We start from the raw sequence: 46,211 nt of genomic DNA, 5'->3' as shown, positions 1-46,211 counted from the left end.
GCCGCCTTCGACCGGATGCCGCCGTCCGAACTGGCCGAAGCCCTGGTGGGCGGCATGACCAAGCGGGACCACCGCCCGCGGTCTGTGCGGGCAGCGGCCGCTCCCGCACCACGCGCTTCATCACCGGCGTCGGCGTCAGCCGCTGCACCCCCGGCAGGGCCGCCGGCCGCTCGTCGTCCAGCCGCCGGGCGTAAAGAAGATCTCCGCCCGGTCGGGCCGATCATGGGCCGACTTCGGCACCACGTACGGTGGCTCGCGCCTCATGCCCCCCTATGGATTCGGGGCTGCTCGTCTCTCCCTCGTCCCTCGCCCCTCGTCGTGGACCTGCTGCCGGTGCCCGCGTCCTGCCGGCGGCCCGCCCCGCCGCGGCCCGCGCGGTGACCCGCGCCTGCGGCGCGGCGATGCCCGGCATCGGCAGGGCCGGGGGGTGCGGCCCGCGAGGGGCGATACTCGCCCCATGGCACAGCACGATCTCCATGAACTGCTCCGGTCGCAGCGGGTGTGGGACCCGGAGGTGACACGGCTGCGGACGTTCGACCCGGACACGGCTCCGCCCACCCCGCTGGCGCTGTTCACCGCCTGGTTCGCGGAGGCGGTGGACGCGGGGCAGCCGGAGCCGCACACCATGTCGCTGGCGACCGTGGACGAGGAGGGCATGCCGGACGTGCGGGTCGTGGTGCTGCACGGCGCCGACGCGGACGGCTGGTCGTTCGCCACGCACGCCACGAGCCGCAAGGGCCGCGCGCTGCGCGCCCGGCCGTACGCCGCGCTCGCCTTCTACTGGCCGGTGCTGGGACGGCAGGTGCGGGTACGGGGACCGGTCCTCGCGGCGCCGGCCGGGGAGAGCCGGGCCGATCTGCGCGCACGGTCCACGGGCGCCCTGGCCGCCGCGCTGACCGGACGGCAGAGCGAGGAGCTGTCCTCGGTGGCGGAACTGCGGGAGGCGTCGCAGGCGGCGTGGCAGCGGGCCCGGGAGAACCCGGACGAGCCGGCCCCGACCTGGACCCTGTACCGGCTGCGCCCGCGGACCGTGGAGTTCTTCCAGGGCGACCCGGACCGCCGGCACGTACGCCTGGAGTACCGCAGCACGGGCTTCGGCTGGAGCAGAAGCCTGCTGTGGCCCTGACGACGCCTTCCCTCACCCCGGGAGCGCAGGAATGCGCGTGCGTGGGAGAGGAAGTGGTCGAGGTCGTCGGTCAGGATCCAGTTCTCGGGTCGCATACGGCCATCATTCGGCTCGGGCCGCGGACCGTGCCCGGCCCGCGTCCGGCCCGCGAGGGGAGTTCCTTCACGGGACGGGCGCTTCTCCCGTACACCCGTGATCATTTCGCAACCGATTCCGGTCTTGACCGAGACCCATCAACCGTGTGCGGGATTACGCTCCCGCTCATGGCCGTCTCCCGTCCCGCTCCCGCCCCCCGCCCGCCGACCCCCGCCGACCGCCCGGTCTATGTCATCGGCGCAGGTCCGGGCGGCCTCGCCGCCGCCTACGCGCTGCGGGCGCGGGGCGTGCGGGCGGTCGTGCTGGAGAAGTCCGACGCCGTGGGCGCCTCCTGGCGCCGGCACTACGACCGGCTGCACCTGCACACCACCCGGCGGCTGTCCTCGCTGCCCGGCCTCGCCATGCCCCGCAGGTTCGGGCGCTGGGTGTCACGGGACGACGTGGTGCGCTACCTGGAGAAGTACGCCGAGCACCACGCGCTGGAGATCGTCACCGGCGTGGAGGTCCACCGCGTCGAGCGGACCGGGGACGGGTCCGGCTGGCTGCTGCACGCCTCCGGCGGGCGCGAGCTGACCGGCAGCGCGGTGGTCGTCGCCACCGGCTTCAACCACACCCCGCGCATCCCCGACTGGCCCGGCCTGGAGACGTACGGGGGCGAGTTCCGGCACGCGGGCGAGTACCGCGACGCCCGGCCGTACGCCGGCCGTGACGTGCTCGTCGTCGGCATCGGCAACACCGGCGCGGAGATCGCCGTCGACCTCGCGGAGGGCGGAGCCGCACGGGTCCGGCTGGCGGTGCGCACCGTGCCGCACATCCTGCGCCGGTCGACCCTCGGCTGGGCCGCCCAGTACACGGGCGTGCTGGTACGGCGCCTGCCGGTGCGGCTCGTGGACCGGCTCGCCGGACCGGTGGGCCGGCTCAGCACCCCCGACCTGTCCGCCCACGGGCTGCCGCGGCCGGACACCGGGCTGTACAGCAGGGTGAAGCAGGGCGCGATCCCGGTCCAGGACGTCGGCCTGATCGACGCGGTCCGCACGGGCAGGGTGGAGATCGTGGCCGCCGTCGAGGCGTTCGAGGAGGGCAAGGTGGTCCTCGCCGACGGCAGCCGCGTCTCGCCCGACGCCGTGATCGCGGCGACCGGGTACGTGCGGGCGCTGGAGGGGCTCGTCGGGCACCTCGGGGTGCTGGACGAGCGGGGGAGGCCGGTGGCGCACGGCGGCCGCGCGCCCGCGCACGCGCCGGGCCTGTACTTCACCGGGTTCACCAACCCGATCAGCGGGATGCTGCGCGAGCTGGCGATCGACGCCGAGAAGATAGCCCGGGCGATCGCCAAGGGCCTGCGCGCCCGGCGGTGACCGGGTGCCCGGCGGTGACCGGGCACCCGGCGGGCGCGGGGACGGCCGTCACGGGAGTGCGGGGGCGAGGGCGGCCGGGGCGGTGCGCCGGATGATCAGTGACATCAGGGCCGCCGCCGCGCACAGGGCGCCGGAGGCGTACCAGACCACGTCGTAGGAGCCGGAGACGTCGCGGGCGAGGCCGCCGAGGTAGGCGACGAGCGCGGCGCCGATCTGGTGGGAGGCGAGCACCCAGCCGAAGACGATGGCGCTGTCCTCGCCGAACTGTTCGCGGCACAGGGCCAGGGTGGGCGGGACGGTGGCCACCCAGTCGAGGCCGTAGAAGACGATGAAGAAGAGCATCGGCGGGTGGACGGCGGGGCCCAGCAGCATCGGCAGGAACAGCAGGGACAGGCCGCGCAGGGCGTAGTAGACGGCGAGCAGGCGGCGCGGTTCGAAGCGGTCGGTGAACCAGCCGGAGGCGATCGTGCCGACGACGTCGAACACGCCGATGACCGCGAGCAGGGAGGCCGCCGTCGTCACGGGCATGCCGTGGTCGTGCTCGGCGGGCACGAAGTGCGTCTGGACGAGTCCGTTGGTGGAGGCGCCGCAGATCGCGAAGGTGCCGGCGAGCAGCCAGAAGGTGCCCGTGCGGACGGCGGTGGACAGCACGCCGAGCGTGCGGCGGGCGGCGCCGGCGACCGGGGCCGGCTTCGGCGCGAACTCCCGTGCCCCGTACGGCGCGACGCCCACGTCGGCCGGGTGGTCGCGCAGCAGCAGCCAGACCAGGGGGACCACGGCGAGCGCGGCGAGGGCGACGGTGGCCGAGGCGGGGCGCCAGCCGTGGCGGTCGACGATCCAGGACAGCAGCGGCAGGAAGATCAGCTGTCCGGAGGCGGACGCCGCGGTGAGGATGCCGCTGACCAGGCCCCGCCGCTCGGTGAACCAGCGGTTGGTGACGGTCGCGGCGAAGGCCAGCGCCATCGAGCCGGTGCCGAGGCCCACCAGCAGGCCCCAGCACAGCCACAGCTGCCAGGCCGCCGTCATCCACACGGTCAGACCCGAGCCGACCGCGATCACGGTGAGCGCGGCGGCGACCACCCGGCGGATGCCGAAGCGGTCCATCAGCGCGGCGGCGAAGGGGGCGGTGAGGCCGTAGAGCGCCAGGTTGACGGAGACGGCGGCGCCGATCGTGCCGCGCGACCAGCCGAACTGCTGGTGCAGGGGGTCGATGAGCAGGCCGGGCAGGGAGCGGAAGGCCGCCGCGCCGATGATCGTGACGAAGGTGACGGCGGCGACGTACCAGGCGCGGTGCACGCGGCGGCGCCGGTCGGGCGGGGCCTGGACGGCGGGCGCGGCGGGGCTTGTCTGAGTCACGTCACCCAGCCTCCGGTCCGTGTGCCGACGCATCGAGTGGCCCGGAGGACAGCATTCGCTAGGATCGGGCCATGAGCGCCGAGCCCTTCCGGCCGCACCGGGTCGTCGTCCTCGCCCTGGACGGCCTGCTGCCGTTCGAGCTGGGCATCCCGCACCGGATCTTCGGCCGTCCGGCGGACGCGAGGGGCCGGCGCCTGTACGAGGTCGTGACGTGCTCGGTGCGGCCGCCGGGACCGGTGCGCACGGACGCCGACTTCGCCGTGGACGTCGCCCACGGCCCCGAGGCGCTGGCCACCGCCGACACGGTGATCGTCCCGGCGTCGTACGAACTCGGTCCGGTCTACGAGGAGGGCCGGCTCACCGACGAGCTGGCCGCCGCCCTCGCCCGCATCCGCCCCGGCGCCCGGCTCGCCTCCATCTGCACCGGCGTCTACGTCCTCGCCGCCGCCGGCCGCCTGGACGGCCGTCCGGCGACCACCCACTGGGCCGACGCCGAGCGCTTCCAGCGGATGTTCCCGAAGGTCGAGGTGGACGCGGACGTGCTGTTCATCGACGACGGGGACGTGCTGACCTCGGCCGGGGTGGCCGCCGGGATCGACCTGTGCCTGCACATGGTCCGCCGTGACTTCGGCACCGCGGTGGCCAACGACGTCGCCCGGCGCACGGTCGTGCCGCCCCACCGCGACGGCGGCCAGGCCCAGTACATCGAGCGCCCGGTGCCCGATCCCCGGCTGGCCACGACGGCCGCCGCCCGCGCCTGGGCGCTGAGCCGGCTCCACGAACCGATCCAGCTGCGGGACATGGCCGAGCAGGAGGCGATGTCCGTGCGCACCTTCACCCGCCGCTTCCGCGAGGAGGTCGGCGTCAGCCCCGGCCAGTGGCTCACCCGGCAGCGCGTGGAGCGGGCCCGCCATCTGCTGGAGTCCACCGGTCTGCCGATGGACCGGGTCGCCCGGGAGGCGGGCTTCGGCTCGGCCCAGTCGATGCGGCAGCACCTGCAGGCGGCGCTCGGCGTCACCCCGACCGCCTACCGCCGCACCTTCCGCTCCGGCGCCGGCGCCCCGCGCTGACCGGGCCCGACGGCCGTCGGTCCGGTTTCCCGCACCGGTGGGCACGGCGCCCGCACGCCTCCCGGTCACGACGTGCGGCGCGCTTTCACTGATGGACAGTCAGATTCGTTGTACGTGCGCGCGTTGTGGTGTTCCGGGGCGCGGGAGCGTGTCGGTGGTCCGGGGCTCGCGGAGTTGTCCACAGGCTGTGGACGGGAAGGGTGACGCGGCGGCGGGGCGCCGGGAGGAGCGGCCGGACCGGCGGTGGCCGCCGGTGGAAGCGGCGCGGGAGTGGACGGTTGGCGGCGCGGCCCCCCTCGTCCCGTGCACGCGCCGCCGTCCGATGCGACCCGCACTCGGCGAGGACAGCCGTCGACGGGCCCTCGCCGTCCCCTCGCGGCGAATCGACGACCACCAGCCTTGCCAGGCGCCGGGGGCGGCGTCAACGCCGTTTCCGCGAAACCTTGCTGACGCCCTGTCCAGGTGCCCGCGCACGGATGCACCCCCGGCGCACCGAGGCCTCGCGGGGCTACACCGCCTCGAAGGCGAGACCCCCGTACGCCGAGAGCCCGCCCCCGTACGCCATCGCCGCGCTCTCGCGGGGCTTGGAACAGCGGTCCAGCTCGCACCAGATGCTCTTGCCGGCGCCCTCGGCGTTCCAGCCCCACCGGTCGGCGAGGCAGTTCACGAGGGCCAGGCCCCGCCCGCCGGTGGCCTCGTCGCCGGCGCAACGCGGCACGGGCGCGCAGGAACTGGTGTCGGCGACCTCCACGCGGACCGTGGCGGCCGACGCGGCGCCCCCGGCCACCGGGCCCGGCAGACGAAGCCGCAGCACGGCCGGACGGCCGGTGTGCACCACGGCGTTGGTCACCAGCTCGGAGACGAGCAGGACGAGCGTCTCGGCCAGCGGCTCGTCGGCCGTTATCCCGGACCCGGCGAGCCGGGAGCGGGCCCACCGCCTGGCTCGCCCCACCTCCGCGGGGTCGGGCCGGATCTCCAGCTGCACTTGAAGCACCTGCACCGCTCACACCATCCGAACCGGCGGACACATGGCCCCGCGCCGCCCGCGCGTCACGGCGGCAGCCGCGGCGGCGATCCCGACGAGGGCCACGATCGTAGCCATTTTCTGCATGGCCAGGACAACGGCCAGAGCAGGGATCACGGTCTGTGACTCCCTTACGTCACAGCATGGTTGACGTACAGTCACCCCAACAAGCGCTTCGGGCATATTCCCGCGCGAAGGAGTACGCGTGCGGCATACTGTGCGACGCTCGTGCCGGGGAGTCGAACAGGCGCGGGCGGCAGGCCCGATCGCCCCGCGAGCAGCCATGCGCACCCGATGACCCGGCACCGCCCCGAAGGCTCGGCCGGCCCGGCTCGTCCGCGCAGCCACTCGCATCTCACCCACGGTACCGGAGCGCCCGCCCGACTCCGGTCCGTGACGAGTCACGTGAAGGACACAACCCGGTATCGACGCTCCGTGACTCCGGTACGCCACGATCGGTGACATCGTGGGCCAGAGCTTCCCGGCATCGCGGCCGGCCGCCCCCGGCCCCGCTCCCTGCCCCGCTCCCGGCCCTGTTCCCGGCAGGCAGCCTCCGGCCGCCCGGTCCCGGCGCGGCGGCGGGTCACATGCGGCTCAGGCTCGCCGCCGCGTACAGCACGTCCCGGATCGCCCGGCGGTCGCCGCCCTGGCCCGCCGCCGCGTCCTCGGGGGAGACGTGGCCGGCGGCCAGATGGCAGAACTCCACACCGTCCAGGGCCACATGGGCCACCTCGAGGTCGGCGGAGCCCACGGCCCCCGGTGAGTCCAGGGGGATCAGCCACTCGCCGCCGGCCTCGCCCTCGATCTCCAGGCGCAGGCTGCGGCCGGGCGCGCCGGCCGCGACCAGGTGCGGTGCGCGGGAGCCCGGCGCGGACAGGCCCGCGCGGCGGCGTTCGGCGAGCACCAGCGGCAGCAGGCGGGCCGCGAGGTCGATCATCCGGTGGAGGTGCTCCGGGGCCGGCGCGTCGTACGGGTAGGCCACCGCCTCCGCGATGTCCCCCGCGTGCACCCAGCACTCGAAGGCGCGCTCCAGCATCGCGTCGTGCAGCGGCAGCGCGAAGTCGCCGTAGGACACGGCGAGTCCGCCCGCGTGGCTGCCGGTGAAGGACACCGTCCGCACCAGGCTGTGGCTCTGCTCGCGCCAGGGCCCCCGCACCGCGCGGAGGGGGACGGGGCCGCCGTCCGCAGGGTGGGGGGCGGCCATCGGGGAGCGGGACGCACGCCAGAAGGCCTCGGTGCGTCCGGCCGGGCCCTCGGCGTCCTTCTCCGCCTCCCCGGCGACCTCGGCCAGCGGATCCGCCAGGCCGAGCGCCGCCGCGACCAGCCCGTCCACCGACAGCAGGTGCGCGATCACCCCGGCGACGGTCGTCCGGCGGCTCGTCGGACGGTCCTTCTCGAACCACCGCAGCCGCACCGGCGCGTCCCACTCCGCGTCGCCGAAGTCCTGCAACAGGGCGTCCAGCCGGGCGGTCTCCGCGTCGTACGGCGCCGCCCAGCCGGGCACCGGGATGCGCGGCGGCCGGCGCTTCAGGCAGCTCTGCAGGACGCGGGCGCGCAGTCCCGGGTCCAGGTCGAGGCTCTCGGGCCGGTGCAGCAGGCCGACCGCCTCGCGCAGCCGGCGGGCCTCGTCGGCACAGCTGCCGCAGCCGCCCAGGTGCTCCTCCACGGCCGCCGTCTCCTCGGCCGAGCAGGCGGCCAGCGCCCAGGCGCCGAGGAGCGACTTCAGGACGTCGTGCGACAGGTCGAGCGGCACGGTCGGAAGGTCCTTCAGGTCGGCGGGGCCGGCTGGCACGGGCCCGCCGCCCTCGGCGGAGGAACGGGGCGGGGGCACGCGGGGCGCCGGGTCCGGGCCGCGTCCGCGGGCGGCGTGCGGGGCGCCCCCGGCGCCGCCGCCGGCACCGGGGGCGGCGCCGTCGTCCCCCGGTCCGCACCCGCTCCCCTCCGCGCCGGAGTCCGCACCCGCGTACGGCCGTCCGCCGTGGTCACCCGCCCCTGCGCGGCCGTCGCGCCCGTGCGGCGGCCCGGGCCGGTCCGCCGTGCTCACACCGCACCCCCGGGTTCCGGCGGGGTCCCGGTGTCGTGGGCGGTGGACAGCAGTTGCAGGCCGAGGCGGAGCCGGCGGCGGGCCTCCTCCTCGGTGACGCCGAGGTCGGCCGCGGTCCGGCGGTAGTCGCGGCGCTGGAAGTAGGCCAGGTCGAGGGCGGCGCGCAGCGGGGCGGGCATGGAGTGGGCGATGTAGTCGGCGCGGGCGGCGACCGAGGCGCGGCGGACCGTGCGCTCCAGCTCCTCGCCCGGCGGCTGCTCCGACTCCTCCCGGTCGCGCAGCCGCTGCACCGCGACCCGGTGGGTGACGGCGGCGACCCAGGAGCGCATCGGGCCCTGCTTGGGGTCGTAGCTGCCGGGGTGTTCCCAGAGGTGGGCGAAGACGTCGCGGGTGACGCCGTCGGCGGCCTCCTCGTCGCCGAGGACGCGGTGGGCCAGGCTGTGCACGAGGGAGGCGAACCGGTCGTACAGCTCGCCGAGCGCCGCCGCCTCGCCCCGGGCGAGCCGCTGCTGCATCGTGCGGTCCCATCGGGGCGGTGCGTCGTTCGCGGCCATGCGGTCCCCTCCCCTCGCCCGTGTCCGGCACGTCCAGCCTGGCGGGCCTGCCTCCTCGCATGCAGTCGGCATGTCCGGCGGCGCACGCCCCTCCGTGTCCCCGTGCGCCCCCCGCTGCACTGCAGGTGATAGTGCCCCTTTCACCCATCCCCCACGCGAGGGGCGTACCTGTCTGATCGAACACGATCGGTAGTGACCGAAACAAGCCCCCTGTCGATCACCCGCCGTTTGTCGGTCAACGTTTCAGGGAAACGGCCGCTGGGCAGCCGCGCGGAAAGAAACGTAGTAACTGCTTCCGTTTCCCATGCGGTTCCGGGAGATCCGGCGAGCGGAGGGGCAGGGCCGTGGCATTCAACGTGACCGGCGCCGAACAGGGCGACTGGGCCGTCCTGCGGGTGTCCGGGGAACTGGATCTGATGACGTCTCCGGTCCTGCGCCAGCGGGTGCACGACGTCGTCGCCGAGGGACACCACAGCCTCGTCGTCGACCTCTCCGACGTCTTCTTCTGCGACTCCAGCGGGGTCGGCGTGCTCATCGCCTCCCGCCGCCTGATCCGCTCCTGCCAGGGCCGGCTGCGGCTGATCCTGCCGGACCGGGGCGCCGAGGACGGCTCGCACGTCAACCGCGTGCTCGGCGCGCTCGGCGTGCGCCGCCTCTTCGACGTCCGCCCCGACCTGGACGCCGCGACCACCGACGAGGCCGGACCGCTCTCCGCGTGACCGGCCCCGCCAACCCGGGTACCGGGCACACCCCCTGTCGCGGAATCGCCCCCGTCCCGGCACACCTGCCGGATTCCCGCCGCCCGGCGGCCCTCCCCGTCGTACGCTCCCTTGCGGCCGGCCCGCCGGCGGGCGGCACCCTCACGCACACCCTCACGTAAGGCGGCCCGAACAGACATGGTCAGCACCGAGTACGAGCGCCGGATCGCCGCCCGGTTCGCCACCTTCGACCAGGACGGCAACGGCTACATCGACCGCGCGGACTTCCACGCGGCGGCCAAGGCGCTGCTCGCCGAGTTCGCCGTGCCCGCCCGCTCCGACAGGGGGCAGGCGCTGTACGCCGGCGCGGAGGCGTTCTGGCAGGGCATGGCCGGCATCGCCGACCGCGACGGCGACCAGCGCATCACCCGCGAGGAGTTCGTCACCGGCGCGGTCAAGCGGCTGCGCGACAACCCCGACCGCTTCGCCGAGATCGCCCGCCCGTTCCTGCACGCGGCGCTGGCGGTGGCCGGCACGGACGGCGACGGCCGGATCGGCGTCGCCGACACCGCGCGCGTCCTGCGGGTCCTCGGCGTACCGGAGGAGGTCGCGCGCCGGGCCGCCGCCGCCCTCGACACCGACGGCGACGGCCGGATCGGCGAGGCGGAGGCCGTGCCGGCGTTCGCGCGCCACTTCACGGTCCCCGAGTAGACGGCCCACGCCGGCAGGCGCTCCCGTCGGACGGGAGCCCCTACGCGAACACCACCGTGCGCCGGCCGTTGAGCAGGATCCGGTGCTCCGCGTGCCACTTGACGGCCCGCGCCAGCGCCTGGCACTCCACGTCACGCCCGACGGCCACCAGCTGATCGGGCGTCACGCCGTGCCCGACCCGCTCGACCTCCTGCTCGATGATCGGCCCTTCGTCCAGGTCCGCGGTCACGTAGTGCGCCGTCGCCCCGATCAGCTTCACCCCCCGCGCGTGCGCCTGGTGGTACGGCTTCGCGCCCTTGAAGCTCGGCAGGAAGGAGTGGTGGATGTTGATGATCCGCCCGCTGAGCTGCTTGCACAGGTCGTCCGAGAGCACCTGCATGTACCGGGCGAGCACCACCAGCTCGACCTGCTCCTCGCGGACGATCTCCAGCAGCTTCGCCTCGGCCTCCGCCTTCGTCTCCCTCGTCACCGGAATGTGGTGGAAGGGGATGTTGTACGAACCCACCAGCTCCTCGAAGTCGGTGTGATTCGACACCACGCCCACGATCTCCACCGGCAGCGCGCCGATACGCGCCCGGAACAGCAGGTCGTTCAGGCAGTGGCCGAACCTGCTGACCATCAGCAGGATGCGCATCTTCTGGTCGGCCCGGTTGATCTGCCAGTCCATGTGGAAGGAGTCGCCGACCGCGGCGAAGCTCGCCCGCAGCTTCTCCACCGTCACCGGCGCGCCGGCCGAGAAGTGGACCCGCATGAAGAACAGCCCCGTGTCGTGGTCGCCGAACTGCTGGCTGTCCTCGATGTTGCAGCCGGTCATGAACAGATAGCTGGACACGGCGTGCACGATGCCCTGCTTGTCCGGGCAGGAGAGGGTGAGGACGTACTGGTCGGCCGGTGCGGCGGCGGAGGCGGACTGCTCGTTCATGCACCACAGCGTCCCATACCGGCTCGCCGCCGCGGGCGGTCGTCCGCCACGCGGAACGCGCCCCGGAACACCGCGGGGACTTCGGGGACGCGCGGCGGCCGCTACGCGCTCCGCGTCAGGATCCGCAGCACTTCCAGGCTCTTGGGCGGCTCGTCCGGATCGTCGCCGTCGCTCGCCGCGAGGCGTACGTGCGCATCCCGTGCCGCCCGCACCGCCTCCGGCCACGCCGGGTGCTCCAGGTACACGGCGACCGGCGCGTCCGGGCCGACCTGGTGCATGATCCGCAGCACCCGCAGCACCGCGGTGTCCACGAGCGCCGCCTCCTGCGAGTCCCGGAAGATCGTGCCGACGTACTTCTCGGCGGACCAGTTGTCCAGCCAGGTGTCCTCCACCAGCCGGTACACGGCGTCCGTGACGTCGCCGTAGCCGTCCACGCCGGCCAGCCAGACGTCCCGCTGGAACACCGGGTCGGAGAGCATGTGCAGCGCCGAGCGCACGTTGCCGCGCCAGCGCCACCACGGCATGTCGTTCAGGGGCATGCCGCCCATGGTGGAGGAGCGACGGCCGCGACGGGAAGAGTTCTCCGAACCTTGCACGGACACCGATCGTACGTTCCGCGCGGTTCCGGCCGCACCGGCCCCCGCATTTCACCTCCCGGTCACCTTCCGTCGACCGCGGGTCACTCGCGGGTTAGCGGTGTGAGGGAATCGTGCGGGTGCATGACCGGCAGGCGACGCACCCGCAGCACCCCCGCTCCCGCACCTTCCCGCCCCGTCCGGGCCACCGCCCTCGCGGCGGGCGCCGCGGCCCTCTGCGCGTCCCTCACCGCCGGGTGCGGGATGATCCCCGGCGCCGCCGCGGACTCCGGGGACGCCCCGGTCACGGTGATGACCTGGGCGCCGCAGGACACCGACGCGACCAACAAGCCCGGCATGCCCGCGATGGCCCGCGCGTACGCGCGGTGGGTCAACGCGCACGGCGGCATCGGCGGCCGCAGGCTGGAGGTCCTCACCTGCAACGACCACAACGACAGCGTGGGCGCCGCGCGGTGCGCCCGGCGCGCCGCGGACGAGGGCGTGGTCGCGGTCGTCGGCTCCTACAGCCAGTTCGGCGACTCCTACCTGGCCCCGCTGGAAGGCGCCGGCATCCCCTACATCGGCGGCTACGGCGTCACCAACGACGAGTTCACCGGCACCATGTCCTACCCCGTCAACGGCGGTCAGCCCGCCCTCCTCGCCGGACTCGGCAGGGCTCTCGCCGCCGGCTGCGGCGACGTCGCCCTGGTCCGTCCCGACAGCATCGCCGGCGACCAGCTGCCCGCGCTGCTCGACTCGGGGCTGAAGGCGGGCGGGCACGCCGACGCCGGCGACCAGCTCGCCGCCGAGGACGCCACCGAGTACGACGGCCAGGCCCGGCAGGCGCTGCGCCACGCCACCCGGGACGTGACGCGCAGGGGCTGTGTGGTGCCCGCGCTCGGGGACCGCACCGACACCTTCATGGACTCCTTCCGGCGGGCCCGCGAGGACTTCCCGGACGTGCGCACGGCGACCGTGCTCGGCAGCGTCGACCAGACGGTGATCAACGCGACCGGCGGGGCGTCCGGACCGTACGAGGGGGCGTACATCACCGGCTGGTACCCGGTCGCCTCCGACCCGCGCTGGGACCCGATGAAGAAGGTGATCAGCGAGGAGGCCTTCGGCGACGACCGGATCGACCCGGCGGACGCCGGGGTGCAGACCACCTTCATCGCCTACACCGTGCTGAAGGCCGTCCTGGAGAAGATCGGCCACGGCGAGGTCAGCGCCGACACCGTGCGGCACACCCTCGACGACGGCCTGCGCGTCTCCACCGGCGGCCTCACCCCGACCCTGCACTGGCCCTACGAGGGCAAGCTCGCCGGGGTCGGCTTACCGCGGCTGGTCAACGCCGACGTCACCCTGCAGGTCGTCCGGGACGGCAAGCTGGTCGCGGCCCGCGCGGACATCGGCGGCAGCCGGGGCGTCGCCGACATGACCGCGACCCTGGAGCACGCGGACGTGCCGTGACGCCCCGGCGGCGGGGCCCGTCACCCCGCCGCGGCCGTCACAGCTCGGTGGGCTTGCGCCGGGTGAGGCCGTACTGCTGCGCGATCGTGTTCCACAGCGCCGCCGCCTGCACCTTCTGCGCGCTGGCGGTGCCGCTCTCCCGGTTGCCCGCCTGCGTCTCACCGGTGGTGCGGGCGTGCCCCTTGTGGCAGCCCTTGCGGCCCTTGACCTGGTCGGCCCAGGCCGCGTAGTGGTTGTCGGCCGCCGCGGACGCCTGCCAGGCCCTGGTCAGGGCGGACGTGAGCCCGTCGTGCGCCGGGAGCCGGTCCACGGACAGCTTGCCGAGCCGGGTGACCAGCTCGCTGCGCTGCCGGGCGGCGTCGCGCAGGTCGGCGGCGGCCTGGTCGAGGTTGTCGCACCGCCGGACGTCCGTGACCGCCCGGATCACGGTGGCGCGGCTGCTGCCGCTGTCCGCGAGCAGCTTGTCCAGCTCGACCGCCTGTTGCCGTGCGGGGTCGGCGGCGGAGGCGGAGTCCTGCGGGGCCGGGGACGCGGCGGCCGGCTTGTCCTCGCCGGTCTCGTCCTTGCCGCCCACACCGTTGAGCAGCACGCCGGCGCCGACGCCGAGCACGGCGAGGCCGACGCCGACGGCGGCGATCAGCGGCACCCGCGACCGGCCGTCGCGCGGGCGGCGGCCGTCGTCCCGCGGACCGTACGACGGCTGCGCCGCCGGCCGGTGCGACGCCTGCGCCGGGCCGGGGCGGGCGTCCGGCTGCTGCACGCGCGGGAGCTGCTGGGTGGAGCCGGCCGGGCCGTCGCCGCCCGCCGGCCCGCCGCGGAAGAGGTTGTCGAACTCGGCGGGCGGCTGCCGCTCGCCGTCCTGCGCCTGGGCGGCGTAGGGCGGTATGTACTGCGTCGCCTCGGCGTCGGACGGCGCGGGCGCGCCCTGCCGGGGCGCGTGGCCGAGGTACCGCGTCTGTTCGTCCGCCGACTCGGGCGGCAGCGCGCCGGGCGTCACCGGGGGCAGGTACTGGGTGGCGCCCTCGTCCCCGGGGGCCGCCTGGACCGGCGGCAGGTACTGGGTGGCGCCCTCGTCCGGCGCGGCCTGCACGGGCGGCAGGTACTGGGTGGCGCCCTCGTCCGCGGGACCGGCGGGGACCGGCGGGAGGTACTGGGTGGCGCCGTCGGCGGTGGGCGGCAGCGGGGCGCGCGCCGGGTACTGCTGCTGGTCGTGGTGCTGGTCGTGGTGCTGGTACTGCTGCTGGTCCTGCTGGTACGGGCCGGACGGGTACGGGGGCTGCTGGGGCGCGCCGTGGCGGCCTCCCCGGCCGCCGGGGCCGTGCGCGGGCGGCTCGCCGCCGTAGGACGGCGCCCCGTCGCCGTAGGCCGGGGCCGCGGCGCCCTCCGGGGGCAGGGGGCCCGGGTTCGCCCCGGGCCAGTCCTGGCCCTGCTGCTGCGGCTGCTGCTCCGGGCTCCAGGACCCGCCCCAGGACCGGCCGCCGGCCGGGGCCGCGGGAGCGGCCGCTCCGGTCGTGCCCGGCAGCAGGGGCTCGCCTCCGTCGGAGGGCAGCACGATGCCTTCGCGCGCGGTCCGCGCCGAGGGCTCCTCGCCCTGTCCACTCTGCGTCACCGGGACTCCTACCAATGGGGGACCTTGTGAAATCGTCGGCTCACGCTACCGGGTCCCCCGAGCCGGGTGCCACGCAGCTCAGGACCTGAACTCCCCTTCTGTGACGGCGGCAACACGCCGCACCCCGGCGCGCCGGCACGGCGCCCGGCGCACGCCCGGGTGCCGTTCACCCTCCGTTCAGGCGTCCGCCGGGCCGGTGTTCACGCGGCCTGCTGAAGGTCGAGGCGCGCGCCGAACTCCCGTACCACCGCCTCCTCCCGGAAGGGCTGCAGCCGCTGCTGGAGATCGTCGAGATACTCGGCGCCCCGGTTGGAGCGGAGCGTCTCCAGCAGCTCCACCGCCTTCAGGCCGGTGGCGCAGGCCTGTTCGATCTCCCGCTGCTGCACCTGGGCCGTGGCCAGCAGCACATAGCCGATGGCCCGCCGGCGGGCGCGCGACTCGGGATGCCCGGCCAGCGCCTGCTCCGCGTACCGCGCCGCCTGCTCGGCCTGCCCGAGGTCGCGGTGGCAGTGCGCCAACTCGTCGGCGAGGTACGCCTCGTCGAAGTGTGCGATCCACACCGGGTCGTCCCCCGCGGCGTCCTGCGCCCGGTCCATCGCCGCGACCGCCCGCCCGGTCGCCGCCTGCGCCGCCCGCGCGTCGCCGAGCAGCGCGTGCCCGCGCGCCTCGGCCGCGTGGAACATCGCCTCCACACGCGGGGTCACCTGCCCGCGCGCCCCCTCCTGCGCCGCCCGCGCCAACTGCGCGATCTCGCGCGGGTTCCCGAGCTGGGCGGCGAGGTGGCTCATGGACGCGGCGAGCACGTACCCGCCGTACCCGCGGTCCCCGGCGGCCTGCGCGAGCCGCAGCGACTGGATGTAGTACCGCTGGGCCAGGCCCGGCTGGCCGGTGTCGACGGCCATGTACCCGGCCAGCTCTGTCAGCCGGGCGACCGCGGCGAACAGTTCCCGCCCGACCGCCTCCCGGTACGACCCCGCGAGCAGTCCGGAGACGACGCTGTTCAGGTAGTGCACGACGACCGGGCGCACATGCCCGCTGCCGTACTGGTGGTCCAGGGCCGTCAGCGCCTGGGTCATCGACCGCACGGCCGCCACGTCGCAGTGGCCCACGCGCGGGCCGGCCTGGCGGGCCACCTGGGCGTCCGGCGCCGAGATCAGCCAGTCGCGGCTGGGCTCGACCAGCGCGGAGGCGGCGACGGAGGACCCGGACAGGAAGTCGCGGCGGCCGACGTCGCTGCGCCACAGCTCGCACACCTGCTCGATGGCCCCCAGGACCGTCGGCGAGAACTGGAGGCCGACCCCCGAGGCGAGGTTCTTGCCGTTGGCCATGCCGATCTCGTCGATCGTGACCGTGCGGCCGAGCTTGCGCCCGAGCGCCTCGGCGATGATCGCCGGGGCCCGGCCCCGCGGCTGCTGGCCGCGCAGCCAGCGCGCCACGGACGTCTTGTCGTACCGCAGGTCGAGACCGTGCTCGGCGCCGCACATGTTGACCCGCCGGGCCAGCCCGGCGTTGGAGCACCCCGCTTCCTGGATGAGTGCCTGCAGCCGTTCGTTCGGCTGCCTCGCCACGAGAGGCCTTGCGGCCATGCGCTACCCCCTGCGAACCCCTGGAGCGTGATGTCCGGCCGGAGGCTCCGGCCGGACCGTTCAGGACGGGAAGATCACTGCCCAGCCGACATACCGTCAATGCGTGACATGTGCGGTTTGCCGGGGTAAAGGCTGATGCCGACCCCCCTCACGGCTACCCACCTCCCGGCCGCTTCCCCCTGCGCGCCCCCGACCGTGCATCCATGCGCCCCGACAGCGGAATCGATGCTCCACCCCGGCGCGCGCTCGGGCCGTAACTCCAGGTGGGCGCGGGAGTTGAGGGGAGCGTGGAAAATACGATCACGGGCGCCGAGAACCCGCAGTCGACCGGTCGCGTTCCGCAGCAGCGCGGGGAGACGCTGCTGGACGCGGCCGTACGCTACGCCGAGGAACGGCACTGGGAGGTGGCCCCGGGCACCTGGCTGGTCGCGGCCGGCGGGAGGCAGCGCTGCTCGTGCGGCGACGCCTCCTGTCCTGCGCCGGGTGCGCACCCCGCGCGCCCCGACTGGGCGGCGCGGGCGACCGGCAGCGCGGCCGTCGTGCGCCGGCTGTGGCAGGAGCAGCCGGCGGCGTCGATCCTGCTGCCGACGGGCCGGACGTTCGACGCGCTGTCCGTCCCGGAGAGCGCCGGGTTCCTGGCGCTCGCCCGCATGGAGCGGACGGGGGCGACCCTGGGGCCGGTGACGCTGGCCCCGGACCGCCGGATGCAGTTCTTCGTCCTGCCGGGGGCGGCCGCGAGGATGCCGGGCCTGGTGCGGAAGCTGGGGTGGGCGCTGTCGTCGCTGGACCTGGCGGTGCTGGGGGAGGGCGCGTACGTGGCGGCTCCCCCGACCCGGCTGGGATCCCGGGGGGCCGTGCAGTGGGCCTCGCGGCCGACCCCGGCGAACCGCTGGCTGCCGGACGCGGAGGAGCTGATCCCGTCACTGGCCTACGCGTGCGGCCGGGACCGGTAGCCGGGTGCGCGGTGGGGGTCGGTGCGGTCGGGGTCGGCGCCGCAGGGGTCGGTGAAGCGGGCGGCGGGCGGGGTCAGTCGGCGAGGACCCGGTCGAGGAAGGGCGCGACCGCCGCGCGCCAGGACTCCGGGTGGTCGTAGTGGGCGAGGTGCCCGGCGTCGGGAACCTCGGCGTAGACCCCCTGGGGGAGGACCCGGACCATCTCCTGGGCCTCGGCGCGGCCCAGTTCGCCGTCGAGGCCGCGGACGACCAGCGTGGGGCAGCGGACCTGGGTGAGCTCCTCCCAGTGCGCGTCGTACACCCAGGTCTCGCGGGAGCTGAGCATCTGCTCCGGGTCGAAGACCGGCCGCCAGCCGTCCTCGGACTCCTGCATCACCTCGGCGTAGAACGCACCGCGCGCCGGGTTCGGCCGCTCCACCCAGGGATCGTCCTCGCCGAACCACTTGCGGACGTCGGCGAGGCTGGCGAAGGGCACCGGCCAGGAGCGGAACCAGTCGGTCCACTCGCGCTGCGAGGCCGCGCCGAGCGCCGACGCCCGCATGTCGCAGATGATCACACCGCGCACCAGGTCGGGGCGCTTGGCGGCGAGCTGCCAGGCGGTCAGCGCGCCCATGGCGTGCCCGACGAGGAGGACGGGGGCGAGGCCGAGCTGTTCGACGGCGGCCTCCGCGTCCTCGACGTAGGCCTCGCGGGTGTAGGCGGCCGGGGGCGGCTTGTCGCTCTGGCCGTGGCCGCGCTGGTCGAGCGCCACGGCCCGGTGGCGTCCGGCGAGCCAGCGGGCGGTGGGCGCCCAGTGGGAGGCCCTGCCCATCAGGCCGTGCAGCAGCAGCACGCCTGGAGCGCCGGACCCCGCTTCCGTGTCCGGCCCGCCCCGCGACTTGGGCGGGTCGGCGAACTCCCAGGCGGCCAGCCGCACCCCGCCCGCTCCCGTCACGTCGATACGCCGTGCCATCGGCCTGGCACCCCCACTTCCGCCTGCCTCGTCGTCCGGCCTTCTCAGGCTATCGAATACATATTCGAAAAAGCTGTTTCCGCGGACAACACCCCTCCTTCGAGTGACACCACTCAAGGAATGATCGCCGCGGCCGAGGGGATCTCTTCTGGCAGGAGGCGGACCGCTCGGGGAAAAGCCGGTCCGACGGGGACGACCCTGGGAGCTCGGGGCTCCGGGTCGGCACAGGGGAGGTCGGGCCCCGGCGCCGCACGGCGCCGGGGCCCTCACCCGTCTCAGCGCTTCGCTACGAACACGTGCGAGGCGACGTCCGTCTCCAGCTCGGCCGCCTCACCGCCGCTGCCCACCAGCACCCCGCCGGCCGACTCCGTGACGCTCACCACCGAGCCGGGCTGCACACCCGCCCGCCGCAGCGTGTACATCAGCTGCGCGTCCGTCTGGATCGGCTCGCCGATACGGCGCACCACGACCGTCTTGCCGTCCGTCCCCGGGTCCAGGTCGGCCAGCGACACCATGCTCTCGTCCAGGAACGGATCCGCCCCGTCCTTCTCGCCCAGCTCCTCCAGACCCGGAATGGGGTTGCCGTACGGCGACTCGGTCGGGTGCCGCAGCAGCTCCAGCACGCGGCGCTCCACCGCCTCGCTCATCACGTGCTCCCAGCGGCACGCCTCCGCGTGCACCTGCTCCCACTCCAGGCCGATCACGTCCACCAGCAGGCACTCGGCCAGCCGGTGCTTGCGCATCACGCGCGTCGCCAGCCGGCGGCCCTCGTCCGTCAGCTCCAGATGCCGGTCGCTGGCCACGGACACCAGGCCGTCGCGCTCCATCCGGGCCACCGTCTGGCTCACCGTCGGCCCGCTCTGGTCCAGCCGTTCCGCGATGCGGGCGCGCATGGGGACGACGCCTTCCTCTTCCAGCTCGAGGATGGTGCGGAGATACATCTCCGTGGTGTCGATCAGTCCGGACATACGTGCCCCTCGATTACCTCTGCCGGCAGCCCGGCGCGTGCGCTGGCCCTGAACTCAATTCTGCCGGATCCCACCGACAAGCGTGCCGCCCCGGCGAAACGGGGACCGGGCCGGCGAGCGCGGCCGCCGGGGGCCGCCGACGGGCGCCGGCGCGCCGACCCGCCCCGCCGGCCCCGCGCCCCCTCCTGACGCTCCGCCACCCGCCGTATTGACACCGCACTGGTCCAGACCGCACCGTGATCCGCGACACAGACGCTGCGAAGGGGCACCGCATGAGCGACGGCACGCCTGCCGACCTGTTCTTCGACGCCGCCATCGGCCTGCTGCGACGGGTCCGCGACGAGGAGGCCGGCAACGTCGCCGCGGCCGGCGCCCTGCTCGCCGACACCGTCGCCGCAGGCGGCCGCCTCTTCGCCTTCGGCGCCGGGCACTCCTCCCTGGCCGCCCAGGACGTCGTCTACCGCGCGGGCGGCCTCGCCCTGATGAACCTGCTCGCCGTCCCCGGCGTCGTCGGCGTCGACGTCACACCCGCCACCCTCGGCTCCGCCCTGGAACGCGTCGACGGCCTCGCGAGCGCCGTCATCGACACCTCGCCCCTGCGCGCCGGCGACGCCCTCGTGATCATCTCCCTCTCCGGCCGCAACGCGCTGCCCGTCGAGATGGCCCTCGCCGCCCGCGCCCGCGGCGTCAAGGTCGTCGGCGTGACCTCGGTGGCGTACGCGGCGGAGACGACCTCCCGGCACGGCTCCGGCACCTTCCTCAAGGACCACTGCGACATCGTCCTCGACTCGAAGATCGCCGTCGGCGACGCCGAACTCACCCTCGACACCATCCCGGCGCCCTTCGCCCCCGCCTCCACCGTCGTCACCGCCGCCCTGATGCAGGCCGTCGTGGCGACGGCCGCCGCCGCCCTCGCCGACCGCGGCATCGAACCCCCGCTGCTGCGCTCCGGCAACGTCGACGGCGGACACGAATGGAACGGCCGCGTGATGCAGGAGTACGGCGACCGGATCTTCTACCGCCGCTGACCGCGGCGCCGCGGGCGCCGCCGGCCCGGACAGCCGGCCCCGCGGGCGCCGGCGCCCGCCGGGTCACTCCCCCGGACGCTCCCCCGGACGGTCCCGCAGCGCCTCCGCCAGGTCCAGCAAGGCCGCGATGCGAACGGCGACGTCCTCCGCGTACGCCGTGTCCGACCGCTCGAAACGGCTGCGGCCGGCCCCGCGCAGGAACGTCACCACGCCCAGCGTCCGCCCCCGGCTGCGCAGCGCCGCGCACAGCGCGTGCACCGCGTCCCCGGGCCACTGCCGCCGAAGCGCCCACTCCCGCGCCCGCTCGGCCGGCACCGACCCGGCGTCCGCCCGCACCGCCCCGGCCCGCTCCACGCACTGCAGCGCCGGATGCCCCTCCTCGTACCGCACGGGCAGCCCCGCCGCGCCCGACGGCAGACTCGGACCCGGCGCACCGGCGGGCGTCGCGGCCAGCCGCACCAGCCGCACCGGACCCGGCGCCCCCTCGCCCTCCTCCCGCGGCCCGCCCGCGACCCGGTCGATCAGGGCGTGGTCGGCGAAACCGGCGAGGGCGAAGTCCAGATGGACGGTCGCCGCCTCCACCGGGTCCTCGCACTCGGCCGCCGCCCGCGCCGCGCGGTGCAGCTGGTTCGTCCGGAACCGCAGCAGCGCCGCCTCCTGCTCGGCCTGCCTGGCCTCGGTGACGTCCTGGAACAGCCAGCCCACGCCGAGCGGCACCGGCTCCTCCGCGAGCGGCGACGCCAGCCGCAGGAACCCGCTGCGCCAGCAGCGCCGCTTCTCTCCCCCCGGCGTCCGCACGGTCACCCACATCTCGGCGGGCGCCGGCGGCGCGCCCTCCGCCAGGACGTGCGTGAGCGCCGCCTCCAGCTCCTCCACGCCCTGCGCGAGCAGCTCACCGAGCGGCCGCCCCAGCGCGGACGTGCGCCTGATGCCGAGTGCCCGCGCCGCGTGCGCGTTGACGACGGCGGGCCGCAGATCGGCGTCCACGAGGACGACCCCCCAGGACGCGTCCTCCAGCAGCGCCTCGCTCAGCGCGATGGACCGCTCCAGGTCGATCTGCGCGTGCACCTCGCTGAACGCGCAGTACACCCCCGCGGGCTTCCCGTCCGGCCCGCGCACCGCGGCGGACTGCGTCCGCACCAGCACCCGCCCGCCGTCCTTGGTCACCAGCGCGAACTCGTGCACCTGCCGGCCCGGGGCGTGCATCGCCGACATCAGCCGGGCCTGCACCTCCTCGGCGTCGGCACTGCGCACGGCCCACCCGGCGAACCCGTGCCGCCCGACCGCCTCGGCGGCCGTCCACCCCAGGATCCGCTCGGCCTCCCGGTTCCAGTGGGTCACGACCCCGTCGGCGTCGAAGGCACACAGTGCCGCGTCCATGCCGTCCAGCAGCGCGGCGAGCAGATCGGGGCCCCCCGACTCACCGGGCTCGTCCGGCCCCAGCTCGTCCGTGGTCCCACTCCGCCGCGAAGCACTCACCTGGACCCCCTGGAGGCTGCGTCCGCGCACGTACGGCGCTCGTTTCGCTCACTGGCCTTCATTCAACTGGAACGTGACACAGCACACATCCTGTTCCCTCAACTTCCCACGACGCAATCCCCGGCCCGCGGGGCCGCGCGGAGGCGCCGGAAAAACAGTTGAGCCGTTCCCATCGGGTTCCTAGGGTGTGGAGCACACGAGAGAGGAGGTGGTTCGGCAGATGTATGGAAACCGGACGCGTGAGGTGGCTGCGGGCTAGCGGCCCGTCACCACACTTGTGCGGTGCCGGACCGGCACGCCGACGGCGTGCAGCCGGCCCAATCTCAAGCAGTCACCCGGCCCGCGGGCTGCCGGTACGTCCGGCCGGCTCCTCCTCGGAGGGACCCAGCCCGCGGGTCGTCCGCGTTCTCAGGGGCTGAGGCGTTCCACGTCCCAGGCGCCGTCCGGTCGCGAGACGTAGCGCAGGCGGTCGTGGAGGCGGTTCTCGCGGCCCTGCCAGAACTCGACCGTGTCGGGGACGACGCGGAAGCCGCCCCAGTGGGGCGGGACCGGGACCTGTTCGCCCTCGGGGTAGCGGGCCTCCAGCTCGGCGTAGGCGGTGTCCAGCTCGGTGCGGGAGGCGATCACCGTGGACTGGGCGCTGGCCCAGGCGCCGAGCTGGGAGCCGTGCGGGCGGGTGCGGAAGTAGGCGGCGGTCTCGTCGCGGCCGGTGCGGCGGGCGGTGCCGGTGACGATCACCTGGCGGGCCAGCGGGTGCCAGGGGAAGAGCAGGCAGACGTGGGGGTTGGCCGCGAGGTCGCGGGCCTTGCGGGAGCCGTAGTTGGTGTAGAAGACGAAGCCCTCGGTGTCGTACTGCTTCATCAGGACGGTGCGGGAGCTGGGGCGGCCCGTGGCGTCCGCCGTGGAGACGACCATCGCGTTGGGTTCGTACAGGGTGCCGTGCAGGGCTGCGCGGGCGGCGTCCTCGAACCAGCGGGCGAACTGGTCCATGGGGTGGGTGACGAGGTCCTGTTCGGTGAGGCCGTCGGCCCGGTACTGCTTGCGCATGGCGGCGGGGTCGAGGGCGGGGTCCGGGAACGGGTCGCGGTCGGTCACGCGGTCATCTTGCCGTATCGAACGGGTCTGGCACCGAGTGCCGCAAGGTCTCCCCAAGCCGGGCACCGGGGGCTATCGTGCTGCTTCCCTTGCGGTTGGGTTGACCACGGGTGACCACCGGCCGATCGGGGCATCACCGGGGTGACCGCCGCCCACAGATCACGAGGAGCCGCCTGATGTCCGATTTCGTACCCGGGCTCGAGGGAGTCGTCGCGTTCGAGACGGAGATCGCCGAACCCGACAAGGAGGGCGGCGCCCTGCGCTACCGGGGCGTCGACATCGAGGACCTGGTCGGCCACGTGTCGTTCGGGAACGTGTGGGGGCTGCTGGTGGACGGCGCCTTCAACCCCGGTCTGCCGCCCGCCGAGCCGTTCCCGATCCCGGTGCACTCCGGCGACATCCGCGTGGACGTGCAGTCGGCGCTGGCCATGCTCGCCCCCGTGTGGGGGCTGCGGCCGCTGCTCGACATCGACGAGCGCGAGGCCCGCGACGACCTGGCGCGGGCCGCCGTGATGGCGCTGTCGTACGTCGCCCAGTCCGCGCGCGGGCAGGGGCTGCCGATGGTGCCGCAGCGGGAGATCGACAAGGCGCACTCGGTGGTGGAGCGGTTCATGATCCGGTGGCGGGGTGAGCCGGACCCCAGGCATGTGGCGGCCGTGGACGCGTACTGGACCTCCGCCGCCGAGCACGGCATGAACGCGTCCACCTTCACCGCCCGGGTCATCGCCTCCACCGGCGCGGACGTCGCCGCCGCGCTGTCCGGCGCGGTGGGCGCGATGTCCGGGCCGCTGCACGGCGGTGCCCCCTCGCGGGTGCTCGGGATGATCGAGGAGATCGAGCGCACCGGCGACGCGGAGGGGTACGTCCGGCAGGCGCTGGACCGCGGTGAGCGGCTGATGGGCTTCGGGCACCGGGTGTACCGGGCGGAGGATCCGCGGGCGCGGGTGCTGCGGCGCACGGCGCGGGAGCTGGGCGCGCCGCGGTTCGAGGTGGCGGAGGCGCTGGAGAAGGCCGCGCTGGAGGAGCTGCACAACCGGCGGCCGGACCGGGTGCTGGCGACGAACGTGGAGTTCTGGGCGGCGATCGTGCTGGACTTCGCCGAGGTGCCGGCCCACATGTTCACGTCGATGTTCACGTGCGCCCGTACGGCCGGGTGGTCGGCGCACATCCTGGAGCAGAAGCGGACGGGGCGGCTGGTGCGGCCTTCCGCGCGGTATGTGGGGCCGGGTCCGCGCAGTCCGCGGGACGTCGAGGGGTTCGCGGACATCGCCCACTGAGCGGGGCGGCTCGGGGGCGCGGGCGGCGGCGGGCCGGCGGTGGCCGGTCGCGCGGTTCCCGCGCCCCTGGGCGTGCCGCTCACGCGGGTGCCAGCAGGCTCCCGTGGTGCCTGCGGGCCGCCAGCGGGTGGGCCCGCAGCTTGCCCTTGAGCTCGTTGTAGCCGTATTCGGCGTAGAGGGGGTTGGCGGGGTCGGTCGTGATGCCGGGCGCCTTCGACGCGTGGGGGAAGGGGAGGCGTTCCACGCGCGCGTCCAGGCGGGGGTTGTAGAAGAACGGGACGGAGAAGCGCTCGGTGGCGCCGGGCGGGCTGACGACCCGGTGGTTGGTGGCGACCAGGTAGCCGTCGGTCGCCACTTCGAGGAGTTCGCCGAGGTTGACGACGAACGCGCCGTCGAGGGGCGGGACGTCGTGGAAGCGGCCGTCCTCGCGCTGGACCTGGAGGCCGCCGACCGTGTCCTGCAGGAGCAGGGTGAGGAAGCCGTAGTCCTTGTGGGCGCCGACGCCCTGGTCGGTGCCGTCGCCGGCGCTGCCGGGGTAGCGGACGAGCTTGAGGTGCGGGTGGGCGCGGTCGCCGAAGATCGGGTCGTAGAAGTCGGCCGGGGCGCCGATGGCGGTCAGCAGTTCGTGCAGGAGCCGGTGGGCGACCGCGCTCAGCCTGTCGATCCAGGCCAGGGCGGCCGTGCGGAGTTCGGGCAGGGCGGCCGGCCACTGGTTGGGGCCCTGGAGCCACCAGTACGGGGGCTCGCCGGGGCCGGGGACGCGGGCGGGGCGCTCGGGGCCGATGTCCAGCTGGTCGCGCCAGTCGCGGGAGCCGCCGGTGCGTTCGTCGCCGGTGCGGGTGTAGCCGCGGAAGTGCGGGGAGTTCACGTTGTCGAGGGCGAGCCGGTCGGCCTCGGGGAGGGCGAAGAAGGCGCGCATGGCGGTGAGCAGCGCCTCGGTCTCCGCCCGGGTGACGCCGTGCCCGACGAGCTGGAAGAAGCCGACGTCGTGGGCGGCGCTGTGCAGTTGGGCGTGGAGCAGGGCGCGGGCCTGCGGGCCGCGGTCGGCGGCCGACAGGTCGATGATCGGGAGTTGGCCGTACGACGGCGCCGCCGGGGTGTGCGCCGCCGGGGTGTGCGCCGTCTGGGTGTGCGTCGTCTGGACGTGCGTCGTCCGGGTGTGCGTCGTCATGGTGCGTCCGCGGGGTGTACGGGGCACGGGTGGCCGCCGAGGGGTGGGAGCGGCCCCCGGGTGCCGGAAAGACGGGAGAGGAGGGGGCTGGGTCAGGCGGGAAGGCGCCGACAGCCCATGCTCGTGACGCGCACGTAGTCCACGTGGCGGCGGCGGACGAGCATCAACAGCATGGCGCAAGGGTAACGCGCCGCCCGCGCGGTCCGTCCCGGCCCCTGCCGGCCGTGCCGGCCCGTGCGGTCTCGTGCCGGGCCGGTCAGCCCAGGGCCTGGTCCAGCAGCGCCGCCCACTGGGCGACGACCCGTTCGCGGCGGGCGGTGTCGTCGGTGAGGAGGTTGGCGAGGCCGAGGCCGCGGGCCATGTCGAGCAGGCCCTGGACGGTCTCGCGGACGCCGGGGCGGGTCTCGTCGGCGCCGAGGAGGTCGACGGCGACGCGGTGGCTCTCGCGGCCGACGCGTGCCTCCAGCTCGGTCACGCGGGGGCGCAGCTGCTCCTCGTCCCCGGCGGCGACCCACAGGTGCAGGGCGGCGCGGAAGAGGGGGCCGGTGTAGAGGTCGACGAGGGCGGTGACGACGGCCCGGCGGTCGCCCGCCGCGCCCTGCGGGAACAGGGCGCGCAGCGCGGTGGACCGTTCCTCGGCGACGTACTCGACGGCCGCCGTGAACAGGTCCTCGCGGGTCGGGAAGTGGTGCTGGGCGGCGCCGCGGGAGACGCCGGCCCGTTCGGCCACGGCGGCGACGGTGGAGCCGGCCCAGCCGTGCTCGGCGAGGCAGGCCACGGCGGCTTCCAGGAGCCGCCGCCGGGTGGCCCGGCTGCGGTCCTGTTTGGGGCTGCGGTCCTGCCGGGGCAGGCGGTCGCGCTCCGTCGTCGTGCTCACGTCCTCACACCACCCATGCCGCGTCCCGTCGTTCCAGGAAGGCCGTCATCCCCTCCCTGGCCTGGTCGGAGGCGAACAGCCGGGCCGAGAGCGCGGTCAGGGCGGCCGCGTCCCGGTCGAACGTCTCCAGCACCCTAGCCGTGAGCAGCCGCTTCGTCTCGGCCAGGGCCTGGGGCGAGGAGCGTCGCAGGCCGTCCAGGACGGGGGCGAGGGCGTCGTCCACGTCGTCGGCGGCCGCGGTGAGCAGGCCCAGGCGCACGGCTTCGGCGGGGCCGAAGCGTTCGCCGGTGAGGTAGTAGCGGGCGAGCGCGCGGGGGTCGGCGCGCGGGAGGACGGGCAGGGAGATCAGCGCGGGGGCGACCCCGATGCGGACCTCGGTGAAGGCGAAGGTGGCCGTGGCGGAGGCGGCGGCGATGTCGCACGCGGCGAGCAGGCCGAGGCCGCCGGCGCGGACGTGTCCGGTGACCCGGGCCAGGACCGGTTTGGGCAGTTCGACGATCTGCCGGAGCAGGCCGGCCAGCGCGTCGGGGCCGGGTGGGTCGCGCAGGTCGGCGCCGGCGCAGAAGGTCGTGCCGGTGTGGGTGAGGACGACGGCCCGTACGCCGGGGTCCTCGCCGGAGGCGGCCAGGGCGTCGGCGAGGCCGGCGACGAGGGTGCCCGAGAGCGCGTTGCGGGTGCCGGCGGCGTCCAGGCTGAGGACGTCGACGGCACGCGCGCGGGTGCGGCCGATCGGCGCGGTCACGGGTCCTCCGGGAGCCGGCGGCGCAGGCTGTCGCCGGAGGCGGCGCGGGGGGCGGCGCCGGCGGGGGCGGGCGGACGGCCGAAGCCGGCGGCGCGGCCCGGGGCGGCGTCGTGGGCGGGGAGCCCTGCGGGCGGGACGTCGGCGTACTCGCTGCGGAACACGGTTCCTCCAGGGCTCCAGGACTCCAGGACTCCAGTACGGACGGCTAGTACGACTTCGGCAGCCCCAGGGTCTGGTGGGAGACGTAGTTGAGGATCATCTCCCGGCTCACCGGGGCGATACGGGCCACGCGCGCGGCCGTGATCAGGGAGGCGAGCCCGAACTCGCGGGTGAGCCCGTTGCCGCCGAGGGTGTGCACGGCCTGGTCGACGGCCTTCACGCAGGCCTCGCCGGCCGCGTACTTGGCCATGTTGGCGGCCTCGCCGGCGCCGGTGTCGTCGCCGGCGTCGTAGAGCCGGGCCGCCTTCTGCATCATCAGCCGGGCCAGCTCCAGGTCGATGTGGGCCTGCGCCAGGGGGTGGGCGATGGCCTGGTGGGCGCCGATGGGGGTGTCCCAGACCGTGCGGTCGCGGGCGTACGCGACCGCTTTCGCCAGCGCGTGGCGCCCCATGCCGATGGCGAACGCGGCCGTCATGATCCGTTCGGGATTCAGTCCGGCGAACAGCTGCAGCAGCCCGGTGTCCTGTTCCCCGCCGCCGGGGGCGTGGGAGGCGTCTGCGCCGACGAGCGCGTCGTGGGGCAGCCGCACGTCGTCCAGGACCAGCTCGAACTGCTTCTCCGCGGCGGTGAGTTCCATGTCGATGCGGTGCCGGTGGAAGTTCTCGGCGCCGGTGGGGACGATGAACAGGCACGGCTTCAGGCGCCCGGTGCGGGCGTCCTCGGTACGGCCGACGATCAGGACGGCGTCGGCGGTGTCGACGCCGGAGACGAACACCTTGCGGCCGGTGAGCAGCCAGTCCGGGCCGTCCCGCCGGGCCGTGGTGGTGATGCGGTGGCTGTTGGACCCGGCGTCGGGCTCGGTGATGCCGAAGGCCATGACGCGGGTGCCGTCGGCGAGAGCGGGCAGCCACCGCCGTTTCTGGGCGTCCGTGCCGAAGCGGGAGATCACGGTGCCGCAGATGGCCGGCGAGACCACCAGCATGAGGAGGGGGGAGCCCGCGGCGCCCAGCTCCTCCAGGACGATGGCGAGTTCGGTGATGCCGCCGCCTCCGCCGCCGTGCTCCTCGGGGAGGCTGACGCCGAGGTAGCCGAGCCGGCCCGCCTCGGTCCACAGTTCGGTGGGGGGCCGGCCTTCCGCGACGGTGCGGGCGAGGTAGTCGCGGCCGTAGCGTCTGCCCAGGGCGGCCACCGCGGCTCGCAGGGCCTGGTGCTCTTCGGATTCGGCGGGGGCGGTCATCGGACTCCTTCGGGCTGCGGGTGATCCGTGGGCGGGCGCGCGGTCCCTAGGGGGCCTGGACCACCGCCAGCACCGTGCCGGGCCGCACCTGCTGTCCCGGCTCGGCGTGCAGGGCGGTGAGCGTTCCCGCCGCCGGCGCGGAGATCAGGTGCTGCATCTTCATCGCCTCCAGCCAGATCAGGGGCTGGCCGGCGCCGACCGCCGCCCCCTCCGCCAGGCCCTCGGCGACGCGTACGACCGTGCCCGGCATCGGGGCCAGCAGGGAGCCGGGGACGAGCTGGGCGGCCGGGTCGGGGAAGCGGGGCAGCGCGGTCAGGCGGGTGGAGCCGACGTACACCTCGTCGCCGTACACGGCCACCGGGTACCGGCGCCGCACGCCGTCGGCTTCGAGGACGACCAGGTCCTTCCCGACGTGCACGATCCGCACCCCGTCGGCCGCGAACCCCTGCCTCGTGTGCCGGTAGCGGACCTCGTGCTCCTCCCCCGCCCTCGCGTACCGCTTCACCTGCGGCTGCGAAGGGAGGTTGCGCCAGCCGCCGAAGCGGGAGCGGCCGTGGGCGTCGGCGAGGGCGGCGGCCAGGGGGGCGTGGGGGTCGGGGGCGGGCCCGGTCAGTGCGCCGAGGTGGCGGTCGTAGAAGCCGGTGTCCGTGCGGGCGGCCGTGAACTCCTCGTGCCGCAGGGAACGCACCAGCAGGTCGCGGTTGGTGACCGGGCCGTGCAGCTCCGTGCGCTCCAGCGCGCCCGCGAGCCTGCGGACCGCCTCCGCGCGGGTGGGGGCGTGGGCGACGACCTTGGCGAGCAGCGGGTCGTAGTGGACGGTGATCTCGTCGCCGTCCTCGTAGCCGGTGTCCAGGCGGATGCCGCCGGGCACGGCGAGGCGGTGCAGGCGGCCGGTCTGCGGGGCCCAGTCGTGGGACGGGTCCTCCGCGTAGAGGCGGGCCTCCACGGCGTGGCCGCGCGCGCGTGGCGGCTCCTGCGGGAGGGCGCGGCCCTCGGCGACGCGGATCTGCTCCGCGACCAGGTCGAGGCCGAAGACCGCTTCGGTCACGGGGTGCTCGACCTGGAGGCGGGTGTTCATCTCCAGGAAGTGCGCTCGCTCGCCGGCGACCAGGAACTCGACGGTGCCCGCGCCGACGTAGGACACGGCGCGTGCCGCGCGGACGGCCAGCGCGTGCAGTTCGGCGGTGAGCCGCTCGGACAGGCCCGGTGCCGGGGCCTCCTCGATCACCTTCTGGTGGCGCCTCTGGAGGGAGCAGTCGCGGGTGCCGAGCGTCCACACGGTGCCGTGCGTGTCGGCGAGGACCTGCACCTCGACGTGCCGTCCGCCCTCCACGTAGGGCTCGACGAACACCTCCCCGTCCCCGAAGGCGCTCGCCGCCTCGGCACGCGCCGCCTCCAGGGCCGCCGCCAGCTCCGGCAGGCGCCGTACGACCCGCATGCCGCGCCCGCCGCCGCCCGCCGCCGCCTTCACCAGCACCGGCAGGTCGGCCTCGGTGACGTCCCGCAGGGGCTCGACGCCCATCAGTTCCTTGGCGCGGGTCTTGGACGCCATCGCCTCCACGGCCTCGGGGGGCGGGCCGATCCAGACCAGGCCGGCGTCGCGGACGGCGCGCGCGAAGCCGGCGTTCTCCGACAGGAAGCCGTACCCGGGGTGCACGGCGTCCGCGCCGGAGGCCAGGGCCGCCCGCACGATCAGGTCGCCGCGCAGGTACGTGCCGGCGGGCGCCGCCCCCGGCAGCCGTACCGCCGTGTCGGCAGCGCGCGCGTGCAGGGCGCCCTCGTCGGCGTCCGAGTGCACGGCGACCGTGCGGATGCCGAGTTCGGCGCAGGTGCGGAAGATCCGGCAGGCGATCTCGCCCCGGTTGGCGACGAGGACGGTCGATATCACGTGGGTCCCTCACATCCGGAAGACGCCGAACCCGCCGCGCACGCCCTCGTACGGCGCGGTGTGCACGGCGGAGAGGCACAGGCCGAGGACGGTGCGGGTGTCGCGCGGGTCGATGACGCCGTCGTCGTACAGCCGCCCGGACAGGAACATCGGCAGCGACTCGGACTCGATCTGCTGCTCGACCATGGCGCGCAGGGCCGCGTCCGCGTCCTCGTCGTACGGGCGCCCCTTCGCCGCCGCCGACTGCCGGGCGACGATCGACAGCACGCCGGCGAGCTGCTGCGGGCCCATGACGGCGGACTTGGCGCTGGGCCAGGCGAACAGGAAACGCGGGTCGTAGGCCCGGCCGCACATGCCGTAGTGCCCGGCGCCGTACGACGCCCCCATGAGGACCGACAGGTGCGGGACCCTGCTGTTGCTGACCGCGTTGATCATCATGGCGCCGTGTTTGACGATCCCGCCCTGCTCGTACTCCTTGCCGACCATGTAGCCGGTGGTGTTGTGCAGGAACAGCAGCGGGATGTCGCGCTGGTCGGCGAGCTGGATGAACTGGGCGGCCTTCTGGGACTCGGCGCTGAACAGGACGCCCCGGGCGTTGGCCAGGATGCCGACGGGATAGCCGTGCAGGGTCGCCCAGCCGGTGACCAGGCTGGTGCCGTACAGCGGTTTGAACTCGTCGAAGTCGGAGGCGTCCACGATCCGGGCGATGACCTCGCGCGGGTCGAAGGGGATCTTCAGGTCGCCGGGGACGATGCCCAGCAGCTCCTCCGGGTCGTACCGGGGCGGCTCGGCGGGTCCGGGGTCCGGGTGGGCCTTGCGGTGGCCCAGGCGGGCCACGATCCGGCGGGCCTGGCGCAGGGCGTCCGGCTCGTCCAGGGCGAAGTGGTCGGCGAGGCCGGACACCCGCGCGTGCATCTCGGCGCCGCCGAGGGACTCGTCGTCGCTCTCCTCGCCGGTGGCCATCTTCACCAGCGGCGGCCCGCCGAGGAACACCTTCGCCCGTTCCCTGACCATGATCACGTGGTCGGACAGGCCCGGGACGTAGGCGCCGCCCGCGGTGGAGCTGCCGAAGACGACGGCGACGGTCGGGATGCCGGCGGCGGACAGTCTCGTCAGGTCCCGGAAGACGGCGCCGCCGGGGATGAAGACCTCCTTCTGGGAGGGCAGGTCGGCGCCGCCGGACTCGACCAGGCTGATGCAGGGCAGCCGGTTGGCGAGGGCGATCTCGTTGGCGCGCAGCGCCTTCTTCAGGCTCCACGGATTGCTGGCGCCGCCGCGCACGGTCGGGTCGTTGGCCGTGATCAGGCACTCCACGCCCTCCACCACGCCGATGCCGGTGACCAGGGAGGCGCCGACGGGGTACTTGCTGCCCCATGCGGCCAGCGGGGACAGCTCCAGGAACGGGGTGTCGGGGTCCAGCAGCAGCTCGACGCGCTCGCGGGCGAGCAGCTTGCCGCGCTCGCGGTGCCGCCGGACGTACTTCTCGCCGCCGCCGGCGAGCGCCTTGGCGTGCTCGGCCTCCAGTTCGGCGAGTTTGGCGAGCATGGCCTCGCGGTGGGCGCGGTGGTCGGGTCCGGCGGGGTCGACAGCGGTCTGCAGAACCGTCACAGCAGGGCCTCCGGGATGTCCAGGTGGCGGGAGCGCAGCCATTCGCCGAGGGCCTTGGCCTGCGGGTCGAAGCGGTGCCGGGCGGCGACGCCGGCGCCGAGGACGCCCTCGACGGTGAAGTTGACGGCGCGCAGGTTCGGCAGCAGGTGCCGGGTGACGGGCAGGTCCCGGGTCTCGGGGAGCAGGCGGCGGAACCGGTCGGCGGTCAGCGTGTGCGCCAGCCACCGCCAGGCCTCGTCCGTCCGCGCCCACACGCCGACGTTGGCGTCGCCGCCCTTGTCCCCGCTGCGGGCCCCGGCCACCCGGCCGAGGGGCGCGCGACGGGTCGGGCCGGGCGGGAGCGGCTCGGGAAGGGCCGGGGACGGCGCGGCCGCCAGGGGCCTGGTCCGCTGGGGCGGCGGCACGGGGACGCGGCGCCCGTCGTGGAGGACGGCCACATGGTCGACGGCGCCCTGGGGCACGTACACGTCCTCGAAGACCCCGTAGGGGTCGCCCTTTCCGGGTGGGGAGAGCAGATGGAACCCCGGATAGCTGGCCAGCGCGAGTTCCACGGCGGCCCCGCTCACCGCCCGCCCCACGACCTGCTGGTCCGGGTCCCGGACGACGAGCCGCAGCAGCGCGCTGGCCGTCTCCTCGGTGTCGGCGTCCGCCCGGTCGGTCCGCACCAGCTCCCACCGGGCCTCCCGCGGCGGCGGGGCGGCGAGCGCGCCGGCGAGCTGCTCGCGCACCAGCGCCGCCTTGGCCTCGACGTCGAGACCGGTGAGGACGAAGACGACCTCGTTGCGGAAGCCGCCGAGCCGGTTGCACCCCACCTTCAGCGCGGGCGGCGGCGCCTCGCCGCGCACGCCCTCGATCCGCACCCGGTCCGGTCCGTCCTGGCTCAGCCGTACGGTGTCCAGCCGGGCGGTGACGTCGGGGCCGGCGTACCGGGCGCCGCCGGTCTCGTAGAGCAGCTGGGCGGTGACCGTGCCGACGTCCACGAAACCGCCGGTGCCGGGGTGCTTGGTGACGACGGCGCTGCCGTCCGCGTGGACCTCGGCGAGCGGGAAACCGGGCCGGCGGACGTCCCCTTCCGTGAAGAAGGCGTAGTTCCCGCCGGTCGCCTGGGTCCCGCACTCCAGCACGTGCCCGGCGACGACGGCCCCGGCGAGGCGGTCGTACGCCCCCGGCTCGTCCGGCCGCCAGCCGAAGTGGGCGGCGGCGGGCCCGGTGACCAGCGCCGCGTCGGTCACCCGGCCGGTGACCACGACGTCGGCGCCGGCCCGCAGGCACTCCGCGATGCCGAAGCCGCCGAGGTAGGCGTGGGCGGCGAGGGCGCCGGGGTGCCGGGCGGTGAGGTCGTCGCCCTCGACGTGCGCGACGCGGACGGGGATCCCGAGCCGTTCGGCGGCCTTGCGCACCGCCCCGGCGAGTCCGGAGGGGTTCACGCCGCCCGCGTTGGCGACGATCCGCACCCCGCGTTCGCGGGCGAGGGCCAGACAGTCCTCCAGCTGCCGCAGGAAGGTGCGGGCGTATCCGGCGGCCGGGTCCTTCAGGCGGTCGCGGGCGAGGATCAGCATGGTGAGTTCGGCGAGGTAGTCGCCGGTGAGGACGTCCACCTCGCCGCCGGTGAGCATCTCGCGCAGGGCGTCGGAGCGGTCGCCGTAGAACCCGGAGAAGTTCCCGACGCGCAGGGGGCGCGCCGGTGCCGGGCGGCCGGTCATCGGCCGGTTCCCGGGGCCGGCCCGGAGGAGTGTGCCGGCCCGGTCCCCGGCTGCCGCGTCCCGGCCGGCGGGCCGGGGGGCGGGTCCGGCGGGCGGCCGGTGTCCGGCGCAGGGGGGCCGGTGGGCCGGGTGGGGGCGGCGGCCCGGGGCGTCCGTCCCGTGCCCGGGGGGCCGGCGAACGCCTGGGCGATGCCGAGCCACCGCTCGGCGTCCGGCCCCTCGGCGCGGACGGCCAGGTCGTCGTGGTGGGCGCGCTGGGTGACGAGGAGGCAGAAGTCGAGGGCGGGACCGGTGACGCGCTGGCGGGCGTCCGGTGGACCGTACGTCCACAGCTCTCCGGACGGCGCGGTCACCTCGACGCGGAACTCCTCCTCCGGTACGGGCAGACCCCGCAGCGTGAAGGCGAAGTCCCGGGTACGCACCCCGATGCGGACCACGTGCCGGAGCCGGTCGGTGGGGGCGCGCACCACATGGAGCGCCTCCGCGACGTCCTGCCCGTGCGCCCAGGTCTTTATCAGACGCCCGGTGGCCATGGAGGCCGCGGACATGGGGGGCCCGAACCAGGGGAAGCGGCTGCCTCCCGGCGCCGCCCGCAGCGCGTCCTGCAGTGCGGCCCGGCCCTGCCGCCACCGGGCCAGCAGCTCGGCGGGCCGGAGCCGGGCGCCCTCCTCGGCGGCCTCGTCCACGAAGGCGTCCGGCGCCTTCGCCGCCGCCCGCAGCACGTCCGCGAACCCGTCCTCGTCGGTCAGGGCGAGCAGCGCGGCCCGGTCCGTCCAGTGCAGATGGGCGATCTGGTGGGCGACGATCCAGCGGGGGGCGGGCGTGGCGAGCGCCCACCGTTCTTCTGGCAACTCGGCCACGAGAGCGTCGAGTTGTCCGCTTTCCTCACGCAGGTCGTCGAAGACGGGCGTCGGATCGGCCATGGGGGGAGCATGGCAGCGGGCACAGAAACAAGCAAGCGTGCTTGCATGGATTTCCGGTGCGGGTGGGGGCGGCCGGTTCCAGCATCCGGGACAGTGCCTAAAAGGGTTCACGCTCCTGTCGAAGTCCATTACCCTGGACCTGGTAGTACATCGAGATGAACGAACCGGATCGATCACCTGGACCGCCCGTGACCGCCGCACCCAGCAGCACCACCCCGACCCCCGTGACCCCCGCCGGGGGGCAGCACCGCCTCGGCTCGCTCGGCCCCGTCGGGCTGGTCCTGGCCGGCGGCGTCTCGGTGCAGTTCGGCGGGGCCCTCGCGGTGACCCTGATGCCCAGGGCGGGCGCGCTCGGCGTGGTCACCCTGCGCCTGCTCGCGGCGGCGATCGTGCTGCTCCTGGTCTGCCGTCCCCGGCTGCGCGGCCACTCGCGCGCCGACTGGGGCACGGTGGCCGTCTTCGGCATCGCCATGGGCGCGATGAACGGCCTCTTCTACGCGTCGGTCGCCCGCATCCCGCTGGGCACGGCGGTCACCCTGGAGGTCCTCGGACCGCTGACCCTGTCCGTCCTGGCCTCCCGCCGCGCGATCAACGCGCTGTGGGCGGCCCTGGCCCTGGCGGGCGTGTTCCTGCTGGGCGGGGGCCACTTCGACCGTCTGGACACCGTCGGTGTCGCCTTCGCCCTGGGCGCGGGCGCCATGTGGGCGGCCTATATCGTCTTCAGCGCCCGTACGGGCCGCCGCTTCCCGCAGGCGGACGGCCTCGCGCTGGCCATGGCGATCGCGGCCCTGCTCTTCCTCCCCATCGGCATCGCCGCGTCCGGTGCCCGCCTCCTCGACCCCACCACCGTCGCCCTCGGCTCGGCGGTCGCCCTCCTCTCCTCGGTCCTGCCCTACACCCTCGAACTGCTCGCCCTGCGGCGGCTGCCCGCCTCCACCTTCGCGATCCTGATGAGCCTGGAGCCGGCGCTCGCCGCCACGGCCGGCTTCCTCATCCTCGACCAGGCCCTGTCCGCCGCGGAGGCCGCCGCGATCGCCCTGGTGATCGTGGCGAGCATCGGCGCGGTCCGGACGCAGGTGGGGCGGGGGAAGATCCCGCTGCCGGCCGAAGGCCAGTAGAGGTCGCGCGACGCCGGCCCGGGACCCGGCGTCCCGGCCGCTTCGGCACCACCGTCCGGGGGCGTTCCGGCCCCGTCGCCACCGGTCTGGGGGCGTTCCGGCCCCGCATCACCACGGGGCGGAGCGGCGTTCCGGACCCCCGCCACCACCGGTCGGGGCGGTGTTCTCGGCCGTCGGCGCCACCGGCCGGGGTGGTGTTCCGAGCCCCCGTCACCAGCGGTCTGCGGGCGTTCCGGGCCCCCGTCGCCACCGGTCGGAGCAGCGTTCCGGACCCCCGCCATCACCGGTCGGAGCGGCTTCCGGACCGCGTCGCCACCGATCGGAGCGGCGTTCCGGACCCCGTCGCCACCGGTCGGGCGGTGTTTCGGATCCGGGGCGGCGGCCCTCACGGCGGTCTGCTGGGGCGCGGTGCCGGGACCGCGTCCAGGGCGGGTGGGACGCCGTGGACGTCGGAGGGGACCGCCACCCGGCGGTGCTCCCCGGTCACCGCGCCTCCCCCGTGCCCCCGCCGGCCCTGTCCAGCGCCTCGGCCAGCACCTCGGCGAGATGTCTGCCCCGCACCCCGGCGAGCTGCTCCAGCTGGGTCCGGCAGGAGAAGCCGTCGGCGAGGATCACCGTGTCCTCGGACGCCTCCCGGACCGCCGGCAGGAGCCGCTCCTCGGCGCAGGCGCGGGACACCTCGTAGTGACCTCTCTCAAAACCGAAGTTGCCCGCGAGGCCGCAGCAGCCTCCGCTCAGGTCGCCGGTGAGTCCCGCGGCGGCGCGCAGCCGGCGGTCCGGCAGGTCGCCGAGCACCGCGTGCTGGTGGCAGTGGGTCTGGCCGGTGACCGGGCGGTCGACGGCGGGCGGTCTCCAGTGCGGGGCGTGCCGCTCCAGGGTCTCGGCGAAGGTGCGGACCGAGGCGGCGAGCCGCGCCGCGCGGGGGTCGTCGGGCAGGAGCTCCGGGAGGTCGCCGCGCAGGGCCGCGGCACAGCTCGGTTCCAGGACGACGACCGGGACGCCGGCCCGCAGCACCGGCTCCATGAGGTCCAGGGTGCGGCGCAGCACCGCGCGGGCGCGGTCGAGCTGGCCGGTGGAGACGTAGGTCAGGCCGCAGCAGACCCGGGCCCGGCGGGCGGTGAGCAGCGCGGTGGCCGCCTTGGTCCGGCCGTCCGCGATCGCTCCCCGGCGCGGCAGCAGGGTGGGCGGGAGCGCCACCCGCAGTCCGGCGGCCTCCAGGACGCGGACCGCGGCGCGGCCGACCGACGGGGACAGGTGCTCGGTGAAGGTGTCCGGCCACAGGACGACCAGGTCCCCGGCGCTGCGGGCGGGTTTCCTCCGGCGCCACCACGCGGTGAACGTCCGTCCCGCCAGCCGGGGGATCTCCCGCTCGGCGGCGATCCCCGCGAGCCGTTTGCCGAGGCGTGCCAGCGGCTCCACGGAGACGAGCGCGTTCAGGAGGGGGGCGGTGCGGGTGCGGGCGGTCCAGCGCAGCCACTGCGGGAGCCGGCCCATGCTGTGGTGGGCGGCGGGGCGGCGGCGGCCGGCGTAGTGGTGGTGCAGGAACTCCGCCTTGTAGGCGGCCATGTCCACGCCGGCCGGGCAGTCCGAGCGGCAGCCCTTGCAGGACAGGCAGAGGTCGAGGGCGTCCCGGACCTCGGTGGACCGCCAGCCGCCGGTGACGAGTTCGCCGGCGAGCATCTCGTGCAGCAGGCGGGCCCGGCCGCGGGTGGAGTGCTCCTCCTCGCCGGTGGCCCGGAAGGAGGGGCACATCACGTCGGGTCCGGCCGTCTCGGTCGTACGGCACTTGGCGACGCCGACGCAGCGGCGGACGGCCGCCCGGAAGTCGCCGCCGTCGGCCGGGTAGCCGAGGACCACGTCGACCGGGCGGCGCGGCAGGACGGAGAAGCGGAGGTCGGTGTCGAGCGGGGCCGGGCGGACCAGCATGCCCGGGTTGAGCAGGTCGTCGGGGTCCCAGACGGACTTCGCGCGTTCGAACAGCCGGACCGTCTCCGTGCCGTACATGCGCGGCAGCAGTTCCGCGCGGGCCCGGCCGTCCCCGTGTTCCCCGGACAGCGAGCCGCCGTGCTCCACCACCAGGTCGGCCAGTTCCTCGGAGAAGCGGCGGAAGCGCCCGACGCCGGCCTCGGTGAGCAGGTCGAAGTCGATGCGGACGTGGATGCAGCCGTCGCCGAAGTGGCCGTACGGCGTGCCGCGCAGTCCGTGCGCGGACAGCAGGGCGCGGAAGTCCCGCAGGTAGGCGCCGAGCCGGGCGGGCGGCACCGCGCAGTCCTCCCAGCCGGGCCAGGCCTCCGTGCCGTCCGGCATCCGGGTGGCCGTGCCGGCCGCGTCCTCGCGGATGCGCCACAGCGTCCGCCGGGCCGCCGGGTCGGCGACGACCAGCGCGTCCACGACGTCGGCCGCGCGGACGATCTCCTCCGCTCGCGCGCGGGCCAGAGCCGCCGACTCCCCGCCGGTCTCCACGAACAGCCAGGCGCCGCCCCGGGGCAGCCCGGCCGCGTCCGGCACCAGGTCGGCCGCCATGCCCTCCACCGTGAGCGGGCCGAGCGGCAGGAGACCGGCGGCGGCCTCGGCGGCGGCTGTCTCGTCGGCGTACGCCAGCACCGCGAGGGCACGGGCGCGGGGGGCTTCGACCAGGCTGACCACCGCCTCGGTGAGGATGCCGAGGGTGCCCTCGGAGCCGCAGAAGGAGCGGGCGACGTCCGCGCCCTTCTCGGGAAGCAGCGCGTCCAGGGCGTACCCGGAGATGCGGCGGGGCAGGTCCGGGAAACCGGTGCGCAGGCGGGCCAGTTCGCTCTCCGCCAGCTCGCGCAGGCCCTCCGGGGCGCCCGCCCAGTCCCGCCCGAGCCGCAGCCGCTGCCCCCGCGCGGTGACGACGGACAGCTCGCGCACGCTGTCCGCGGTCGTGCCCCAGGCGACCGAGTGGGAGCCGCAGGAGTTGTTGCCGATCATCCCGCCGAGCGTGCACCGGCTGTGCGTGGACGGGTCGGGACCGAAACGCAGGCCGTGCCGGGCGGCGGCCTCCTGGAGCCGGTCGAGCACGAGCCCCGGCTGCACGACGGCCGTCCGGCCGCCCGGGTCCAGCTCCAGCAGGCCGTTCATGTGCCGGGTGAAGTCCAGCACGACCCCTGTGCCGGTCGCCTGCCCGGCGATCGACGTGCCCCCGCCGCGCGCCACCACGGGCACCCCGCGCGTCCGGCACACCTCCAGTGCGGCGGCCACGTCGTCGGCGTCCCGGGGCGCGACCACGCCCAGCGGCACGCGCCGGTAGTTGGACGCGTCCATGGTCACGAGGGCCCGGGAGGTGACGTCGAACCGCACCTCGCCCCGCACGGCCCCGCGCAGCTCCGCCGCAAGATCTGTCATGCGTCCAGGATGCATCCGATCACCGAACGTCACCGCGGCTTTTCCACAGCCCCGCCCGTATCGTCGTACAACCCCACAAGCCGATGCGCCGGCCGGCTCGTCTCATCGAACGGACAGGACTCCACCGCGCTTCTTTCCACCGGCTAACCTCCTTGCGTGGCCGACATCCAGATTCCCGCTGACATCAAGCCCGCCGACGGACGCTTCGGCGCGGGCCCCTCCAAGGTGCGCACCGAGGCGCTGGACGCCCTCGCCGCCACCGGTACGTCCCTGCTGGGCACCTCTCACCGCCAGGCGCCGGTGAAGAACCTGGTCGGCAAGGTCCGCGAAGGCATCTCCGAGCTGTTCTCCCTCCCCGACGGCTACGAGGTGGTCCTCGGCAACGGCGGCTCCACCGCCTTCTGGGACATCGCCACGCACGGCCTGATCGAGAACAAGTCGCAGCACCTGAGCTTCGGCGAGTTCTCCTCCAAGTTCGCCAAGGCGGCCAAGCTCGCCCCGTGGCTGGCCGAGCCCACCGTCATCGCCGCCGACCCGGGCACCCACCCGGAGCCGCGGGCCGAGGCGGGCGTCGACGTCTACGCCTTCACCCACAACGAGACCTCCACCGGCGTCGCCATGCCGATCAAGCGCGTGGCCGGCGCCGACGAGGGCGCCCTCGTCCTGGTGGACGCGACCTCCGGCGCGGGCGGCCTCCCGGTCGACATCACCGAGACGGACGTCTACTACTTCGCCCCGCAGAAGTCCTTCGCCTCCGACGGCGGCCTGTGGATCGGCGTCTTCTCCCCGGCCGCGATCGAGCGCGCCGAGCGCGTCCACGCCTCCGGCCGCCATGTCCCGGAGTTCTTCAGCCTCCCCACGGCGATCGACAACTCCCGCAAGAACCAGACGTACAACACCCCGGCCCTCGCCACCCTCTTCCTGCTGGACCAGCAGCTCGAGTGGCTCAACGGCCAGGGCGGCCTCGCCTGGTCCACGGCCCGCACCAAGGACTCCTCGACCCGCCTGTACAGCTGGGCGGAGGAGTCCAAGCACGCGACCCCGTTCGTCTCGGACCCGGCCAAGCGCTCCCAGGTCATCGGCACGATCGACTTCTCCGACGACATCGACGCCGCCGCGGTGGCCAAGGTGCTGCGCGCCAACGGCATCGTGGACACCGAGCCGTACCGCAAGCTCGGCCGCAATCAGCTGCGCATCGCGATGTTCCCGGCGATCGACCCGGCGGACGTCGAGGCGCTGACCAAGTGCGTCGACTACGTGATCGAGAAGCTGTAACCGTCCCGCCGAGGACGGCGAAGGGCGCCCGGCGAACACCGGGCGCCCTTCCTTCGTGCGATGCGCATTCCTACGCGAACTGCCGGAGAAACGCCTGCCAGCCCTCGCGGGACACGGTGAGGACAGGACCGTCGTCCTGCTTGCTGTCGCGGACGGCTCGGCCGCCGGGTGCCGTTTCGGCGACCTCCACACAGGCGTTCTCCTGTCCGGAGTGCGACGACTTCCAGAAGGGGCTTACGACCTCGGTCACGACGTGTCTTCCTTCAGGCTCCGCAGTATGCCCCGGATGAGCTTCGCACTCGCGTCCGGCGCCAACGCCGCCGATCGTAGTAGGTCGTAGGCATTGGCGTAAGCGGCAAGGTCCTCCGCCCCTTCGAGCACGGACGTGCCGCGCAGATTGTCCATGGCGACCGCCTCGACCGTCGGCTCCTCGTCGAAGCTGAAGGAGTAGAAGGCGGAGGAGTAGCCGGCCAGGACGCCGGCGCTGAACGGAAGCACCTGCACGGTGACGTTCTTGCGCCGGCCGACCTCCAGGATCGCGGCCAATTGATCCCGGTGGATCTCGGCGTTCACCAACGGATGCGCGATGACCGCCTCCCACAGGATGGCCGTGTACGACGCTCCACCCTCTTCGATCTTCGCCTGGCGCCCCATGCGCACCTTCACCAACTGGGCAACGCGTTCGGCATCGATGTAGTGCGGGCCACCGGCGATGACGGCCTCCGCATAGGCCGGAGTCTGCAGCAGCCCCGGCACCATGACCGACTGCCACTCGCGGATGTACGTCGCGTCGTCCTCCAGCGCGATGTGGTCCACATAGTCCGGCCGCAGATGCTCCGCGTGTTCGAGCCACCAGCCGCGGTTCTTGGAGTGCTTGGCCAAGTCCTCCAACTTCGCCCGCACGTCCAGGTCTTCGACGCCGTACGCGTCCAGCAGCAGTCGCACTTCGATCACACGCGGTGTCGCGTGTCCGCTCTCGATGCGGCTGATCCTGGCCTGGCTCGTGGCGATCACCTCGGCGGCTTGCGGCTGGTCCAGCCTGGCGGCCTGCCGGTACTGCCTGAGTGCTGCGCCAAGGCGCCTGCTGCGCACGGTCGGTCGTCCACCTGCGGGCATGGGACCTCCCCTCTCCTGGCGGAAACCATGCCACATCGAAGCCCCCAAGATGGGACATAACACGATCGAGTGAAATCCCTGCATGTATTTCCCGGTTTGCCTTGCAGCGCCGATGCATGGATTCCTAGGTTCAGCCGCATGCCAACGTGCAACACCTTCCGCATCCCCACCCGGCGCCAGCACGTGCCGACCGCTCGGCACTACGTGCGCAAGGCGCTCGCGGGGTGGGGGATCGCCGACGAGCTGGCCGACCGGGCGATCCTGTCGGCCAACGAGCTCGTCACCAACGCCGTGACCCACTGCCGGGTCTCCCACGCCCGGGTCCGGGTCACGCTGATCCTCTGCGGCCGGGAGCTGGTCCTGGAGGTCTCCGACCCGGACCGGGACCGGCCTCCCCGGCCCCGGGACCCCGGCCCGGACGAGGAGGGCGGGCGCGGACTGGCGCTGGTGGCGGCGCTGGCCGACTCGTGGGGGCACCGGCAGGGGCCGTACACCAAGTGCGTATGGGCCCGGTTCCGGCTCACGGAGGCGGAGGGCGCCCGTGTTCCGGTCGGCTCATGAGGACCCCGCGCAGGAGGTCCGCACGCCGGACCCGTACGTGTGGCGGCTGCCGAGCCCGTACGAGGCCCGCTGGCGCCGCTGGTTCAAACGCTGCCGCGCGGCCGGCCGGTACCTGCCGTGGCCGCGCGAGGAGGCGTGCTGGCAGACCTCCCGTACGTCAGGCGCCGCGGCGCAGGCGCCGGAGGCCGAACAGGGCCGCCAGGCCGACCGCGACGATCACCGCTCCGACCTTGAGGGCGCCCGCGCCGCTCCCCCCGTCACCGGCCGGTGTTCCGCCCGCCGACGGTGAGGTGCCGCCCGGGCGCGCCGGGGCGTCCACCGCCTGGACGGCGCTGCCGGCGCCCTCGCTGCCGTACATCAGCTTGGTGCCGTCGGCGGAGTACGACACGGACTCGCCCTGGCCCTGGAACGGCACGTCGAGGCTGCCCTGCCGCTTGATCCGGCCGGCGTCGAAGCCGTAGGAGACGCCGCCGAAGTACCCGCGGACGGCGAGCTGCCGGCCGTCCGGGGAGAAGGCGGCGTCCGTGGCCCAGAGATCGACGGCGGCGACGGGCTTGAAGACGTTGGCGCGGGAGGTGGAGAGGGTGGCCGGGCCCTCGTACAGGTGCCCGCCGTCCTCCTTCTTGTCGATGATGTAGACCCGCCCGGTCTTCGGGTGGACCAGCAGGGACTCGGCGTCGCGCGGGCCGTCCGCGTACTTCACGACGTACTGCGTGGCCGTGACCGTCCGGTCCGTGAGCCGCTTCGGCTCGGGCAGCCGGTAGATCCACACGTACGGCCACCGGCCGCCGAAGTTGTCGCCGATGTCGCCGACGTAGATCTCGTTGTGCGGTCCGATGGACACGGCCTCCACGTCGCGCGGCGAGCCGATGCCGCGCAGGGTGATCCGGGCGACCGTCTTCCCGGTGCCGCTGTCCACGGCGTACAGGTAGGGCCCGTCGTCGCTGTCGTTGTGCGTCCAGTAGACGCCGGGGTGCTGCCGGGAGGCGGCGAGCCCGCTGGACTCGGTGATCCGCGGGTCCTTGATGGTGAACCCGTGATCACCGGCTTCACCGGCGGCGGAGGCGGGCAGCGCGCAGGCGCCGGCGAGCAGCACCCCGGCGAGGACGGCGGACGATCGACGCATGCCCCAAGCCTGCCATTGCCGGGGGGTGTTCGAGGGACGTGGCCGGCTTCACACCCACCCCGGATCCCGCGGGGTCCCCGTGATCGTCCATCATGAGCCGATGCTGAGGTTCATGCCCGTGGGCGACTCCATGACGATCGGGAGCGCGGGCGAACACACCTGGCGCTACCGTCTGTGGCGGCACCTGTGCGCGGCGCACGGCGGTCCCTTCACCCTCGTCGGCCCGCGGGAGACCCTGTACGACAAGCAGGCCGACGCGCCGACGTCCCTCGCCTACGCCGATCCCGACTTCCCGCGCGCCCATCTGGCGGGCTGGGGCGAGGGCTGGCTGCACATGGCCCCGGTGATCGGGGACGCGGTACGGGACCACCGCCCCGACATCCTCCTGGTCTCCCTGGGCCTGATCGACCTCGGCTTCTACACCGACGCCGACCAGACGGCGCAGAACGCACGGGCGTTCGTCGCCGCCGCCCGCGAGGCCGACCCGCGCATCCGCATGGTGCTGCTGCCGGTGATCCCGAACGTCCGGGCCGCGGCGGACCCGCCGTTCGCCGCGCAGGTGGACCGGTTCAACGTCCTGCTCGCCAAGGCGGTCGCCGACCTGGACGAGCCCCGGTCGCCGCTGCTGCTCGCCTCGCCGCCGCAGGGCTACGACCTCCGCACCGACACCTACGACGGCACGCATCCCAGCCCCAGCGGCGAGCACCGGATCGCGGGCGCGTTCGCGGGGGCCATGTGGGAGGCGTGGGGGGTGGGACGGCCGTACGAGGCCGGGCCGCGGTGACGGTTTCCGCCGCCCCCCGACCGCCGCGGGCGGCGGCCGGTCACTGCGCGGGCCCCGTCGCGGAGTCCGCCGCGCCGGCGCCCGGTGCGGCGTCCGGCGCGGCCGCCTGGGCGGGGACCGTCGCGTCCGGCGCGGCGGCCGGCGCGGCCGGGTCCGGTGCGGGTGCGGCCGCCGGGGCCGGGGCGTTCTGTGCGGCCGGGCCGTTGTACCGCCAGGGGACCTGGGCGAGCTTGCCGAGGACGTCCGAGCCCAGCGCCTTCTTCAGGCTGAAGATGGAGGCGATGGAGGTCGCCGGGATGCCGCACAGCAGCACGCACGGGATGACGTGGTCGCGTTTGACCATCTCGTACCCCACCCACAGGTAGGCCACGACCAGGCAGCCCGACACCAGTGAGGCGAACACGGTGGTGACGCCGTCGACATAGACGCGGTGGCGGTCGGTGCGTGCCTCGTAGTTGATGGCCTTGATGGCCGTCTTCAGTTGTTTCTCGGTGGTGCCTTTCAGTTTCTTCGCCAGCTCGGCGATCACGTCGAGCTGGGCTTTCTGGTCGTCTCCTATGGCCAGTGGCGGAGTCAATGGGCCTCGCTGGTATCTGTGGTTCTCACGTCGGTTGCCAGCCTGCGCAGGGCGCGAGCCAGGGGATGCTGGGGACCGGCGACCGCCAGGACGCGCGGCAGCGACAGCGTGCGCATGGTGTCCCCGCCGCGGGGGCGGTCCGCCGCGGGGAGCCGCTCGGCCTCGGCGTACTCCGTCAGGATCGTGGCCAGGATGGCGCTGGTCAGCTCGGGACTGCTGCGGCTGCGCTCGATGAGCTGGCGGTCCTCCAGGTCGACCACCCGCTCGCGCGCCATCCCTTCGAGCATCTGTTTCATGTGCTGGTGGTGCAGTTCCTGCGCCTTGGCGCGGCGCGCGATCGTGTACCGCAGGGAGGCGAAGAACGCGATGATCAGCACGGCCGCGACCGTCGCGCCGGCGCCGACCACGAACAGGGGCCACTCCAGTCCCTTGGCGAGCAGCGGCACGCAGGCGGCGGTCAGGAACGCGGAGACGAAGCTGAGCCGGACGGTGACGAGCCGCAGCAGCGGCAGATCCGCGTGGGGCGGCCGGTCCGGCTCCGGCTGCGGCGGGGCGTCCAACCGGGCCAGCAGCGCCTCCGCGCCTTCGGTGAACGAGCGGGGCGGGCGGGCCGGCCCCCGCGTTCTGGCAGGCGCGATCCTGGCGGTCGGGTCGAAGACCGCTTGCATGCCTGTGAGCAGACTGTCTTTGAGCATGTCACCCCCCGAAGTGCTGGAGATCTACCCTCGGTTCATCATCAATAACCCAGCGTGACGACGCTGGGTGGATGGCCAACGTATCGGAGACGGGCCGGTTTCGGGTGGAAAGCAGAGAAATTGCCGTCGGCATCGACAGATGGGTATGCCAACGGTGCCCCCCTTCCGGCCGACCGGTCGGCGCGCCTGCGCGGGCCGGACCTTGCCTAGAGCGCACTCCACGCCGTTGGCTGGAGGACTATGAAGTACACGCAGCTCGGACGCACGGGACTCAAGGTCAGCCGGCTCGTCCTCGGAACGATGAACTTCGGCCCGCAGACCGACGAGGCGGACAGCCACGCGATCATGGACGCGGCGCTGGACGCGGGCATCAACTTCTTCGACACCGCGAACGTGTACGGCTGGGGGGAGGACAAGGGCCGGACCGAGTCCATCATCGGGAACTGGTTCGCCAAGGGCGGCGGACGGCGCGACAAGGTCGTCCTCGCCACGAAGGTGTACGGCAGCATGGGACCGGACGGCGGGCCCGTCTGGCCCAACGACGACAAGCTCTCGGCGCTGAACATCCGGCGCGCGGTGGACGCCAGCCTGAAGCGGCTGCAGACGGACCGCATCGACCTCTACCAGTTCCACCACATCGACCGGAACACGCCCTTCGAGGAGATCTGGCAGGCGATCGACGTCCTGGTCCAGCAGGGCAAGATCCTCTACGCGGGCTCCTCCAACTTCCCCGGCTACAAGATCGCCCAGGCCAACGAGACCGCCGCCCGCCGCGGCGGCACCCTCGGCCTGGTCAGCGAGCAGTGCCTGTACAACCTGTACGAGCGCCGCGCCGAGATGGAGGTCATCCCGGCCGCGCAGGACTACGGCCTCGGGGTGATCCCGTGGTCGCCGCTGCACGGCGGGCTGCTCGGCGGGATCATCCGCAAGGAGGTCCAGGGCGGTCGGCGCGCCTCCGGCCGGACCGCCGAGATCCTCGGCGACCCGGCCGCCCGCGCACGGCTCCAGGCGTACGAGGACCTGCTCGACAAGCACGGCCTGGAGCCCGGCGAGGCGGCCCTGGCCTGGCTGCTCACCCGCCCCGGCGTGACCGGTCCGATCGTCGGCCCGCGCACCGCGGAGCAGCTCCGGTCGGCGCTCAGGGCGGTCGAGCTGGAGCTGGGCGAGGACGTGCTGTCCGGTCTGGAGGACATCTTCCCGGGTCCCGGCCCGTCCCCCGAGGCCTTCGCCTGGTGACGCCCGGGCGTGCGCCCGGGGGCGGGGGAGCGGCCGGCCTGAGCCGTCCGACAGCTTGCGGACGTTCGGGGCGGTGGTGCAGGCGCTGCGGGAGTATCACC

Annotated in this window: 40 protein-coding genes and 2 pseudogenes; 14 read left to right on the top strand and 28 right to left on the bottom strand. The window is 74.5% G+C overall.

Translation table 11 applies throughout. The annotated features are described in order from the left end of the window. Positions 1 to 85: 85 nt before the first annotated feature. Positions 86 to 187: pseudogene (locus ABZ261_RS27990) on the bottom strand (Lrp/AsnC family transcriptional regulator); the annotation flags it as partial. Between the two features lie 270 nt (positions 188 to 457). On the opposite strand from ABZ261_RS27990, the gene ABZ261_RS27985 reads away from it, so the two are divergent. Both ABZ261_RS27985 and ABZ261_RS27980 read left to right on the top strand, forming a co-directional pair. Then, complete coding sequence (locus tag ABZ261_RS27985) at positions 458 to 1,126, top strand: pyridoxal 5'-phosphate synthase (RefSeq protein ID WP_356863879.1); 669 nt, start codon at positions 458 to 460, stop codon at positions 1,124 to 1,126. 263 nt (positions 1,127 to 1,389) lie between these two features. Continuing rightward, on the top strand, positions 1,390 to 2,577 hold the full coding sequence (locus ABZ261_RS27980) for an NAD(P)/FAD-dependent oxidoreductase (RefSeq protein ID WP_356863877.1): 1,188 nt from the start codon (positions 1,390 to 1,392) through the stop codon (positions 2,575 to 2,577). Positions 2,578 to 2,625: 48 nt separating this feature from the next. Here the strand turns inward: ABZ261_RS27980 and ABZ261_RS27975 are convergent, their stop codons facing one another. After that, entirely contained in the window at positions 2,626 to 3,933 is a 1,308-nt protein-coding gene (locus ABZ261_RS27975) for an MFS transporter (RefSeq protein ID WP_356863875.1), read from the bottom strand. Between the two features lie 71 nt (positions 3,934 to 4,004). On the opposite strand from ABZ261_RS27975, the gene ABZ261_RS27970 reads away from it, so the two are divergent. Next, positions 4,005 to 5,003 carry a helix-turn-helix domain-containing protein gene (locus ABZ261_RS27970; RefSeq protein WP_356863873.1) on the top strand — a complete coding sequence of 333 codons (999 nt, stop codon included), beginning with the start codon at positions 4,005 to 4,007 and terminating at the stop codon, positions 5,001 to 5,003. 508 nt (positions 5,004 to 5,511) lie between these two features. Here the strand turns inward: ABZ261_RS27970 and ABZ261_RS27965 are convergent. The 3 genes from ABZ261_RS27965 to ABZ261_RS27955 form a co-directional block, all read right to left on the bottom strand. Further along, entirely contained in the window at positions 5,512 to 5,988 is a 477-nt protein-coding gene (locus ABZ261_RS27965; RefSeq protein ID WP_356863881.1) for an ATP-binding protein, read from the bottom strand. Positions 5,989 to 6,610: 622 nt separating this feature from the next. Next, on the bottom strand, positions 6,611 to 7,819 hold the full coding sequence (locus tag ABZ261_RS27960; RefSeq protein WP_356863871.1) for a zf-HC2 domain-containing protein: 1,209 nt from the start codon (positions 7,817 to 7,819) through the stop codon (positions 6,611 to 6,613). 248 nt (positions 7,820 to 8,067) lie between these two features. After that, complete coding sequence (locus ABZ261_RS27955) at positions 8,068 to 8,625, bottom strand: sigma-70 family RNA polymerase sigma factor (protein ID WP_356863869.1); 558 nt, start codon at positions 8,623 to 8,625, stop codon at positions 8,068 to 8,070. Between the two features lie 344 nt (positions 8,626 to 8,969). On the opposite strand from ABZ261_RS27955, the gene ABZ261_RS27950 reads away from it, so the two are divergent. Together ABZ261_RS27950 and ABZ261_RS27945 are read left to right on the top strand one after the other, a co-directional pair. Beyond that, a complete protein-coding gene (locus ABZ261_RS27950; RefSeq protein ID WP_356863867.1) occupies positions 8,970 to 9,344 on the top strand; it encodes an STAS domain-containing protein in 375 nt (124 codons plus the stop codon). A gap of 177 nt (positions 9,345 to 9,521) precedes the next feature. Next, positions 9,522 to 10,034 (top strand): EF-hand domain-containing protein, encoded by a 513-nt coding sequence (locus ABZ261_RS27945; RefSeq protein ID WP_356863865.1) that lies wholly within the window; start codon positions 9,522 to 9,524, stop codon positions 10,032 to 10,034. 40 nt (positions 10,035 to 10,074) lie between these two features. On the opposite strand, the gene purU is transcribed toward ABZ261_RS27945, so the two are convergent. Together purU and ABZ261_RS27935 are read right to left on the bottom strand one after the other, a co-directional pair. Continuing rightward, positions 10,075 to 10,956, bottom strand: a complete 882-nt coding sequence (purU, locus tag ABZ261_RS27940; protein WP_356863863.1) for a formyltetrahydrofolate deformylase — start codon at positions 10,954 to 10,956, stop codon at positions 10,075 to 10,077. 101 nt (positions 10,957 to 11,057) lie between these two features. Beyond that, positions 11,058 to 11,558 (bottom strand): hypothetical protein, encoded by a 501-nt coding sequence (locus ABZ261_RS27935; RefSeq protein WP_356863861.1) that lies wholly within the window; start codon positions 11,556 to 11,558, stop codon positions 11,058 to 11,060. Positions 11,559 to 11,675: 117 nt separating this feature from the next. Between ABZ261_RS27935 and ABZ261_RS27930 the strand changes: the two genes are divergently transcribed. Next, on the top strand, positions 11,676 to 13,001 hold the full coding sequence (locus tag ABZ261_RS27930; protein ID WP_356863860.1) for an ABC transporter substrate-binding protein: 1,326 nt from the start codon (positions 11,676 to 11,678) through the stop codon (positions 12,999 to 13,001). Between the two features lie 37 nt (positions 13,002 to 13,038). Here the strand turns inward: ABZ261_RS27930 and ABZ261_RS27925 are convergent, their stop codons facing one another. Together ABZ261_RS27925 and ABZ261_RS27920 are read right to left on the bottom strand one after the other, a co-directional pair. Beyond that, the gene (locus ABZ261_RS27925; protein ID WP_356863858.1) at positions 13,039 to 14,610 is read right to left on the bottom strand and encodes a hypothetical protein; all 1,572 of its coding nucleotides are present in this window, start codon (positions 14,608 to 14,610) and stop codon (positions 13,039 to 13,041) included. Between the two features lie 200 nt (positions 14,611 to 14,810). After that, positions 14,811 to 16,196, bottom strand: coding sequence for a transcriptional regulator (locus tag ABZ261_RS27920; protein ID WP_356863856.1), 1,386 nt, complete (start codon positions 16,194 to 16,196; stop codon positions 14,811 to 14,813). Positions 16,197 to 16,483: 287 nt separating this feature from the next. Here ABZ261_RS27920 and ABZ261_RS27915 point away from each other — a divergent pair, with 287 nt between their 5' ends. Beyond that, positions 16,484 to 17,149, top strand: coding sequence for a bifunctional DNA primase/polymerase (locus ABZ261_RS27915; protein WP_356863854.1), 666 nt, complete (start codon positions 16,484 to 16,486; stop codon positions 17,147 to 17,149). 73 nt (positions 17,150 to 17,222) lie between these two features. Here ABZ261_RS27915 and ABZ261_RS27910 read toward each other — a convergent pair whose 3' ends face one another. Further along, on the bottom strand, positions 17,223 to 18,101 hold the full coding sequence (locus ABZ261_RS27910) for an alpha/beta hydrolase (protein WP_356863852.1): 879 nt from the start codon (positions 18,099 to 18,101) through the stop codon (positions 17,223 to 17,225). A gap of 275 nt (positions 18,102 to 18,376) precedes the next feature. Further along, positions 18,377 to 19,069, bottom strand: coding sequence for a metal-dependent transcriptional regulator (locus tag ABZ261_RS27905; protein WP_356863850.1), 693 nt, complete (start codon positions 19,067 to 19,069; stop codon positions 18,377 to 18,379). A gap of 272 nt (positions 19,070 to 19,341) precedes the next feature. Between ABZ261_RS27905 and ABZ261_RS27900 the strand changes: the two genes are divergently transcribed. Continuing rightward, on the top strand, positions 19,342 to 20,097 hold the full coding sequence (locus ABZ261_RS27900) for an SIS domain-containing protein (protein WP_356863848.1): 756 nt from the start codon (positions 19,342 to 19,344) through the stop codon (positions 20,095 to 20,097). A gap of 63 nt (positions 20,098 to 20,160) precedes the next feature. Here ABZ261_RS27900 and ABZ261_RS27895 read toward each other — a convergent pair whose 3' ends face one another. Then, a complete protein-coding gene (locus tag ABZ261_RS27895; protein ID WP_356863847.1) occupies positions 20,161 to 21,576 on the bottom strand; it encodes a PAS domain-containing protein in 1,416 nt (471 codons plus the stop codon). Between the two features lie 408 nt (positions 21,577 to 21,984). Continuing rightward, positions 21,985 to 22,671, bottom strand: a complete 687-nt coding sequence (pdxH, locus tag ABZ261_RS27890; protein WP_356863845.1) for a pyridoxamine 5'-phosphate oxidase — start codon at positions 22,669 to 22,671, stop codon at positions 21,985 to 21,987. A 176-nt stretch (positions 22,672 to 22,847) separates the two neighbouring features. On the opposite strand from pdxH, the gene ABZ261_RS27885 reads away from it, so the two are divergent. Continuing rightward, positions 22,848 to 23,948: a citrate synthase 2 gene (locus ABZ261_RS27885; RefSeq protein WP_356863843.1), complete on the top strand. Its 1,101-nt coding sequence runs from the start codon at positions 22,848 to 22,850 to the stop codon at positions 23,946 to 23,948. Between the two features lie 79 nt (positions 23,949 to 24,027). Here ABZ261_RS27885 and ABZ261_RS27880 read toward each other — a convergent pair whose 3' ends face one another. The 9 genes and pseudogenes from ABZ261_RS27880 to ABZ261_RS27840 form a co-directional block, all read right to left on the bottom strand. Continuing rightward, positions 24,028 to 25,119, bottom strand: a complete 1,092-nt coding sequence (locus ABZ261_RS27880) for a 2-oxoglutarate and iron-dependent oxygenase domain-containing protein (protein ID WP_356863841.1) — start codon at positions 25,117 to 25,119, stop codon at positions 24,028 to 24,030. Positions 25,120 to 25,375: 256 nt separating this feature from the next. Next, positions 25,376 to 25,996, bottom strand: coding sequence for a TetR/AcrR family transcriptional regulator (locus tag ABZ261_RS27875; protein WP_356863839.1), 621 nt, complete (start codon positions 25,994 to 25,996; stop codon positions 25,376 to 25,378). Positions 25,997 to 26,000: 4 nt separating this feature from the next. Continuing rightward, positions 26,001 to 26,738 (bottom strand): enoyl-CoA hydratase family protein, encoded by a 738-nt coding sequence (locus ABZ261_RS27870; RefSeq protein ID WP_356863837.1) that lies wholly within the window; start codon positions 26,736 to 26,738, stop codon positions 26,001 to 26,003. After that, positions 26,735 to 26,899 (bottom strand): hypothetical protein, encoded by a 165-nt coding sequence (locus ABZ261_RS27865; RefSeq protein WP_356863835.1) that lies wholly within the window; start codon positions 26,897 to 26,899, stop codon positions 26,735 to 26,737. Before ABZ261_RS27865 ends, ABZ261_RS27870 begins: the two co-directional genes overlap by 4 nt. Before the next feature lie 44 nt (positions 26,900 to 26,943). Beyond that, entirely contained in the window at positions 26,944 to 28,134 is a 1,191-nt protein-coding gene (locus ABZ261_RS27860) for an acyl-CoA dehydrogenase family protein (RefSeq protein WP_356863833.1), read from the bottom strand. A gap of 46 nt (positions 28,135 to 28,180) precedes the next feature. After that, a complete protein-coding gene (locus ABZ261_RS27855; RefSeq protein ID WP_356863831.1) occupies positions 28,181 to 30,022 on the bottom strand; it encodes a biotin carboxylase N-terminal domain-containing protein in 1,842 nt (613 codons plus the stop codon). A 9-nt stretch (positions 30,023 to 30,031) separates the two neighbouring features. Next, positions 30,032 to 31,630, bottom strand: a complete 1,599-nt coding sequence (locus ABZ261_RS27850; RefSeq protein ID WP_356863829.1) for a carboxyl transferase domain-containing protein — start codon at positions 31,628 to 31,630, stop codon at positions 30,032 to 30,034. After that, the gene (locus ABZ261_RS27845; protein ID WP_356863827.1) at positions 31,627 to 33,333 is read right to left on the bottom strand and encodes an acyclic terpene utilization AtuA family protein; all 1,707 of its coding nucleotides are present in this window, start codon (positions 33,331 to 33,333) and stop codon (positions 31,627 to 31,629) included. The genes ABZ261_RS27850 and ABZ261_RS27845 overlap by 4 nt, the downstream gene beginning before the upstream one ends. Positions 33,334 to 33,476: 143 nt before the next feature. Beyond that, positions 33,477 to 34,256 (bottom strand): annotated as a pseudogene (locus tag ABZ261_RS27840) (TIGR03084 family metal-binding protein); the annotation flags it as partial. A gap of 155 nt (positions 34,257 to 34,411) precedes the next feature. On the opposite strand from ABZ261_RS27840, the gene ABZ261_RS27835 reads away from it, so the two are divergent. Beyond that, positions 34,412 to 35,374, top strand: coding sequence for an EamA family transporter (locus tag ABZ261_RS27835; RefSeq protein WP_356863825.1), 963 nt, complete (start codon positions 34,412 to 34,414; stop codon positions 35,372 to 35,374). A gap of 483 nt (positions 35,375 to 35,857) precedes the next feature. On the opposite strand, the gene ABZ261_RS27830 is transcribed toward ABZ261_RS27835, so the two are convergent. Continuing rightward, complete coding sequence (locus ABZ261_RS27830) at positions 35,858 to 38,740, bottom strand: FAD-binding and (Fe-S)-binding domain-containing protein (RefSeq protein WP_356863823.1); 2,883 nt, start codon at positions 38,738 to 38,740, stop codon at positions 35,858 to 35,860. A gap of 156 nt (positions 38,741 to 38,896) precedes the next feature. Between ABZ261_RS27830 and serC the strand changes: the two genes are divergently transcribed. Further along, positions 38,897 to 40,015: a phosphoserine transaminase gene (serC, locus tag ABZ261_RS27825; RefSeq protein WP_356863822.1), complete on the top strand. Its 1,119-nt coding sequence runs from the start codon at positions 38,897 to 38,899 to the stop codon at positions 40,013 to 40,015. A 70-nt stretch (positions 40,016 to 40,085) separates the two neighbouring features. On the opposite strand, the gene ABZ261_RS27820 is transcribed toward serC, so the two are convergent. Continuing rightward, entirely contained in the window at positions 40,086 to 40,265 is a 180-nt protein-coding gene (locus ABZ261_RS27820; RefSeq protein ID WP_356863820.1) for a DUF397 domain-containing protein, read from the bottom strand. Beyond that, positions 40,262 to 41,131 (bottom strand): helix-turn-helix transcriptional regulator, encoded by an 870-nt coding sequence (locus tag ABZ261_RS27815; protein ID WP_356863818.1) that lies wholly within the window; start codon positions 41,129 to 41,131, stop codon positions 40,262 to 40,264. The genes ABZ261_RS27820 and ABZ261_RS27815 overlap by 4 nt, the downstream gene beginning before the upstream one ends. A 138-nt stretch (positions 41,132 to 41,269) precedes the next feature. On the opposite strand from ABZ261_RS27815, the gene ABZ261_RS27810 reads away from it, so the two are divergent. Then, a complete protein-coding gene (locus ABZ261_RS27810) occupies positions 41,270 to 41,692 on the top strand; it encodes an ATP-binding protein (RefSeq protein ID WP_356863816.1) in 423 nt (140 codons plus the stop codon). A 157-nt stretch (positions 41,693 to 41,849) separates the two neighbouring features. Here the strand turns inward: ABZ261_RS27810 and ABZ261_RS27805 are convergent, their stop codons facing one another. Then, the gene (locus ABZ261_RS27805) at positions 41,850 to 42,818 is read right to left on the bottom strand and encodes a WD40 repeat domain-containing protein (protein WP_356863814.1); all 969 of its coding nucleotides are present in this window, start codon (positions 42,816 to 42,818) and stop codon (positions 41,850 to 41,852) included. A 100-nt stretch (positions 42,819 to 42,918) separates the two neighbouring features. Between ABZ261_RS27805 and ABZ261_RS27800 the strand changes: the two genes are divergently transcribed. Next, positions 42,919 to 43,602: a GDSL-type esterase/lipase family protein gene (locus ABZ261_RS27800; RefSeq protein WP_356863812.1), complete on the top strand. Its 684-nt coding sequence runs from the start codon at positions 42,919 to 42,921 to the stop codon at positions 43,600 to 43,602. Between the two features lie 40 nt (positions 43,603 to 43,642). On the opposite strand, the gene ABZ261_RS27795 is transcribed toward ABZ261_RS27800, so the two are convergent. After that, positions 43,643 to 44,179 (bottom strand): hypothetical protein, encoded by a 537-nt coding sequence (locus tag ABZ261_RS27795; protein ID WP_356863810.1) that lies wholly within the window; start codon positions 44,177 to 44,179, stop codon positions 43,643 to 43,645. Beyond that, a complete protein-coding gene (locus ABZ261_RS27790) occupies positions 44,176 to 44,847 on the bottom strand; it encodes a hypothetical protein (RefSeq protein ID WP_356863808.1) in 672 nt (223 codons plus the stop codon). Before ABZ261_RS27790 ends, ABZ261_RS27795 begins: the two co-directional genes overlap by 4 nt. A 267-nt stretch (positions 44,848 to 45,114) precedes the next feature. Here ABZ261_RS27790 and ABZ261_RS27785 point away from each other — a divergent pair, with 267 nt between their 5' ends. Then, a complete protein-coding gene (locus ABZ261_RS27785; RefSeq protein ID WP_356863806.1) occupies positions 45,115 to 46,110 on the top strand; it encodes an aldo/keto reductase in 996 nt (331 codons plus the stop codon). Positions 46,111 to 46,211 lie beyond the last annotated feature (101 nt).

Source organism: Streptomyces sp. NPDC006193, assembly GCF_040613915.1.
Taxonomy (GTDB): domain Bacteria; phylum Actinomycetota; class Actinomycetes; order Streptomycetales; family Streptomycetaceae; genus Streptomyces.
Note: the sequence above shows the minus strand (reverse complement) of the source record. Positions and strands in the feature narration are given on the sequence as shown.

What these genes read in the sequence shown, in the direction of transcription:
- ABZ261_RS27985 (WP_356863879.1), top strand. Translation starts at nt 458, where the DNA reads ATGGCACAGCACGATCTCCATGAACTGCTCCGGTCGCAGCGGGTGTGG.
- ABZ261_RS27980 (WP_356863877.1), top strand. Translation starts at nt 1,390, where the DNA reads ATGGCCGTCTCCCGTCCCGCTCCCGCCCCCCGCCCGCCGACCCCCGCC.
- ABZ261_RS27970 (WP_356863873.1), top strand. Translation starts at nt 4,005, where the DNA reads ATGAGCGCCGAGCCCTTCCGGCCGCACCGGGTCGTCGTCCTCGCCCTG.
- ABZ261_RS27955 (WP_356863869.1), bottom strand. Translation starts at nt 8,625, where the DNA reads ATGGCCGCGAACGACGCACCGCCCCGATGGGACCGCACGATGCAGCAG.
- ABZ261_RS27945 (WP_356863865.1), top strand. Translation starts at nt 9,522, where the DNA reads ATGGTCAGCACCGAGTACGAGCGCCGGATCGCCGCCCGGTTCGCCACC.
- purU (WP_356863863.1), bottom strand. Translation starts at nt 10,956, where the DNA reads ATGAACGAGCAGTCCGCCTCCGCCGCCGCACCGGCCGACCAGTACGTC.
- ABZ261_RS27930 (WP_356863860.1), top strand. Translation starts at nt 11,676, where the DNA reads ATGACCGGCAGGCGACGCACCCGCAGCACCCCCGCTCCCGCACCTTCC.
- ABZ261_RS27920 (WP_356863856.1), bottom strand. Translation starts at nt 16,196, where the DNA reads ATGGCCGCAAGGCCTCTCGTGGCGAGGCAGCCGAACGAACGGCTGCAG.
- ABZ261_RS27910 (WP_356863852.1), bottom strand. Translation starts at nt 18,101, where the DNA reads ATGGCACGGCGTATCGACGTGACGGGAGCGGGCGGGGTGCGGCTGGCC.
- ABZ261_RS27905 (WP_356863850.1), bottom strand. Translation starts at nt 19,069, where the DNA reads ATGTCCGGACTGATCGACACCACGGAGATGTATCTCCGCACCATCCTC.
- ABZ261_RS27900 (WP_356863848.1), top strand. Translation starts at nt 19,342, where the DNA reads ATGAGCGACGGCACGCCTGCCGACCTGTTCTTCGACGCCGCCATCGGC.
- ABZ261_RS27885 (WP_356863843.1), top strand. Translation starts at nt 22,848, where the DNA reads ATGTCCGATTTCGTACCCGGGCTCGAGGGAGTCGTCGCGTTCGAGACG.
- ABZ261_RS27880 (WP_356863841.1), bottom strand. Translation starts at nt 25,119, where the DNA reads ATGACGACGCACACCCGGACGACGCACGTCCAGACGACGCACACCCAG.
- ABZ261_RS27860 (WP_356863833.1), bottom strand. Translation starts at nt 28,134, where the DNA reads ATGACCGCCCCCGCCGAATCCGAAGAGCACCAGGCCCTGCGAGCCGCG.
- ABZ261_RS27845 (WP_356863827.1), bottom strand. Translation starts at nt 33,333, where the DNA reads ATGACCGGCCGCCCGGCACCGGCGCGCCCCCTGCGCGTCGGGAACTTC.
- ABZ261_RS27835 (WP_356863825.1), top strand. Translation starts at nt 34,412, where the DNA reads ATGAACGAACCGGATCGATCACCTGGACCGCCCGTGACCGCCGCACCC.
- ABZ261_RS27830 (WP_356863823.1), bottom strand. Translation starts at nt 38,740, where the DNA reads ATGACAGATCTTGCGGCGGAGCTGCGCGGGGCCGTGCGGGGCGAGGTG.
- ABZ261_RS27815 (WP_356863818.1), bottom strand. Translation starts at nt 41,131, where the DNA reads ATGCCCGCAGGTGGACGACCGACCGTGCGCAGCAGGCGCCTTGGCGCA.
- ABZ261_RS27810 (WP_356863816.1), top strand. Translation starts at nt 41,270, where the DNA reads ATGCCAACGTGCAACACCTTCCGCATCCCCACCCGGCGCCAGCACGTG.
- ABZ261_RS27805 (WP_356863814.1), bottom strand. Translation starts at nt 42,818, where the DNA reads ATGCGTCGATCGTCCGCCGTCCTCGCCGGGGTGCTGCTCGCCGGCGCC.
- ABZ261_RS27800 (WP_356863812.1), top strand. Translation starts at nt 42,919, where the DNA reads ATGCTGAGGTTCATGCCCGTGGGCGACTCCATGACGATCGGGAGCGCG.
- ABZ261_RS27790 (WP_356863808.1), bottom strand. Translation starts at nt 44,847, where the DNA reads ATGCAAGCGGTCTTCGACCCGACCGCCAGGATCGCGCCTGCCAGAACG.
- ABZ261_RS27785 (WP_356863806.1), top strand. Translation starts at nt 45,115, where the DNA reads ATGAAGTACACGCAGCTCGGACGCACGGGACTCAAGGTCAGCCGGCTC.